Below are 57,671 nucleotides of genomic sequence, written 5' to 3'. Positions count from 1 at the left end.
CGTTCCACCAGGCCGTCAAGGACGCGGGGGTGAAGCTCGCGGCGATCGACCACGTCATCCTCGTGGGCGGTTCGACGCGGATGCCCGCCGTGAGCGGCCTGGTCCGGGAACTCACCGGCAAGGACCCGCACAAGGGGGTGAACCCCGACGAGGTGGTGGCGGTCGGCGCCGCGCTCCAGGCGGGCGTCATCCGGGGCGACGTGAAGGACGTCCTGCTGCTCGACGTCACCCCGCTGTCCTTGGGCATCGAGACCAAGGGCGGCATCATGACCAAGCTGATCGAGCGCAACACGACGATTCCCACGCGCCGTTCGGAGATCTTCACGACGGCGGCCGACAACCAGTCCTCGGTCGGCATCCAGGTGTACCAGGGGGAGCGGGAGATCGCCGCGTACAACAAGAAGCTGGGCGTCTTCGACCTCACCGGGCTGCCGCCCGCGCCGCGCGGTGTCCCGCAGATCGAGGTGGCCTTCGACATCGACGCGAACGGCATCATGCACGTCTCGGCGAAGGACCTCGCCACCGGCCGTGAACAGAAGATGACGGTGACCGGCGGCTCCGCGCTCCCCAAGGACGACATCGACCGCATGATGCGGGAGGCCGAGCAGTACGCCGACGACGACCGCCGGCGCCGCGAGGCCGCCGAGACCCGCAACCACGCCGAGCAACTCGCCTACCAGACCGAGAAGTTCCTCCGCGAGAACGAGGCGCGCGTCCCCGTCGACAGCAGGGCCGAGGTGGAGGCCGCGGTGGCGGAGGTGAAGCGCCTCCTGGAGCACCCCGAGGACACCGCGTCCCTCCGCGCCGCCACCGACCACCTCTCCGCCGTCAGCCAGCGCATGGGCCAGGCCATGTACGCGGCGGCGGCCGCAGACCGGGCCGAGACACCGCCCCCCGGCCCGGCCGGCAACGGGAACGGGAAGGCGGCCGAGGACGACGACACGACGGTGGTCGACGCGGAGATCGTGGACGAGGAGAAGGGGCCGAAGGGAGGGGCGGGAGGGGCGGCGTAGCCGCCCGGGGGGCTCAGTACGTGTCGCGGTACCGCTTCAGGATGTCCCGTGTCGCCTCGGCGGAGGCCGCGTGCGCCGCCATGTGGTCGAGGACTTCGAGGTGGAGGGCCACCTCGGTGCGGGAGTCGAGGTAGAGGGCACCGGTGAGGTACTCGCTGTAGACCATGTCGGGCAGTTCCGGTTCGGCGAAGCGGAAGAGGGAGAAGGGGGCGTAGGTGCCCGGGTGGGGGCCGCTGGCGAACTCGCTGACCTGGAGGATCACATGGTCCTTCTCGGTGACGTCGAGAAGCCGGTCGATCTGGTCGCACATCACCTGGGAGCGGATGCTCACCGGCCGCCTGAGGACCGTCTCGTCCATGATCACCCACAGGTGCGGCGGCTTCTCCTGGGTGAGGAGCTTCTGTCTCGCCATCCGTAGCGACACATGCCGTTCGATGCTCTCGGTACCGGTCTGCCCGACCGTCCCGGCCTCCATCACGGCCCGCGCGTACTCCTCGGTCTGCAGCATCCCCGGCACGAAGTGCGGCTCGTACTGCCGGATCAGCTGCGCCGCGCCCTCCAGGCTGACGTACACGCTGAACCAGTCGGGCAGCACATCGTGGAACCGCTGCCACCACCCCGGCTTGTTCGCCTCCTCGGCCAGCGACACGAACGCGGCGACCTCGTGCTCGGCGACCCCGTACGTCGTCAGCAGCACCTGGACGTAGGGGATCTTCAGGGCGACGTCGGCGGTCTCCATGCGCCGTACCGTCGCCGGGGCGACCCGGAGGACGCGTGCCGCCTCCTCGCGCTTGAGCCCGGCGGCCTCCCGCAGTTCCTGGAGCCGTTTTCCGAGCACCACCTGGCCCACGGTGGGCGCGGCCCGCCGCTCACTCACGCCACGCCTCCCCACGCGCCGAGATACCCCAACAGTCTGTCATGCACCGGTGGCACCGCACAGGGGCGGCCGGAACGGGATGTTCCGGCGGCCTCGGGGCACGACGACCCCGCAGGGTACGGGGTGCCATGACCTCGGAGGTAATCGACCGCCGTCGGCACCGCGCGGCAAGGTGAGGTCACCGGGTCCTTCCGGCCGCCCCACGGGGCGCTCGGCCCCCGGTCCCTCCCGTTTACCGCCCACCACCTCGACGGAGCGTGATCTGCCATGTCCACGACTTTCGCGTCGACGGCCCGGCTCGCCGTACTGGCCCGGACCACCGACCCCCGCACCATGCTGCGCCGCTTCCTGGCCGCCGACGCGGCGGTGACCGGGGCGAACGGGCTCGCCTACCTCCTGGCCTCCGGCCCCCTCGGCCGCTTCCTCGGGGTCGACCCCGGGCTGCTCCTCGGGCTCGGCGCGTTCCTCACCGTGTACGCGGTGGGTGTCGCCCTGCTCGCCGCGCGTGAGCGTCCGCCGACGCTGCCCGTACGGGCCGTGATCGAGGCCAACCTCGCCTGGACGGTCCTCAGCCTCGTCTCCCTGGTGCTGTGGCTGACGCCGAGCGCGGCGGGCGCGGTGTGGACACCGCTCCAGGCGGTCACCGTGGCCGGGTTCGCGGCACTCCAGTACCTGGCCCTCCGCGCGGCAGGCCCCCGCACGGACGCCGACTGACCGTCAGGACATCAGCCCGTGCAGGTGCTTGACCGTCGCCGGGTCCGCCGGGAGGAACGTCTCGATGGCGAGCTCGGCCACGGTCACGTCCAGGGGCGTGTTGAAGGTGGAGACCGAGGAGATGAACGACAGCACCCGGCCCTCGTGCTCGATCCGCATCGGCAGCGCGAAGTACACACTCGCCCCCGCGCCGGGCCCCGCCCCCGCGTCCCCGCCGGAATCGTCCTCGGGCGTGCCCGGCGGCAGCGGATAGGCCGCCACCTCCTCGTACAGCGCCCGCAGCGGCTCCGAGCGGTGCAGCGCGACCTGGCGCTCCATCTGCTCCAGCAGGTGCCCGCGCCAGGCGCGCAGATTCCGGATGCGCGGCGCCATGCCCTCGGGGTGCAGCGTCAACCGCATCGCGTTCAGCGGCGGCACCAGCAGAGACTCGGGGATCCCGTCGAGAAGCATGGCAATGCCCCGGTTCGCGGCCAGGACGTCGTACGTCGCGTTCATCACCAGCGCCGGATACGGCTCGTAGCCCTGGATCAGCCGCTCCATGCCCTCCCGCAGCGCGCCCATCGACGGGTCGTCCAGCGGCGTCTCCGGGTAGTGCGGGGCGTAACCCGCCGCGAGCAGCAGCGCGTTCCGCTCCCGTACGGGTACCTCCAGGTGCTCGGCGAGCCGGAGCACCATCTCCTCGCTCGGGCGGGAGCGGCCCGTCTCGACGAAGCTGATGTGTCGCGCCGAGGAACCCGCGCGCAGCGCCAACTCCAGCTGGCTGACCCGCCGTCGCTCCCGCCAGGAGCGCAGCAGCGGGCCCACGCCCTGGACGGCGGGCGCGGTGGGACGGCCCGGGGCACCGGTCGGGACAGTCGTCGGGACACTGGTCATGCGGAGAACGTAACCGAGCCGGTCGAGGCGTGGCGCGCCCGGGCTCCTGGCCAGGGACCCGGCCCTCCGTCTGTGGCACGCTGGGAGGGACCGGACGTCACGGAGGGGACCTCCCGGAAGGAGTGGGTCATGCCCGTCGAACCCTTGTCGCAGAAGGAGATCGAGGACCGGCTGACGGAGCTGCCCGGCTGGTCGCTGGACGGGGACCGGATCGCCCGTTCCTACCGGCTGGGCTCGCACTTCGCGGCGACCGCGATGGTAGTGCACATCGCCCAGACCCAGGAGGAGCTCGACCACCACTCCGACCTCACCCTCGGCTACGACACGGTGTCGCTGACCATCCACACCCACAGCGTCGGCGGCGCCGTCACCGAGAAGGACTTCGAGCTGGCCCGCAGGGTGGAGGCGCTCGCCCCCGGTCACGGGGCGGGCTGAGGCGGGTGCTGGACTACGACAAGGAGGCCGGCGCCTACGACACCCTGCGGGGCGGCGAACCCCGCGCCGAGGCCGCCGCCCACGCCGTGCTCGGCCTCGTCCCCGAGGGCGCACGCCGGCTGCTCGACATCGCCTGCGGCACCGGGATCGTGACCCGTCGCCTCGCGGCTGCCCGTCCCCGGACACGGGTCACGGGGGTCGACCTCACGCATGCGATGGCGAGCCGGGCCGCCGCCCGGCTGCCCGGCTCCGTCGTGATCGGTGACGCCCGCCGACTCCCGTTCCGCGACGGGGAGTTCGACGCCGTCACCAGTGTGTGGCTGCTGCATCTGCTGGGCGGCCCCGAGGACGTGCGGGCCGTGGTCGGGGAGTGCGCGCGGGTGCTCCGCCCCGGTGGCGTCTACGTCACCACCGTCGACAAGGCCGCCTCCCACAACGTGGGCAGCGACATCGACGCGGTGCTCGCCCCACGGCCCCGGGCCCCGGCGATGGACCCCGCGGGCGTGGTCGAGAAGTACGCCGTCGCCCACGGGCTGCGTGCCGCCGGGCAGGCCCGATTCCCCGGGCGCGGCCAGGGCCGCAGCCCCCGCCGCACGGTCGCCGACCTGCGCCGGGGCTGGTTCGTCACGCTGCCGCCCGGCGATCCGCTGGCCGACGACTTCGCGCGTCGCCTCGCCGCCCTGCCCGACCAGGACCTGCCGCGCCCGGACCCGGAGTTCACCCTGCGGTCGTTCCGGAAGGCCGCCTGAACTCCATGATCCAGTTGGTCAGCCAGGTCGTGCCGCCGTCCCGGGAGAACGCCTGCTCCCAGCGGGCGAAGGTCTCGGACATCCCCGACCACACGAAACGCACGCGCACGTTCTCGTCGTCGAGGGTGTCGTCGCCGTAGAACTCCCCCCGGCCGCCCTCGAACCGGCCCGTGACCGGCGGGAACAGCGTGCCGGTACGGCTGGAGGACCAGCTCAGCGACCAGGTCCGCGCCCGTGGGTCGAACAGCCGCAGGGTCAGCCCCTTCGAGCCGAGGTGCGGCATGTCGATCTCGTCGATGTTCGCGGCCCCGTCGAAGAGGGCCCAGCAGCGGCTGGTGGAGGTGAACTCCTCCCAGTCGCTGTCCGGCGCGAGGAAGTCGGTGCGGCGGCGGTGGTGGGCCTCCCACGCGCCGTGGAAGAAGTCGAAGTCGTGCGGGCCGCTCATCGCCGACCTCCGGTGAGCGAGGGGGTTCCGGTCGTCCCGGCGGGCAGGGAGTCCGCCAAGTAGGCGTCGAGGTCCGGGAGTTCCGGTGCGAGGACGTGCCGTACCCAGGCGTCGCGTTCGTGCTGGATCGGCGGGAGTTCCCAGACGCAGCCGATCCACGGGCGGTCGGTGGCCACGAAGTGCGTGGGGTCGGTGTCCGGGCAGCCGAGCACCGGCTGGCCCGCCGCCGCTCCGGCGAAGTGCAGGACGTTGTCCCACACCCAGCTGTAGACGTTCAGGTAGGCACCGGTGTCGCCGCCCCGGTGCAGCACGACGAAGGTCGCGGGCGGTGTGGTCCCGTCCGGCTCCGGCAGCAGTGCGGGAAGGAGCGCGTACGCCGCCTCCGCGACCTCGGGAGCGATGCCGTCCGGGTCGGCCGTGACGTGGTAGCGCTTGATCCGTCGGCCGGCCGCCTCGACGGGCGGCGGCACGGTCAGCAGTTTCTCGGTGAAGGGCATGGCGGCACGTTAGGACCGCTTCACTGACATCCTGTGTCAGTGAAGTCCAGCCGACTCGTCTCCGTCCTGCTGCTGCTCCAGACCCGGGGGCGGATGACCGCCGCCGAGCTCGCCGAGGAGCTGGAGGTCTCCGTCCGCACGGTCTACCGGGACGTGGAGGCGCTGGGCGCGGCCGGGGTCCCGCTCTACGGCGACGCGGGCCACGCCGGGGGCTACCGCCTCCTGGAGGGCTACCGCACCCGCCTCACCGGGCTCACGAGGAACGAGGCCGAGGCCCTGTTCCTCGCGGGCGCCCCGGGGCCCGCCGCCGACCTGGGCCTCGGCGCGGTGCTGGCCGCCGCTCGGCTGAAGGTCCGCGCGGCCCTCCCCGTCGAGCTGCGGGCCCACGCCGACCGGGTCGCCGGCCGCTTCCACCTGGACGCCCCCGGCTGGTACGCGGAGGCCGACGACACCCCGTTCCTGTCCGCCGTCGCCGACGCGGTCTGGAACGGCCGGGTGCTGCACGTCCTCTACCGCCGCTGGGCCGAGCCGACCGATGTACGGCGTCGTCTCGAACCGTACGGCCTGGTCCTCAAGGCGGGCCGCTGGTACGTCGTCGCGGGGCCGGGACCCCGTACGTTCCGCGTGGACCAGATCCTCGACATCCTCGAACCCGACGCCGCCGACGAGGAGTTCACCCGCCCGGACGGCTTCGACCTCGCCGCGTACTGGGCGGCGTACCAGCGCGACTTCCACGCCCGGCTGCACCGTGGCGAGGCGCTGGTCCGGCTGGCGCCGGGCGTGACCCTGCCCAGGGCCGTTCCCGCCGAGGGCGGCACGGCCGAAGACGGCTGGGCCACGGTGAGGGTGCCCGTCGAGTCCGTCGAGCACGCGCACGGCGAGTTCCTGCGGCTGGGCACGGACATCGAGGTGCTGGAACCGGCCGAACTGCGCCACAGGATCGCCCGGACCGTGGCCGAACTGGCCGAAAGATACGGCAACGTGGCCGGGAACGGTGGCGACTGAAGGAGTGGAACCCGTCCGTTTCTTCTGGAGGTTCGTCACGTGCAGCACCCGCACAGGCACCACAGACGCCGAGCCCTGCGCTCGCTGGTGACAGCGGCCCTGGTCGCCGCCGGACTCACCACGTTCACCGGCACGCCCGCCGAGGCTGCCACCGCCCGCCAGGTCGAGCGCCTCGACCGGGGCGTGGTCAGCGTGCACGTCGACAGCGGCAACCTGGTCAGCTGGCGCTGGCTGGCCACCGACCCGAATGACGTGTCCTTCAACGTCTACCGAGCCGGTACGAAGGTCAACTCCACCCCGATCACCGGCTCGACGAACTACTTCCACACCGGCGCCCCGGCCCAGGCCGACTACACGGTCCGCGCGGTCGTGGGCGGCGTGGAGCAGGGCGACTCGGTGCACGCCGTCCAACTGCGCACCGGCTACAAGGACGTGCCGATCAGCGCACCCGCGGGCGGCACCACCCCGGACGGCGTCGCCTACACCTACGAGGCGAACGACGCCTCCGTGGGCGACCTCGACGGCGACGGGGCCCTGGAGTTCGTCCTGAAGTGGCAGCCCACGAACGCCAAGGACAACTCCCGGTCCGGCTACACCGGCAACACGATCATCGACGGCGTCAAGCTCGACGGCACCCGACTGTGGCGCATCGACCTGGGCCGCAACATCCGCTCGGGCGCGCACTACACCCAGTTCCAGGTGTACGACTACGACGGCGACGGCAAGGCGGAGATCGCCGCCAAGACGGCGGACGGCACGGTCGACGGGGCGGGGACGGTCATCGGCAGCTCCTCCGCCGACCACCGCAACTCCAGCGGCTACATCCTGTCCGGGCCCGAGTACCTGACCATGTTCAACGGGCAGACCGGGCGCGCGATGCAGACCGTCGACCACGTCCCGGCCCGGGGCACGGTCTCGTCCTGGGGCGACTCGTACGGCAACCGCGTGGACCGCTTCCTCGCCGGGACGGCGTATCTGGACGGTGCCCACCCTTCCCTGATCATGGCGCGCGGCTATTACACCCGTTCGGTGATCGCGGCCTGGGACTGGCGGAACGGCTCCTTCACCCGCCGCTGGACCTTCGACACCAACTCCTCCACCAACTCCGGCCGGGGCTACGACGGCCAGGGTTCGCACAGCCTCTCCGTCGGTGACGTCGACAACGACGGCCGGGACGAGATCGTGTACGGCGCGATGGCCGTGGACGACAACGGGGCCGCCCTGTGGACCACCCGGACGGGCCACGGCGACGCCCAGCACCTGGGCGACCTCGACGCGTCGACGTCCGGCCTGGAGTACTTCAAGGTCTCGGAGTCCACCTCCCAGCCCGCCGAGCTGTACATCAACCCGGCCAACGGTGTGGTCCGCTGGCAACTCGCCGCCTGCTGCGACAACGGGCGGGGAGTCGCCGGTGACATCCACGCGGGCAGCGACGGCCCCGAGATGTGGTCGGCCTCCGACTCCGCCATCCGCGACGAGGCCGACGCGGCGAAGGGCCGCGAGCCCTCCTCGGTCAACTTCCTCTCCTGGTGGGACGGCGACCCGGTCCGTGAGCTCCTCGACGGCACCCGGATCGACAAGTACGGCACATCCGCCGACACCCGGCTGCTGACCGGCTCCGGGGTCTCCTCCAACAACGGCACCAAGGCCACCCCGGCGCTCTCCGGCGACATCCTCGGCGACTGGCGTGAGGAGGTGGTCTGGCGCACGAGCGGCAACACGGCGCTGCGGATCTACTCGACGCCGATCGAGACGAGCACGAAGATCACGACCCTGCTGCACGACCCGATGTACCGCACAGGGCTGGCCTGGCAGAACACCGCGTACAACCAGCCCCCGCACACCAGCTTCTTCATCGGCGCCGGCATGCCGACGGCGCCCAGGCCGACCGTGTACACGCCGTAGGGGCCGCTCCGTGGGCGGGCCCGGCCCGCCCACGGACTCCTGCGCGCGCTGGTCAGCCCAGCGTGACGGACGCCTGCACCGGCAGATGGTCGCTGGGGAACTGGCCACCGGACGCGAACGTGTTGATGGCCGCCCGGTGCACCGTGATGCCCGGAGTGGTCAGGATCCAGTCGATGCGGTCGCCGCCCGGCGTCAGCGGGCGGTGGCCGTGGAACGTCGCGTACAGGTCGTTGCGCTCGGGTGCCGCGTCCCAGGTGTCGACGAGGCCGGCGCCCAGCATCGTGTCGTAGACCGTGTTCCGGTGGGCCGCCACGTTGAAGTCGCCGGTGACGACGAGGGGCAGCGACCGGTCGAGCCCGGCGATGCGCTGGGCGATCAGGGCCGCGGCGCGGTCGCGTGCGTACTGGCTGAGGTTGTCGAGGTGGGTGTTGAGGACGTAGAACTGTCTGTCGCCGTCCTTCAGGTCACGGAACCGGACCCAGGTGACCATCCGGATGGAACCGCCGCCCCAGGTGTTCGACCCGGGCACCTCCGGTGTGTCGGAGAGCCAGAAGTGCCGATACTCGACGGGCGCGAGCCGGCGGGTGTCGTAGAAGACGGCCATGAACTCGTCGCGGTTGCCGCCCGCGCGGCCGGTGCCGATCCAGCGGTAGTCCGTCCCCAGGTCGGCCTCGATGTCGCGCAGTTGCTGATGGAGGCCCTCCTGGGTGCCGATGACATGGGGTGCTTCCTGCCGCAGCAGGGCCCGCATCACCGGTCTGCGCACGGCCCAGCTGTTGGGCCGCACGGTGCTCGCGTAGCGCAGATTGAAGGACATGGTCGCGAGGGGCGGGCCGGCGATGGCCTCCTCCTTCTTCTCCTCCACCGCCGCGACGGCGGGTGCGCCGGACAGTCCGGTGGTACGGGACAAGGACAGCAGAGCCACCGCGGCGAGGGCGGTCTTCATGCTCAGTCGGCGCGTGACGCGGCTGTGGTTCGGCACAGGGGCTCCTTCTGTGAAGGTCTCCGGGCGAGCCGTGCGTACACACTCTGAATTGCCCTTCTGTGCCCGACATGAACATGCCTACAGGGGAGGGTGTACGCGGTTCGACCTTCCACTTGTACAGGGTACGAAGAGGGCGCGCGCCGACCCGGACGCGCGCCCTCTTCTCGTCCGGCGCGGGTGTCAGGTCACCGCGCAGGACTGGTCACCGAGCTTGAACGCGGTCGGCTTGCCGTTCGTCCCCGACCAGCTTCCGGTGAAGCCGAAACTCACCGACGCACCGGCCGCCACCGTGCCGTTCCAGCCGATGTTCCGGGCGGTGACCGCCGACCCCGTCTGGGTGTGGGCGGCGTTCCAGATCTGGGAGATGCGCTGACCGCCCGGGAAGGTCCAGCCGAGCGACCAGCCGGTCCACGCGCTCGTGCCCGTGTTGGACAGCCGCACGTCCGCCTGGAAGCCCCCGGACCACTCATTGGTGATCTTGTACGTCACCGCGCAGGGGCCCGTCGGCTCGGGCTCGGGGTCCGGATCCGTACCGCCGCCCCCGCCGCCGGTGTCGGAGGAGTCGCCGTAGATGACCCCGCGCCCGTTCGTCGCGATGTAGACCCGCCCGTACACCCTCGGGTCACCCGTGATCGCCGCGCCCGTCCACCCCCACTGGTGGGCGTCGTCGTTGATCCGGGTCCAGGTCCCGCCCTTGTCCGTCGAGCGGAAGACGCCGCGCACGCCGCCGATCTTGGCGCTGGTGTAGAGGGTCTGGTACGAGGCTCCCGTCGCCGCCTTGCCGAAGCCGATCGTGTCGGCCTGCTCGACGCCGGAGAGCTTGGTCCAGGTCGCGCCGCCGTCCGTCGAGTGCCACAGCCCGTAGGCCCCGTCGGTGGCGCCACCGGCCAGCCAGACGTCGCCCTTCACCCCGGGCAGCGCCTTGAAACGGACACTGTCGCCGCTGGGCAGCCCGGTCGCGTTCGACGCGGTGAAGGTCGCCCCGCCGTCCGTACTGACGTAGAACTTCCCGGACTTGAAGCCGTAGAAGGTCCTCGGGTCCACCCGGTCGGACTCCACGATCGCGCCGGACGGGATACCGCTCGACGCCGACCACGTGGTGCCGAACCCGGTCGTGTACCGCACGCCCGTGCCCTCGGGACTCCACACGAAACGGCCGCCGTCCGAGGCCGCCGCGACCGTACCGCCGCCGCTGACACCCGAAGGGTCCGTCCCGGCGAACCAGTTGGCGCCGTTGTCCGTGGAGAACGCGATGTGCGGACCGGAGTCCAGATTCCCCACACGCACCACCGTGTTCGGGGTCGACTCGGCGAAGTCCAGACTGGTCGTCGTCGTGAAGTTCGGCTGGGTGAACATCATCGACGGGACCTTCGTCAGATCGGTGTGCCGGAAGCCGCCGATGTCTCCGAGCGCGCTCAGCAGCGGCGCACCGGACGGGGGAGAGGCCAGGTCGTTGACGGCCGTCTCCTCCAGCCCCCGCACCATCGGTCTGATGGTGAACTGGCTGCCGCTGTCCCAGTTCCCCAGGTTCTCCGTGCCGTAGATCGTCGCGCCGGTCCCGTACATCATGCGGTTCGAGTCGAACGGGTCGATCTCCAGCGCCTCGGTCATCCAGCCGAGCTTGGGTGTCTGCTCGGGCGGCGGGGGATTCGCGCCCCAGGTCAGCCAGGGGGACGAGGAGACGTCCATGGTGTATCGGTTCGCACGGTTCGGGTACGACGTGTAGTCCCAGGCCCTGGTCCACGTGGCGCCGCTGTCCGTGGAGCGGAAGATCTGCGTGTCCGGCCACCAGGAGCTGTACGCCGTCGCCATGACCGTGCCCGGGTCCTGCCGGTCGACGGTCAACCCGCTGAAGCCGTAGGAGGTGTCGGCCTCCGCCACCGGGCTGATGTTCGTCCAGGTGCCGGTCGCCGTCGCGTACCGCCACAGCTGCCCCTTGCCGCCGTCGTACGGCCCACCCTTGTCGCTGTACGACAGGTACAGATGGCCGTTCGCGGTGTCGAGGACGCCCTTGTGGGCCAGATAGCCGGTCGGCTGCCCGGCCAGCCGCGACCAGGTCGCCCCCGCGTCCGTGGACCGGTAGACCGCGTTGTCCTTGTCGGCGACCCCGACGTACAGGGTCCGCGTGGCGTTGCCCGAGGTGCCCGTCGACTCGTCGAAGGTGACCCAGACGATGCCCTGGTTGTCGCTGGAGTAGCCGCTGGTGTCGGACGGATCGGCCACATAGTTGCCGACGTTCGGGAAGTTCGTCACCTGCGACCAGGTGACCCCCGAGTCCGTGGACCGCCACAGCCCCTTGCCGCTGGGCGCGCCCAGGTACAGCACGCTGTTGCGGTTCGGGTCCACCGCCAGCCGTTCGCCCATGCCCCGCCCCGGCATGTTCCCGCCCAGCTTGAACGGCAGATGCGCCTTCTGCCAGCTGGCCCCCCGGTCCGACGACCGCAGGATCGCCCCGTTCCCCGGATCCCAGCTGTTGGTGTACGTCCCGGCCGCCACGTACACCTTGTTCGGATCGACCGGGTCGGAGGCGAGGCTCACGACACCGGTGTGACCCCAGTCGTCCCAGCCGATGGAATCGAGCAACGGGGTCCAGGTCTTGGACGCCTCCACCCAGCGGTAGGCACCGCCGATGTCGGTGCGGGCGTACGCGAGGTTGCGTTCCTTGCGGTTGAAGACGATGCCCGGGACGAAGCCGCCGCCGTCGATCCGGGCGTTCGTCCAGGTGTAGGTGTCGGCGGCGACGGCCACCGACTCCTCGGCCCGCTCGGCGGCCACGACGGGTGGGGAGCCCGCCAGCAGCCCGGCGGCGAGGGCCAGGACGGCGGTGAGGATGCGCGTTCTTCGCACAGTGGGGGTCCTCTCCTGACAGGTGGGGGAATGATCCCCGCGCCCCCGAAGGGGCGCGGGGACCTGCGCGACCAGCCACGAACGGCCCGCGGCTGTCGGACGTCCTCCGCGGTGCTACTCCAGAAGCTCCGCGTACGAACCCATGGCCAGGGCGATGTCCGCCTGGGCCCAGAACCGGTGGTACGTGAACGAGGGCGCGGCCCCGCCGGCCAGATACGCCTCGATCCTCGACCAGGCCGGGTCGTCCTCGTAGAACGACCTGATGGAGTCGAACGTCGACGTCGAGTTGATGGTGTCGCCGTTCGGCATCCTGCCGGTCCACCCGCTCGGCACGTACACCCGGTCGTCGAACCGGTTGTAGTCCGCCCGGGTCTCGGGAACCGCGACCCCCAGCCCGTCCTGGTGGTGCTCCCACATGCCGTCGAGCAGCGCCTTGGCGACCCGGGCCGCGTCCGCGTCACCGGAGCGGTCCGCGTAGTAGGTCAGCGTCTTGGCGTACGCGGCGGCCACCCCCACGTCGTCGGTGTAGTCGGCGACGGCGACGTGCAGTCCCGCGTTGGCGCCGGGACTCGACGCGTTCCACGTGTCGGGCGCGCCGGACCACTGGAGCGTCGACGGAATCCGGTACGTCCCGTCCGGATTGATCGTCGTCTTGGACAGCGCCCAGTCGACCCACTTGTCCAGCACGGTCTTCGCGGCCGCGTTGCCCGTCTGCTGGTAGTACTCGGCGACCCGCTCCATGGACCACGCCTGGAAGCCGAACCACTGGTTGGACGGCGGGTCGTGGTACACCGGCTTCTCGTCGTAGAACATGCCGTAGAAGGTCGGCGTCCCGGCCGGGGGAGTGGCGTACCGCCCCGCCCAGCTGTTGGTTGCGCCGCCCGCGATGCCGCCCTCGTTCGACTGCAGCCAGCGGTAGAACTCGATCTGCCGGTCGAGCGACTTGGCCCAGTCCGCCTGCCCGGTCGCCGACTTGGGCTTCAGCGGGGCGTAGTTGGCGAGGGCGTGGGCGGCCAGCGGGTTCTGGTAACCGCCGTGCGTGTGGCTGGAGCCGATGCGCCAGGCCCAGCCGGCGTTGGTGTCGGTGGCACCGCCCCACGCGTAGTACCAGTTGAGCAGGTAGTGGGAGGAGTCCTTGCCGGTGCCCGCGGGGCAGGTGGTCGGCCCCACACAGTTCCCGATCTTCTTGAAGTACTTGTCGTACATCGCGTAGCGCAGGTAGTCGCCCATCTTCGCGGCCTTGGTGATGGTCGCGGAGACGTCACCGCCCTTGCCCTGCTGCTTCGCCCAGACGTCCGCCCAGTAAGCGGCCTGCACGGCTCGCGCGTCGGCGTCCGGGGCATTGGTGAACTTCCACTGCTTGGCGTACGACGCGTCACGGGTGAACAGGTCCAGGTACCCGTTCGGGCCGCCGTACTTGAACTGGTCGCAGGTGGGCTGCGGGATCGTCTCCCACACCGACTCCTGCGGCCCGCGCTGGAAGGTGTTGATGTACGACGGGCCGGTGTCGGTCGGACCCGCCTCGCACTTGCCGGGCGAGTTGCCGTAGCCGTAGACGTTGTCCACGTCCTGCAGCCAGTGCATGCCGTAGATGTCGTCCGTGCCGTGGGCGCTCTTCAGCTCGGCGGCGATGGGGTCCGGACCGACCGAGACATTGGTGTTGAGCTGCGCCGGATACTCGTTCGGGGTGTCGTGCTCCGGGGCGTACGTCGCCGGCTTGGAGGCGTTGTAGAAGGAGTTGGTGGGCTGGTCGGGCTTGGTCGGGATCATGTACTTCTCCATGATCTCCCAGGCCCCGTTGAACTTGGACCAGTCACCCGTCACCTTGCCGTACATGGCCTGGAGCCACAGGAGGTAGCTGTACGCCTCCGAGGTGGTCTCATGGCCGTGGTCCGGCGCCTCGACGATCAGCGTCTCCACCGAGTGGTACGGGATGCCCTCGGGGGAGAAGTAGCCGTTCGCCGGGTTGGTGATCTTGCCGTAGAGCTCCAGGAACCGCTCGTCGTACTCGCTCGACGCGGCCAGCTGGGTCACGGTCACCGAGGCCTTGGCGTGGCCGGTCGCCGTCGAGTCGAAGACGGCCGAGCCGGTGCCGGAGGCGTTCGCGGAGATGGTCACCTTCTGGGCCGTGCTCCAGTTCGACGGCGTGAAGGTCAGCGACCCGCCGCCCGACACCGACAGACCGGTGTTGCCGGACGCCCGCGCGGTCGTCACCGTCACGTTGCCGGACGGCTGGGTCGACAGTTTCACGTCGTACGTGCCCGACTGGCCCTGGCGGACGCCCAGTTGGGTCGGCGAGACCACCACGGCGGGACCCGAGGCGACCGTGATGCCGACCGGTGTGGAGTTCGCCGACGCGCCCAGGCTGTCGTACGCCTTGGCCACCAGCGAGTGACTGCCCACGCTCAGCCCGGAGGCGGAGTACGTGTACGGCGAGGTGGTGTCCGTGCCCAGCAGCGTGGTGTCGTCGTAGAACTCGACCTTGGTGATCGTGGCGTTGTCCGCGGCGGCGGCCGTGGCCGCCATCGGGACCGCCGTGCCCTGCGAGTACACCGCGCCCGGCGCCGGACTGGTCAGCACCGTGATCGGCGGCTGGTGCGCGCCCACGCACGCGGTGCCGTTGATCGCGAAGTTGGTCGGCGCCGCGTTCGTGCCGCTGTACGTGAACTGGGCGCCCGTGCTCACCGCGGCGCCGACGGCGATCGTGCCGTTCCATGAGGCGTTGCGCGCGGTCACGGTCTTCCCGGACTGCGACCAGGTACCGCTCCAGCCGTTGCTGAGCGTCTGGTTGCCCGTGTAGTCGTACGTCAGGGTCCAGCCGCTGATGGCCTCGGTGCCCCGGTTGCTGATCGTGAGCTCGGCGGTGAAGCCCGAGCCCCAGTCGTTGGTCTTGTAGTCGACGTTGCAGGCGACCGCGGCCGCGCTGGCGGGAGTCGACCCCGTGCCGAGCATCGTCAGGGGCAGGGCGAGGGCCGCGACCACGGCGGTCCACAGACGCCGCGTGGCACGGCGTCCCGGTCTGGGGTGCATGCTCTGGTTCCTTCCGTGCGGCTCTTGCGAAGGTGGGGGCGGAGCAGCAACAACAAGCCTTGAACCAGTGGGAGCGCTCCCATAGTGAGGAGGAGGGCCCAAGGGGTCAAGGTGTTTGAAGAGTCGAAAAGATTCGATCAGGCGGAAACAATTCGTTGAGCGCAATAACGCAACACCTCTGTTTTTTGCCGTCACTTGGCGCTACCTTCACCAGCACCAGTGGGAGCGGTTCCATCAGTCGACGCGCTCGTCCCAGGCGTGTCCGAGCTGCGAGGAACGCTCCGCGCACACCACCAGCGTTCAGGTCTTTTACTCGCCTCGGCGACAGCGCGACGACTCCTCCTCGTACACCCCACTACGGAAGAGGAACCCGCACTCATGAGCCGTACCAGAACAGCACTCCTCGCGGCGTTGGCGCTGGTCGCCGGCGCCGCCGGGACCGCCGTCGCCGCGGTGCCCGACGACGTCGGTGCTCAGGCGGTCCCCTGCACCGTCGACTACAAGGTGCAGAACCAGTGGTCCACCGGCTTCACCGCCGCCGTCACCGTCACCAACAACAGCGCCGCGAAGTCCTCGTGGGCCGTGAAGTGGTCGTACGCGGGCAACCAGCAGGTCACCAGCGGCTGGAACTCCCGGATCACCCAGAGCGGCACGTCGGTGACCGCCGCCAACGAGACGTACAACGGCACGCTGGCCACCGGCGGTTCGGTCAGCTTCGGCTTCCAGGCCTCCTACAGCGGCACCAACGCGCTTCCGGCGACCTTCACGCTCGACGGCGTGACCTGCAACGTCGACGACGGCGGTGGAGGCGGCACCGATCCGGACCCGGGCACGCCGGGCAGCAGGGTGGACAACCCGTACAGCGGCGCCAAGGTGTACGTGAACCCCGAGTGGTCCGCCAACGCCGCCGCCGAACCGGGCGGCAGTCGGATCTCCAACCAGCCGACGGGTGTCTGGCTGGACCGCATCGCCGCCATCGCGGGCGCCGGCGGCAAGATGGGCCTGCGCGCCCACCTCGACGAGGCGCTCCGGCAGAAGGGCTCGGGCGAGCTCGTCGTCCAGTTGGTGATCTACAACCTGCCCGGCCGTGACTGCTCGGCCCTCGCCTCCAACGGCGAGCTGGGCCCCACGGAGATCGACAAGTACAAGACCCAGTACATCGACCCGATCAAGGCGATCCTCGCCGACTCCAAGTACGCCGGCCTGCGGATCGTCACCACGGTCGAGATCGACTCGCTGCCCAACCTCGTCACCAACGTCGGCAGCCGCCCGACGGCCGTGCCGCAGTGCGACGTGATGAAGGCCAACGGCAACTACGTCAAGGGTGTCGGGTACGCGCTGAACAAGCTGGGCGACGTCCCCAACGTCTACAACTACGTCGACGCCGGCCACCACGGCTGGCTCGGCTGGGACGACAACTTCGCCCCCTCCGCCGCCATCATGAAGGAGGCGGCGACCGCCGAGGGCGCCACGGTGAACGACGTCCACGGCTTCATCACGAACACGGCGAACTACAGCGCGCTGAAGGAGAACAACTTCACCATCAACGACACGGTGGCCGGCAAGTCGGTCCGCGAGTCGAAGTGGCTGGACTGGAACCGCTACGTCGACGAACTGTCCTTCGCCCAGGCTTTCCGCGCCCAGGCGGTCTCGGCGGGCTTCAACTCGAACATCGGCATGCTCATCGACACCTCCCGCAACGGTTGGGGCGGTACCGCACGGCCCACCGGACCGGGCGCGACGACCAGCGTCGACACCTACATCGACGGCGGGCGCTACGACCGCCGCCTCAACACGGGCAACTGGTGCAACCAGTCCGGAGCCGGTCTCGGCGAGCGTCCGAAGGCCTCCCCGGCGACCGGGATCGACGCCTACGTGTGGATGAAGCCGCCGGGGGAGTCCGACGGGGCCAGCTCCGCCATCCCGAACGACGAGGGCAAGGGCTTCGACCGCATGTGCGACCCGACGTACACGGGCAACCCGCGGAACAACTACAACATGTCCGGCGCCCTGGCGAACGCGCCGATCTCCGGGCACTGGTTCTCCGCCCAGTTCCAGCAGCTGATGCAGAACGCGTACCCCGCGCTCTGAGTCCGCTCGCGTGAACCGGTCCGCCAGGGGTCAGTCCCTCTTCCCCCACCCCCGGCGGACCGGTGGTATGCCCGTGTGAGCCACGTCACGATGAGGGAGGCGGGTGGATGCGATGAGTTCCGGGCGGCGCGGCGGTCTGTATCGCCGTAAGCCCGTGACAGTGAGAGAGAAGAGAACCCCATGCGCATCGTGATCTGCGAGTTCGTGAGCCTGGACGGAATCGTGCAGGCGCCCGGCGGTGCCGACGAGGACACCGACGGCGGGTTCGCCCACGGCGGCTGGACCCACCCGTTCTTCGACCCGGAGGTCGTGGGCGGCGCCTGGGACACCGCGCTGGAGAAGGCCGACGCCCTGCTGTACGGCCCGCCGCACCTGGAAGGCCATGGCGGGGGCGTGGCCCGACCGCGCGGGCGACCCTCCCCCGCAAGCGGGGGGACCCCCAGCCGACCGGATGAAATCCATCCGCAAGTACGTCGTGTCCACGACGCTCACCGAGTCCGAGCTGACCTGGGACAACACCACGCTCGTCCCGGGCGCGGAGGCGGTCGCCGAGATCCGCAAACTCCGCGAGGCCGAGGGGGGCGACCTGCTGGTCATGGGCAGCCCGACGCTCGCCCGCACCCTCCTCCAGGAGGGGCTCGTCGACGAGCTCGTCCTGATCGTCATGCCGGTGCTCCTCGGCGGCGGCAAGACGATCTTCCCGGGCGACGGTGCCAAGCACGCCCTGGAACTGGTCTCCACGACCACCAGCGGCACCGGTGCGAACGTGTGTGTCTACCGGTCGGCACAGCAGAGCTGACCGGGCGGAATCGGCACGGCAGATTTGCCGATACGGCAAGAGAGGTGGCGGTCGTCGGGTGCGTCGGAGCAGGCTGACACCACCCGGAAGAGAGGCTCACCGTCATGGGGCAGCACCACCACGACCAGGACCCGCACCGGCACGGACACCAGTGCGGGCAGGGCCACGGCCACGATCACGGCCACCACACCGATCTGGACTGGGCCGAGCTGGCCGAGCACCTCGTGGAGCAGGCGGAACTGTTCGACCCGCTCAACCGGCGTGCCGCCGCCTGGGTCGCCATGCGCCAGCCCGAGCCGGGGCTGGTCGTCGACGTCGGCAGCGGCCCGGGGGTGGTGAGCTGTCTGCTCGCCGAGGAGTTCCCCGGCGCCCGGGTCGTCGCACTGGACGGCTCGGGGCCGCTGCTGGGGCGTGCGCGTACCCGTGCCGAACAGCTTGGTCTCGCGGACCGGTTCGCCACCCTGGAGGCCGAACTCCCTGACGGTCTGGGAGAGTTGGACTACCCAGCCGACCTGATGTGGGCCAGCCGCAGTCTGCACCACCTCGGCGACCAGCGCGCCGCCCTCGCCGCCTTCGCCGAACGCCTGGCGCCCGGCGGCACGTTGGCCCTCGTCGAGGGCGGGCTGCCCAGCCGGTTCCTGCCGCGTGACATCGGCATCGGACGCCCCGGGCTGCAGTCCCGGATCGACGCGGCGGAGGACCGGTGGTTCACCGAGATGCGGGGGTCGGTGCCCGGGAGCGTCCCGGAGACCGAGGACTGGCCGGGACTGCTCACCGCCGTGGGTCTGCGCGACGCCACGTCCCGCACCTTCCTGCTGGACCTGCCGGCCCCGGTCCCCGAAGCCGCCCGCGCCTACGCCGTGGGCCAGTTCCAGCGTGCCCGGGGCATGCTCGCGGAGTTCCTCGACGCCGCCGACCTCTCGACGGTCGACCGCCTCCTCGACCCCGACGACAAGGCGAGCCTGCACCACCGCACGGACCTCTTCGTCCTCGCGGCCCAGACGGTGCATGTGGCTCGGCGGTGACGGAGCGCGTCGCGGCGAAGTCCCCCTGGCCCGGAGGCGCTTGACTTCGAGAGCGCTCCAAGTGATGGACTCCGCACGCCGGCCGGAGTCCACCCGGCCGGCCGGAACCAGTAGGGGGACTTCCATGACCGACGCTCCCGTGGCGCTCATCACCGGCGGATCCAGCGGCATCGGAGCCGCTGTCGCCCGGCAGTTGCTCGACCTCGGCCACCGGGTGGCCGTCACCGGGCGCGGGCCCGACCGGTTGCGGGCCTTCGCCGCCGGACTCGGCGATCCGGACAGCCTGTTGACCCTGCCGGGGCACGCCGCGGAGTACGCGGACGTACAGGCGGCGGTGGCCGCCACGCTGAAGGAGTTCGGGCGGATCGACACCGTCCTCGCCAACGCCGGGTTCGGCACCCACGACACGGTCGCCGAGGGGGATCCGGCCGGGTGGTCGGAGATGGTGCTGACCAATGTGCTCGGCCCGGCCCTGCTCATCCGGGCCTCCATCGACGCCCTCAAGGAGAGCAGGGGGCGGATCATGCTGGTCGGCAGCGTCGCGGGTTTCATTCACGGGCCCGGGAACATCTACGGCGCGACCAAGTGGGCCGTCACCGGGCTCGCCGAGAACACACGGCGTCAGGTCACCGAGTGGGGCGTCGGCGTGACCCTCATCGCGCCCGGCCGCGTGGAGACGCCGTTCTGGGACAGCTACGGCAGCCTGCCGCCCGGCCATCTCCTCACCGCCGACCAGATCGCCGACTCCGTGGTCTGGGCGATCCGCCAGCCGGCCGGGGTGGACATCAACACCGTGGTCGTACGGCCGATCGGGCAGCCGGTCTGACGCGGGCACCACGGGTGCCGGGCACACGCGAGACCGCCCGTCGGAAGCCTTCCGACGGGCGGTCTCAGGTCTGTCTCGGGCCTTGTCTCAGGCCTGGTTGAACGTCGCCGGGTCCGGGCCGATGCGCCGGTCCTCGTTCAGTGCGCTGATCGCGGCGATGTCCTCGGTGTCCAGGGAGAAGTCGAAGACCTCGATGTTCTCCTTGATGCGGGACGGGGTCACGGACTTGGGGATGACCACGTTGCCCAGCTGGAGGTGCCAGCGGAGGACCACCTGCGCGGGGGTGCGGCCGTGCTTCTGTGCGATCGCGATGATCGCCGGGACCTCCAGGAGCCCCTTGCCCTGGCCGAGCGGCGACCAGGCCTCGGTGGCGATGCCCTGCTCCGCGTGGTACTCGCGGGCGGCGAGCTGCTGCAGGTGCGGGTGCAGCTCGATCTGGTTGACGGCCGGGATGACGTTCGTGGCCTCGATCAGGGTCTCCAGGTGCTCCGGAAGGAAGTTGGAGACACCGATGGCCTTCGCGCGTCCGTCGGCGTAGAGCTTCTCGAACGCCTTGAACGTGTCGACGAAGGTGCCCCGGTCCGGCATCGGCCAGTGGATCAGGTACAGATCCACGTACTCCAGGCCGAGCTTGTCCAGGGACTCGTCGAAGGCGCGCAGGGTGGACTCGTAGCCCTGGTCGCTGTTCCAGAGCTTGGTGGTGACGAAGAGGTCCTTGCGGGCGACGCCGGCCTTGGCGAGTGCCTTGCCCGTACCCTCCTCGTTGCCGTAGATCGCGGCGGTGTCGATGCTCCGGTAGCCGGCCTCCAGTGCGGTGGTGACCGCCTGCTCGGCCTCGTCGTCCGGCACCTGCCACACGCCGAAGCCCAGCTGGGGCATCTCGACGCCGTTGTTCAGGATGATCGGGGGGACCTTGCTGCTCACGAGCTCTCGATCCTTCAAGTCGTCGGGTGGTACTTCCCATCGTCAACGATCACGGCGCGCGATGCATTCCTGAGCGGCTCGCTCGCGCCCCGAATCGCAGATTGGCCGGAAATGGATCCGGCGGTCCCAACCTATCGGTCTGGACCATTGACCGAACGCAGTCACGCGGGGAACCTGTCCTTGCCGCGACACACGTCGGTGAATCTCACTCACGTACGTGAATGGATGGCTGATGACCCCCACACGCAGGAACATCCTCGGCGCCGCGCTCGGCAGCGCGGCGGCGGCCGCCGCCGCGCTGCCGGCCCCCGCCGCGCACGCCGCCTCCTGGCAGTTGAAGTGGTCCCCCTCGGCGAGCGCCGACGGACTGCGGGCCTTCGAGACCCTGGAGGACGACCGCGCCGACTCCCACACCGCCGCCGCGCCGCACATCCGCGCCACCGGCGACACCTGGCGGTTCGACATGCACACCGTCGACCGGGACACCTCCACCGACCGTCAGCGCCACGAGGTCACCGGCCTGCGGACGGGCAGCGGCTTCCTGCGCTGGACAGAGGGGCAGACCTGGCGGGTCACCTACCAGATGTACATCCCGACCTCGCTGAAGGCGACCACCAGCTTCACGCACATCATGCAGATGAAACAGCCCGGCGCCGGCAGCTCGCCGCTCGTCGTGCAGTCCCTGCGACGGGTGAACGGGGCGCAGACCATCGAACTGAAGCTGCCGATCGACGACATCCTGGTCGGGCGCACCGACCTGGCGCCGCTGCACAACTCCTGGGTGGACGTCGACTTCCAGGTCAAGGTGGGCAACGGCTCGGCCGGTTCGGTGCGTTGGATCCTCAAGAAGGGCTCCACCACGCTCATCGACGTCTCCCGCGCCGGCGTCGACACCTTTCTCGCGGACCGGCTCCGCCCCAAGTGGGGCATCTACCGCTCGCTGGGCGACACCTCGGGTTCCCTGCAGAACTGCCATCTGCTGCTGCGGAACATGCGGGGCTACCAGTTGGTCTGACCGGCGAGGGGGGCGGGGCTCACGCCCGGTACAGCGCCTCGACCTCGCTCGCGTACGCCTTCTCGATCGCCTTCCGCTTCAGCTTCAGCGAGGGCGTCAGCAGACCGTGCTCCTCGGTGAACTGGTGGGCGAGGATCCGGAACGTACGGATCGACTCGGCCTGCGAGACCAGGGTGTTGGCGGCGACCACCGCCCGCCGCACCTCGGTCTCCAGCTCCGGATCGCGCACCAGCTCGGCCGGCGACAGCTTCGCCTTGTGGTGCATCTGGAGCCAGTGCTCGACGGCCTCCCCGTCCAGGGTGACCAGCGCGGCGATGTACGGGCGGTCGTTGCCGACCACGATGCACTGGGCGACCAGCGGATGGTCGCGCACCCGTTCCTCCAGGATCGCGGGCGAGACGCTCTTGCCGCCCGAGGTCACCAGGATCTCCTTCTTCCGCCCGGTGATGGTGAGATAGCCGTCCTCGTCGAGGGAGCCCAGGTCACCGGTGGCGAGCCAGCCGTCGTGCAGCGTCTCGTCGGTGGCCTTCTGGTTGTTGAGGTAGCCCTGGAAGACGTTGGGGCCGCGCAGCCAGATCTCGCCGTCGTCCGCGATGTGCACGGTCATGCCCGGGATGGCCTGGCCGACGGTGCCGTACCGGGTGCGTTCCGGCGGGTTGGCGGTCGCGGCCGCCGTGCACTCCGTCAGACCGTACCCCTCGAAGATGTGGACGCCCGCGCCCGCGAAGAACAGGCCGAGCCGGCGGTCCATCGCCGAACCGCCCGACATCGCGTACTTGATCCGGCCGCCCATGGCCTCGCGGATCTTGCCGTAGACGACCTTGTCGAAGAACTGGTGCTGCATCCGCAGCCCGGCCGACGGGCCGGGCCCGGTGCCCCAGGCACGTGCCTCCATCGCGTCCGCGTACTTCACGGCGACCTCGACGGCCTTCTCGAACGGCCCGTCCCTGCCCTCGCGTTCGGCCTTGCGCCGGCTCGCGTTGAAGACCTTCTCGAAGATGTACGGCACCGCGAGGAAGAACGTCGGCTTGAAGGCGGCCAGGTCGGGCAGCAGGACCGCCGCATTGAGCTGCGGCTGATGGCCGAACTTGACCTTCCCCCGGATGCCCGCGACCTGCACCATCCGCCCGAAGACGTGCGCGAGCGGCAGGAACAGCAGCGTCGCCGCCTCGTCACCCCTGCGGGACTTGAACAGCGGCGCCCAGCGCTCGATGACCGTGTCCGCCTCGACCATGAAGTTGGCGTGCGAGATGACACAGCCCTTGGGGCGGCCCGTCGTGCCGGAGGTGTAGATGATCGTCGCGATCGACTCCGGCGTCACCGCGCGCCGGTGCCGGTGCACCACCTCGTCGTCGAGGTGCGCCCCCGACTCGTACAGCTCCTGCACCGCGCCCACGTCCAGCTGCCAGAGCCTGCGCAGCTGCGGGAGCCGGTCGATGACCGTGGCGATGGTCATCGCGTGGTCCTCGTGCTCGACCATGGCGGCCGTGCACTGGGAGTCGTACAGCATCCAGAAGACCTGCTCGGCCGAGGAGGTCGGGTAGACGGGGACGACCTGGGCGCCGACGGTCCACAGCGCGTAGTCGAAGAGGGTCCACTCGTAGCGCGTACGGCACATGATGGCGACCCGGTCGCCGAACCGGATGCCCTGCGCCAGCAGGCCCTTCGCCAGTGCGAGGACCTCGTCGCGGAACTCGGCGGAGGTCACGTCGCGCCACTCGCCCCGCTCGTCCTTGCGGCCGAGCGCGATGTGCGCCGGGTCCTCCTGGGCGTACTCGAAGACGACGTCGGCCAGGCCGCCCACCGGCGGCGCCGACGCCAACGGGGGGTTGGTGAACTCGCGCAAACCCGCTCCTCGTGGCGCTCCGCACAGCGCGTGAAAGCTACCTCACCGGGAGAACGGACGGGAGGGTCGTGGAGGGGGCGCATTCGAGGGGACGGCAGGGCGTGACGCCGGAAAACACACGCAGATGGGGAGGTCTCAGGCGCAATTCCTGGCGCATCAGTAAGTTTCGGGACCGCAATCTCCACCGAACCCGCACGGTCCGGTTACGGTGCGCGTCCTCGCGAACACGATCCGACCTGGGGAAACGCGAGCATCGTTCAGGTCCGGTCCGGGGCCGTCACACCCCCCGTGCACGGCCGTGGAGCCGGTCGCCGCCGGCGAGGATGGCCGCCGCGAGGGCGTCCGCCGCGCTCGTCGCCGCACCCGGGCGGCGGCCGTGGACGAGGACGAAGTCGACCTCGCCGAGCTCCGGCAGCCCGGCCCGCTCCGGGACGCGGACCAGGCCGGGGGGCACCAGACGGCGGGAATGCGCCATCACGCCGAGGCCCGCCCGGGCGGCGGCGACGAGGCCGTTGAGGCTGCCGCTGGTGCAGGCGATCCGCCAGGCGCGGCCCTCGCGCTCCAGCGCCTCCAGGGCCAGGGTGCGGGTGATGCCCGGCGGTGGATAGATGATCAGCGGGACCGGCCGGTCGGCGTCGAGGCGGAGCCGCTCCGCGCCGATCCACACCAGCCGGTCCGTCCAGACGGGCTCGCCGCGGGGATCCTCCGGACGGCGCTTGGCCAGCACCAGATCGAGCTTGCCCGCCGCGAGCCGCTCGTGCAGCGTGCCCGACAGCTCGACGGTCAGCTCCAGCTCCACCTCGGGATGGTCGTGCCGGAAGGCCTCCAGGATCTCCGGGAGCCGGGTCAGCACGAAGTCCTCCGAGGCGCCGAACCGCAGCCGTCCGCGCAGCCGGGTCCCGGTGAAGAACGCCGTCGCCTGCTCGTGCACCTCAAGGAGCCGCCGGGCGAAGCCGAGCATCGCCTCGCCGTCCTCCGTCAGCTCCACGGAGTGCGTGTCCCGGGAGAACAGCTGCCGCCCGGCCGCGTCCTCCAGCCGCCGCACGTGCTGGCTGACCGTGGACTGCCGCAGCCCCAGCCGCCGGGCGGCCTGGGTGAAGCTCAGGGTCTGGGCCACGGCGAGGAAGGTGCGCAGCTGGGAGGGGTCGTACACGAGCGCCAGCCTACCCGCTTATCGTGGAACGCGATAACAGTCAGAGCGGTATGAAGGATTCCCGATCAAGGGGCGGGAGAGGACGATGGAGAGGGGCCTTCCGGCCCCTGACGCACCCTCATCGAAAGTACGTGGAGCACCGTGAAACGCCTGAAGTGGCCGAGTTGGATGCCGATCGACCCGTACATCCTGCTGTTGCTCGGGACGGTGGGCGTCGCGGCGCTCCTCCCGGCGCGGGGCGCGGCCGCCGAGGTCGCCTCGGGGGCGTCCACGGCCGCGATCGCCTTCCTCTTCTTTCTCTACGGCGCCCGGCTCTCCACCCGCGAGGCCCTCGACGGCCTCAAGCACTGGCGGCTCCATCTCACCGTTCTGGCCTGCACGTTCGTCATCTTCCCGCTGCTGGGTCTGGCGGCCCGCGGCCTCGAACCGGTATTCCTCACCCCCTCCCTCTACGCCGGTCTGCTCTTCCTCACCCTCGTCCCGTCGACGATCCAGTCCTCGATCGCCTTCACCTCGATGGCCCGGGGCAACGTCCCCGCCGCGATCTGCGCGGGCTCCTTCTCCTCCCTCGCGGGCATCGTGGTCACCCCGCTGCTCGCCGCGAGCCTGCTGGGCGCCAGCGTCGGCGGCTTCTCCGCCGACTCGCTGCTGAAGATCGTGCTCCAGCTGCTGGTGCCGTTCGTCGCCGGACAGCTGGCCCGCCGCTGGATCGGCGGCTTCGTCACCCGGCACAAGCGGATCCTCGGCCTCGTCGACCGCGGCTCCATCCTCCTCGTCGTCTACGTCGCCTTCAGCGAGGGTATGGTGCGCGGGATCTGGAGCCAGGTCAGCCCGCTGCGGCTCGCCGGACTCCTCGTCGTCGAGGCGGTCCTGCTCGCGGTGATGCTGCTGCTCACCTGGTACGGCGCCAAGGCCCTGCGCTTCGACCGGGCGGACCGCGTCGCGATCCAGTTCGCGGGCTCCAAGAAGTCCCTCGCCTCCGGACTGCCCATGGCGAGCGTCCTGTTCGGCACCGAGGCGTCCCTCGCCGTCTTGCCGCTGATGCTCTTCCACCAGATGCAGCTCATGGTCTGCGCGGTCATCGCCAAGCGCCGCGCCAAGGACCCGGTGGAGGGCTCCGCGGACGAGCCGGCGGTCACGGAGCAGCCAGACGAAGCGATACGAACCGCGGCCGGTACAGGGAAACGTTCCGGGTGATGTTCAGCTGCGCCGCTGCCGCGTCGGCGTCCAGCCAGTTGACGTCGTAGCTGAGCACCAGCCGCCCGTCGCCGACCGCCCGGTGCGCCTGCGGGTTGTACGCCGCGACGCCGCTGTTCGGCAGCGGGGGACTGAACCCCTCGGTGGGCCCGTGCCAGGGGCCGGTGGGGGAGCAGGCCCAGTACGCGGTGACGGTCGTCAGCCCCGCCGTCCCGGCGGCCATGGTGAACAGCACATAGGTGCGCCCGTCCCGGACGACGCTGAAGGCACTGCCCACCCCCTTGTCCCCACCGTCGCCGAGCACCGCCTTCGGCCGCCCCCGCACCGCCCACCGGCTTCCGTCCCAGTACTCCCACGCCCCCGGCTCCCCGAGCCGGCCGCGCGGCACCCGGGCCACATACGCGTGTGAGGTCGGCCGGGAGGCGGCCTGGGCGTCGGTGCCGCCGAAGACGTACGTCCACTCGCCCGCGTCCACGGCCGTCGTCCCGAACAGCACCCGCCGGGCCGGATCAGCGACCGCCTCCTGGTCCAGCACCGTGGTGATCCCCTCCAACCGCAGCTCCGGCAGCGACAGGGTGGCGACCTCGGTCGCGGTGGGCACCCCGTAGATCCACGGCGACGGCCCTGCCGTACGCGTCCACAGCAGCACCCGTACGACCTTCTCGTCCGAGCCGGGGGAGCGGGGCTCGACCCGGGCGGCCACCGGCCAGCGCCATCGCTGCGGGGCCGGGTCCGGGAAGACGGGCGCCGGGAGCGTGGCCTCCAGACGACCCGAAGGGGACATCACCACGGCCGAGTTGCGTACCAGGGGCGTGGCGACGTCCCGCCAGGCGACGGACTCGCCGGCCGGGTTGGGCGGTGGGTGCACCTGGCCCAGATAGGTGTCCGAGAACAGCCACAGGACCCGCCCGTCCGGGAGCCGCACGGAGTGGGTGCCGTCGCCGCCGGTCCAGTCGTCGGTGCGGGTCGCGTCGTCGCCGTACCGGGTGAACTCGCCGGTCAGCGACGTGTCCGGGTTCCAGTCCCGGACCGTACTGGCCGTGCAGGACACGCCGCCCTCCCGGTCGTCGTCCGGGAGGACGGTGAGCAGCACGGCGGCGAGGGCCAGGACCAGGGCCAGGATCAGGACCGGTCCGGCCCCTGTCCGCTGTCGCGCTCCGGCGTCGTCGGGCACGCAAGGGACGTTAGTTGCCCGCGTTCACCCGGTCCATGGGCAGTCGCAGGATCTCGCCGCGCGTCGCGGAGTCGGCCGACGAGAGCCCGGCCACTTCCGCGTCGCTCAACGCCCGGTCGTACAGCCGTACTTCGTCGATCGAGCCGGTGAAGTGGGCGCGGCTGTCCACCCGTTGCCCGATGTGCACGCCGAACGGCGAGTTCCGGCTGACCGATCCGGGGACGTCGGCGGCGGTGAACGCGGTGCCGTCGACGAAGAGGGTGAGCTGCCCTCCCCCACGCTCGGCTGCGCTCGCGCGGGAGGTACCCCCATCGCGCCGTAGCACGAGCCGGTGCCACGCCCCGTCGTTGTACGCGCCCGTGGAGCGCACGGAGGCGGTGCGGGGCGGCGAGGCCCCGTCCCGCACGGTGATCAGCCCCGTCAGCCGCCCGGACGCCGGCTCCCCGCGCAGCCACACCTGCGGCTGTGTGGTGCCGACCCCGCCCATCCACAGCATCGGCTGTTCCCCGGCGGTCGCCGAGTACCGGAACCAGAGCGAGGCGGTGAACTCCTCGGTGCCGAGCGGCAGTCGGGACCGGTACGGCAGCCGTACGGCGTCGTCGGCGCCGTCGAACCCGAGCGCGCCGCCGACCACGCCGTCCGTGGGCCGGGCGCCCCCGAGGACGGCCGCCGGTCTGCCGCCGGGCGCGAGGTCCGGCGTCGTCGGGTCCGGACCCCTGCGGGGCTTCAGCCAGTCCTCGGTGAACCGGGCGAAGCGGATCTCGTCCCGGGCGTCGACCGCGCCGCCCTCGTACAGCAGCCCGACGACCTCGTTGCCTGCCTCGCCGCCGCCGATCCGGACCAGATCCGAGTAGCCGGACCAGTCCGTGGTGACGACCGTGCCCCGGTCCACGCTCTCCCAGGTGCGCCCGCCGTCGTACGAGGAGCGGATCGCCATGGTGCGGCGGCGGTCGAGGTCGGCCGGGGCCGCCAGCAGCATCCGGTTCCCGAGGCGCAGCACGGAGCCCTGCACCTGGGGCGTGTACAGGTCCGGGAGCGCCCGGAAGGGCCCGGTGAAGGTGGTGCCCCCGTCCCTGCTGACCGTCTGGCTGCGGTGGCCCAGGTCGGTGCCGTCCTGCTCGCGCCCGCTGACCAGCACCGAGCCGTCCGCGCGCTCGGCGAGTGTCAGCTCCGACGGCTTCTGGCGGAACGTTCCGTCGTCCGCGACCGGCCAGGTGTCCGTGGCGCCGATCCTCCAGTTCTCCCCGCCGTCGTCGCTGGTCACGAGCGCCGCGTGGTTGGCGGTGACCCGGCCGCCCGCCCAGGTCTCGGCGTTGACGCCGAGCACGAGGCGTCCGGCGCGCGGGCCCCGGGTGAGCTGGATGCCGTGCACCGGGCCGGTGGCGTACCAGGAGTTCCAGTCGGCCGGGCGGATCTGGTCGCTCAGGCTGCGCGGCTCGGACCAGGTCAGCCCGTCGTCGTCGCTGCGCTGGAGGTGCGGGGCGCGGTCGCAGGGGACGTCACAGCTCGCGCTGTCGAGGCGGCCCGTGTTGTACGTCTCCGCCAGCACGATGCGGCCGGTCCGGCGGTCGACCACGGGGGCGGGGTTGCCGTGGGTGTCGCCGCCGCCCTCGTTGACCACCTGCAAGGGGCCCCAGGTGCGGCCGCCGTCCGTGGACCGCTTCACCACGAGGTCTATGTCGGCCGCGTCCCCGCAGTTCAGGACGCGGCCCTCGGCGAAGGCGAGCAGGGTGCCGGTGTTGCTTCGCACGATCGCCGGGATGCGGAAGCAGGCGTAGCCGGGGTCCTGGGAGGCCTTGAAGAGGACCTGCTGCTCGAACTCGGCCGTGATGGGGGTGGGTTGGGGCGCGGCCCCGGCGTGGTGGGAGGGGCTGAGGGCGAGGAGGGCGGTGGTGGTGAGCACCGCGGTGAGGGGGGATCTGAGGCGTGCGCGAAGAATCGACGGCACGGTGGCCAGCCCTTCATCCGTCTGGGTGATGGGACATCGGACGTCCCACGTCCGATGTGCGGCCATGACGGTACTTGGGGGGTCTGGGGCTCACAAGAACCGTGCGGGTGGGTGGGCGTGTTTCGCGTCAGAGGGTGGGGGGTGCGTGTTTCGTCGGCGGGTGCGGGTGGGTGGGGGCTTCTCGCGCAGTTCCCCGCGCCCCTGAAGAGCAGGGGCTGCGCCCCGCGCTTTTCACCCCTCAGCCCCGTCGCCATTCAGGCCCGCAGGGCCTGGTCTTTCAGGGGCGCGGGGAACTGCGCGACCAGCCCTCACCCACCCGCACCCGCCGACGAAACCAGTGGGCCCATGGCGTTGCCCGGCGAGGCAAACGGCGGGGCCCCCAGGGCGCAGGGGGCGCTCCCCGCCGTCGGGGGCCCCGCCGCCGTGTCGCGGGGAGCCGCTCACCCTTTCGCGGCCGCGGCCCGCAGAGCGATCCGGTGCTCGCCCGCGTACACGTTCATGGAGGCACCCCGCAGGAAGCCCACCAGCGTCAGCCCGGTCTCCGCCGCCAGGTCCACCGCGAGGGACGACGGTGCCGACACCGCGGCCAGCACCGGGATCCCCGCCATCACCGCCTTCTGCGCCAGCTCGAACGAGGCTCGCCCCGACACCAGCAGCACGGCCCTCGACAGCGGCAGCGACCCGCTCTGCAGCGCCCGCCCCACCAGCTTGTCCACGGCGTTGTGCCGCCCGACGTCCTCCCGTACGTCGAGCAGCTCGCCGTCCTCGCTGAACAGGGCCGCCGCGTGCAGACCCCCGGTCCGGTCGAAGACCCGCTGGGCCGCGCGGAGCCGGTCGGGGAGGCCCGCGAGGAGTTCGGGGTCGAGCCGGACCGGGGGAGCGTCACCGCCGTGCGTGTCGTCGACGGCCCACCGGGCGGTCGTCCGTACGGCGTCCAGCGACGCCTTCCCGCACAGCCCGCAGGACGAGGTCGTGTAGACGTTGCGTTCGAGGGTGATGTCCGGGACGGTGACCCCGGGCGCGGTCTTCACGTCCACCACGTTGTAGGTGTTCGAGCCGTCCGCCGTGGCTCCCGCGCAGTAGACGATGTTCTGCAGGTCCGACCGCTGGGCGAGCACCCCTTCGCTGACCAGGAACCCCGCCGCCAGGGCGAAGTCGTCGCCCGGGGTGCGCATGGTGATCGCGAGCGGCTTGCCGTTCAGCCGGATCTCCATCGGTTCCTCGGCGACGAGCGTGTCCGGGCGGGTGGAGACCGCGCCGTCCCGGATGCGGATCACCTTGCGTCGTTCCGTGACTCGTCCCATGTCGTGTCTCAGTCCCGGTTCTGTACGTGCTGGTAGCCGAAACGGCCCTTGATGCAGAGGTTGCCGTGGGTCACCGGGTTGTCGTGCGGCGAGGTGACCTTCACGATCTCATTGTCCTGCACATGGAGTGTGAGGTTGCAGCCCACACCGCAGTACGCGCACACCGTGGTGGTCTCCGTCTGCGCCGACTCGTCCCAGGTGCCCGCCGCCCGCATGTCGAACTCCGACTTGAAGGACAGCGCGCCCGTCGGGCAGACCTCGATGCAGTTGCCGCAGTACACGCAGGCCGAGTCGGTGAGCGGGGCGTCGTGCTCCACGGCGATCCGGGCGTCGAAGCCCCGGCCCGCGACGGAGATCGCGAACGTGTTCTGCCACTGGTCCCCACAGGCGTCCACGCACTTGTAACACAGGATGCATTTGTCGTAGTCCCGGACGTACAGCTCGTTGTCGACCTTGGGCTCCTCGTTCAGTCGGGCCGCGTCCGGGCCGAAGCGGTCCGGTTTCGCCTCGTACTCCTTGAGCCATCCCGCGACCTTCGGGGTCGTCGAGAGATCGACCGACGACGCGAGGAGTTCCAGCACGATCTTGCGGCTGTGCCGGGCGCGCTCGGTGTCCGTCCGCACCTCCATGCCTGGCTCGGCCTTGCGGGAGCAGGCCGGGACCAGGGTCCGGGCGCCCTCGACCTCGACGACACAGACCCGGCAGGCGTTCTTCGGGGTGAGGGTGTCGCCCTCGCAGAGGGTCGGCACGTCCTTGCCGGCGGCCCGGCAGGCGTCCAGGATCGTGGAGCCCTCGGGGGCACGCACCGGCTCCCCGTCGAGGGTGAACTCCAGGAGGCGACGCGGCACTCCCAGCGGGATCACGGTCATTCGTACGCCCCCAGACGGTCGATGGCGGATTCCACGGCGTTCCACGCGGTCTGTCCGAGACCGCAGATGGAGGCGTCCCGCATGGCGCGGCCGACCTCCCTGAGCAGGGCGATGTCACCGGCCGCGGCCGCCCCGGTCCGCTCGGCGATCCGGTGCAGCGCCTCCTCCTGCCGTACGGTCCCCACCCGGCACGGCACGCACTGCCCGCAGGACTCGTCCCGGAAGAACTCGGCGATCCGCAGCAGCAGCCGGGGCAGCGGGACCGTGTCGTCGAAGGCCATCACCACCCCCGAGCCGAGCGTCGTGCCCGCCTCCCGTGTCCCCTCGAAGGTGAGCGGGATGTCCAGCTCGTCGGGGCGGACGAAACCACCGGCCGCGCCGCCGAGGAGGACGGCGCGCAGGCCGTCGCGTACGCCGGAGAGTGCGAGCAGCTCTCCCAGCGTGGCCCCGAAGGGCAGCTCGTAGATGCCGGGCCGCTCGACACTGCCCGAGACACAGAACAGCTTCGGCCCGGTGGAGCGGTCGGTGCCGATCGCCGCGTACGCCGGGGCGCCCATGGTGAGGACCGGCAGGACGTTGACGAGCGTCTCGACGTTGTTCTCCACCGTCGGCTTGCCGAACAGGCCCTTCTCCACCGGGAACGGCGGCTTGGAACGAGGCTCGCCCCGGTACCCCTCGATGCTGTTGAACAGGGCCGTCTCCTCGCCGCAGATGTAGGCCCCGGCGCCCCGGCGGATCTCGATGTCGAAGGCGTATCCCTGCCCGAGGACGTCGTCGCCCAGCAGGCCCCGGGCCCGGCACTGTGCGAGGGCGTTCTCCAGCAGGCGCAGCGCCCGCGGGTACTCGCCGCGCAGATACAGGTGGCCCCGGTGCGCGCCGGTCGCGTACCCCGCGATCGTCATCGCCTCGACCAGGGAGAACGGGTCGCCTTCGATGAGCACGCGGTCCTTGAAGGTGCCCGGCTCGGATTCGTCCGCGTTGCAGACGAGGTGGTGCGGACGGTCGGGCTGCGCCGCCGTGGCCTGCCACTTGCGGCCGGTGGGGAAGGCGGCGCCGCCCCGCCCGACCAGGCCCGAGTCGGTGACCTCGCGGATGACTCCGGCGGGCCCGAGTTCGAAGGCCCGCCGCAGGGCCGTGTAACCGCCGTGCGCCCGGTAGTCGTCGAGCGAGGACGGATCGACGACCCCGACGCGGCCCAGCAGCGTCAGCGACGGGTCCCCGGCCTGGGGGACCGCCATGGCCGCCGGCGGTTCCTCCTCGGCCGAGTCGGGCGCGCTCGCCGCGAGGACGGCCCGCTCGACGGTCGCGGGCGCCGACACCGCCGTACGCACCGGGTCCCCGGCCTTGATCGCGAGCGCGGCGGGTGCCCGCTCGCACAGTCCCAGGCACGGGCTGCGCCGCACGCTCACCCCGCTGCCGAGGCCCAGGCGGGCCTCGACCCCGGCGCACAGGTCGGCGGCCCCGGCCGCCGCGCACGCCAGGTCCGTGCACAGGTGCAGCACGGTCGCGGGTCGCGGCTCGACCGAGAACATGGCGTAGAAGGTGGCCACGCCGTACGCCTCCGCCGGCGGCACGGTCAGCCGTCGGCAGAGGTAGTCCAGCGCGCCCTCGCTGATCCAGCCGATCCGGTCGTTGATCGCGTGCAGCCCCGGCAACAGCAGGTCACGGCGTTCCCGGGCTTCCCGGCCGCCCCGTGCCCACCGCAGATCGGCGGCCGTCATCTCGTCGCGGGCCGCGCCCTCCCAGGAGGACTCCGGCGGCCCGAGCAGCGCGTCGACCGCCGCCTTCTCCTCGTCCGTCGGTTTGCTGTCACCGAAGTGCAGGTCCACTTGACGTCACCTCACGATGGTCGCGACGGGCAGCTTCTCGATCCGGATCGCCGACGCCTTGAACTCCGCCGTCCCCGCGATCGGGCAGTTGGCCTCGATCGTCAGCTGGTTGGTGTCCACCTCGTCGGGAAAGTGCATGGTCATGAAGGCCAGGCCCGGCCGCAGCCCGAGGTCGATCCACACCGGTGCCGTCACCGACCCGCGCCGCGAGGAGACCTGGACCTCCTCGCCGACCGTGACCCCGTAGCGCTCGGCGTCCTCCGGGCACAGCTCGATGTACTCCCCGCGCCGCAGCGGTGAGGCGTAACCGCCGCTCTGTACACCGGTGTTGTAGGAGTCGAGGCGCCGGCCGGTGGTCAGCCGGATGGGGAACTGCTCGTCCGTCAGATCCACCGGGGGGTCGTGCCGGACGATCCCGAAGGGCGCGAGCCTGCCCCGTCGCTCCGGGTCCGGATCCCACAACCGGCCGTGCAGATAGGTGGGTTCGAGCCGGTCGGTGTCCGGGCAGGGCCACTGGATGCCCTGGTGCTCCGCCAGCCGCTCGTACGTCATGCCGTAGTGGGCCGGCGACACCGACCGCAACTCGTTCCAGACGGCCTCGGCGTCGGCGTACTTCCAGTCGTGCCCGAGCCGGGAGGCGAGGTCGCAGATGATGTCGATGTCCTCGCGGGCCTCCCCGGGCGGGGTGACCGCCCGGCGCACCCGCTGGACCCGCCGTTCGCTGTTGGTGGTCGTGCCGTCCGTCTCCGCCCACCCTGCGGTCGCGGGCAGCACGACATCGGCCAGCTCGGCTGTCTTCGTGAGAAAGATGTCCTGGACGACGAGGAAGTCCAGCTCCCGCATGCGCCGCACGGCCTGCTCGCTGTCGGCCTCGGACTGCGCCGGGTTCTCCCCGATGCAGTACACGGCCTTCAGCGACCCCTCCTCCATGGCCTCGAACATCTCCGTCAGGTTCAGCCCGTAGTGCGGCTGGATGACGGTGTCCCACGCCGACTCGAACTTCAGCCGGGACTCGGGGTCGTGGATGTCCTGGAAGCCGGGCAGCCGGTTGGGAATGGCGCCCATGTCGCCGCCGCCCTGCACGTTGTTCTGGCCGCGCAGGGGCTGCAACCCGGAGGCGTAGCGGCCCACGTGACCGGTCAGCAGTGAGAGGTTGATCAGCGCGCGGACGTTGTCCGTGCCGTTGTGGTGCTCGGTGATGCCGAGGGTCCAGCACAGCTGGGCGCGCTCGGCGCGGGCGTATGCGTGCGCCAACTCCCGGATGGCGGCGGCCGGTACGCCCGTGACCTTCTCCGCGAGCGAGAGCGTCCAGGGCTCGACGAGCGCCCGGTACTCCTCGAAGCCGGTGGTCGCCCGCTCGACGAACGCCTCGTTGACGAGGCCCGCGTGGATGATCTCGCGGCCGATCGCGTGCGCCATCGGGATGTCGGTGCCCACGTTCAGCCCCAGCCAGCTCTCCGCCCATTCGGCGGTGGACGTCCGGCGGGGGTCGACCGCGTACATCCGGGCGCCGTTGCGTATCCCCTTCAGCACGTGCTGGAAGAAGATCGGGTGCGCGAAGCGGGCGTTGGACCCCCACATCACGATGACGTCGGTGTGCTCGATCTCCTCGTAGGACGAGGTGCCGCCGCCGGAGCCGAAGGCGGCGGACAGGCCGGCCACGCTCGGTGCGTGACAGGTGCGGTTGCAGGAGTCGACGTTGTTGGTGCCCATGACCACGCGGGCGAACTTCTGCGCCACGTAGTTCATCTCGTTGGTGGCGCGGGCGCAGGAGAACATGCCGAACGCGCCGCGGTTGCGCTCGATGCCACGGGCGGCCCGGTCCAGCGCCTCCTCCCAACTCGCCTGCCGGAAGGGCTCGTCGCGGGAGTCGCGGACGAGGGGACGGGTGAGCCTGGTGTAGCTCTTCGGTTGCCGGTTCTGCCATTTCTGCTGTTTCTGCCGGTTCTTCACGCGGCGCTCCTCAGCGCGAGCAGGTCCGAGATGGCGTGGACGGTGCGGAGTGTGGGCACCTCGACGCCGGTGATGTCCGCCAGTTCGACGACGGCGGCCAGCAGGGCGTCGAGTTCCAGCGGTTTGCCGCGCTCCAGGTCCTGGAGCGTGGAGGTGCGGTGGTCGCCGACGCGTTCCGCGCCGGCCATCCGCCGTTCGATGGAGACCCCGACCTCGCAGCCCAGGGCCTCGGCGACGGCCAGCGTCTCGGCCATCATCGTCTCGATGACCTTGCGGGTGCCGCCGTGCAGACACATCTGCCGCATGGTCGCGCGGGCCAGGGCACTGATCGGGTTGAACGAGATGTTGCCGAGCAGCTTGATCCAGATGTCGCCCCGGATGTCGGGCTCCACCGGACACTTCAGACCGCCCGCCACCATGGCCTCGCTGAACGCCCGACAGCGCGCCGAGACCGTACGGTCGGGCTCCCCGATGGAGAACCGGGTGCCTTCCAGGTGCCGTACGATGCCCGGCCCTTCGAGCTCGGTGGCCGCGTAGACGACACAGCCGACGGCCCGTTCGGGCGCGAGCACCGCACTGACCGCGCCGCCCGGGTCCACGCTCTCGACGCGGTGGCCGTCGTGCTGGCCGCCGTACCGGTGGAAGTACCACCAGGGGATGCCGTTCTGGGCGGCGACGACCGCCGTGGTGCTGTGCAGCAGAGGCTCGATCAGCGGCCCGCACGCCGCGTACGAGTTGGCCTTGAGGCCCAGGAACACGAAGTCGACCGGGCCGATCTCGGCCGGGTCGTCGGTGGCGTGGGCGCGGGCGGTGAAGTCCCCGCGCGAGCTGAGCACACGCACCCCGTCCCGCCTCATGGCCGCCAGATGCGGTCCACGGGCCACGAGATGCGTGTCCGCGCCGGCGCGGTGGAGAGCGGCGCCGACATAGGCGCCGATCGCACCGGCGCCGAGAACTGCGACTTTCATGGTGAGGGAGCTCCGTTCGGTCGAGGGATACCGCGGAGACGGCGCACTGTTTCGAACTGTGTCGACGAAATATTGTCTACAGTATGGAAGTTGGGCCGACAAGACTTCGCGCAACGACCGGGCAAGACTTCGCGCGACGACCGGGCAAGGCATGACCCGGTCATGAAGGTGGCCGGTACGCGAAGGCGGGTCCGGCCGGGGAACGACCGTTCGGCGCGCGGTGGATACCGTTCATCGCATACGGTCGACGCGCCGCCTTCTCAACTCCCGCGCCACTCCCTACCGTCCGGGATCATGAGTCCCCCCGTCGCGCCTCCGGGCTGGAGCCGCTGGCTCGTCCCCCCGGCCGCGCTCTCCGTACATCTCTCCATCGGACAGGCCTACGCCTGGAGCGTCTTCAAGCCGCCGCTCGAAGCCGCGCTCGGCCTCAGCGGCACCCAGAGCGCCCTGCCCTTCCAGCTGGGCATCGTCATGCTGGGCCTGTCCGCCGCGTTCGGCGGCACCCTCGTCGAGCGCAACGGGCCGCGCTGGGCGATGACCGTCGCGCTCATCTGCTTCTCCTCCGGCTTCCTGCTCGCCTCCCTCGGCGCGGCCACCGAGCAGTACTGGCTGATCGTCTTCGGCTACGGCTTCGTCGGCGGCATCGGTCTCGGCATCGGCTACATCTCGCCCGTCTCGACCCTGATCAAATGGTTCCCGGACCGGCCCGGCATGGCCACCGGCATCGCGATCATGGGCTTCGGCGGCGGCGCGCTGATCGCCTCGCCCTGGTCCGCCCAGATGCTGGAGTCCTTCGGCTCCGACTCCTCCGGCATCGCCCTCGCCTTCCTGGTGCACGGACTGTCGTACGCCGTGTTCATGCTGCTCGGCGTCCTGCTGGTTCGGGTGCCGCGCACCGAGAAACCGGTCGACAGCGGACCGAGCGTCCTCGCGGGCCCGCAGGTCTCGGCCCACAACGCCATCCGCACCCCGCAGTTCTGGTGCCTGTGGGTCATCCTGTGCATGAAAGTGTCCGCGGGCATCGGCATCCTGGAGAAGGCCGCCCCGATGATCACGGACTTCTTCGCGGACTCCTCCACCCCGGTCACCGTCACCGCGGCCGCCGGTTTCGTCGCGCTGCTCTCCGCGGCCAACATGACGGGCCGTATCGTCTGGTCCTCGACGTCCGACCTCATCGGGCGCAAGAACATCTACCGCGTCTACCTGGGCGTCGGCGCGATGATGTACCTGCTGATCGCGCAGTTCGGCGACTCCTCCAAGCCGCTGTTCATCGTCTGCGCCCTGGTCATCCTGTCCTTCTACGGCGGAGGCTTCGCCACGATCCCCGCCTATCTGAAGGACCTCTTCGGCACCTACCAGGTCGGCGCCATCCACGGCCGGCTGCTCACCGCCTGGTCCACGGCCGGTGTCCTCGGACCGCTGATCGTCAACTGGATCGCCGACCGGCAGGAGGAGGCGGGCAAGTCCGGCTCCGACCTCTACGGCACGTCCTTCTTCATCATGATCGGGCTGCTCGTCGTCGGCTTCGTCGCCAACGAGCTGGTCCGGCCCGTCCACCCCCGCTTCCACATCCCCGCCCCGAGGGAGGCCGCCGATGTCGTCCAGCGACAGCAGTCCGAACCCGCCTGACCGGCGCCCCCTGATCGTCTTCGCGTGGATCTGGGTGGGCGTTCCGCTCGCCTACGGGCTGTACGAACTCGTACGGAAGGCCACGCAACTCTTCACCGGGTGAGCGCCACGACCGTGCCGTTGCCGTTGCCGATGCCGGTGAATCCGGCATCGGCACACTCACGTCGCGGACCGGTCCTCGGCGGCTGTCGGCTGATGTGCCGTCACGGCGGTGGGGAGGGTGACGGCGGCGCTGTCGTGCCGGACGCCGGAGCCCGCCGTGGGCCGGTCGGGGGCGCCGCGGTCCAGCCAGAGCAGCAGCACACCGAGCGCGCAGGCGAGCGCAGGCCAGTAGACGTAGCGGTAGTTCGTCGCCGGGACGATGGGCAGATAGCCGAGCACGTACGCCAGCGAGCTGATGCCCAGCGCCCGGATCGGCAGGGAGAACCTCCCCCTGCCCGGACGGACGGCGAGCACGAGCGCGACGGCGAGCCAGAACCATCCCCGGAACAGCGGCCGCAGATCGGTGGCCACGCCGTTGACGTACGAGGCGAGGGTGGCCTCCAGCCGGGGGCGGGCCACCTCGATGCCGAGGTCGTTGGCGAAGACCCCCGGCTGGTACACGTAGCCCGTCTCGAAGAGCAGGGCGGTGAAGACCCGCAGGCGGTACTGGAGATAGCCGGAGAGATGTCCGCGCATCTCGCGCAGCCACAGGGAGGTGAGCTCGTCCGCGTCGCCGGCCATGCCGTCCGGCGAGCGTTCGTAGCAGGCCCAGTAGGCGTCCGACAGGGCGTCGACACGGTCGCACTCCTCGGCCGCGGCCACCAGGCGGTCCCGCAGCTCCGGCCGGACGTCGGCCGACCGCAGTTCCTCCACGGTCAGCACGTGGACGAGGTCGTCGAGCACGATCTGCGCGCCCTGATCCGTCTGCACGGGCCGCGCGATCAAGGAGATCGCCGCGGCGGGCAGGACGACCGCGGCCACCAGCGCCGCCGTGCACGCGGCCCACGTACGGCGCCCGGGGGAGGGCCACAGTGCGAGGACGAGCAGGACGAACATCGGGATCGCGGCGAGGAAGGCGTTCTTGCGCACGAGCACGGCGTAGGCGAGGAAGAGCACGCCCAGCCAGAGCAGACCCCAGCGCATCCGGGGGGACAGTCCGCGGTCCCGCAGCCGCAGCCCGACGAACGCCACCGCGCAGGCCGCCAGCAGTGCGCAGGCCGCGTGCACGTCCTTCCAGACGACGCCGACGAAGGTCAGTACGGGGGGAGTCAGCCCGAGACCGAGGACGGCGAGCGAACCGCCACGGCTCGCGGTCATCTCCCAGACGCACCGGGCGAGCACCCACAGCGCGCCCCAGAGGACGACGGACTGGAGGACGGCCATGGACGCGGGCGTCCCGGTGACGGCGATCAGTGCGCGCCACACCAGGCTCAGCACGGGCGGATGCCAGTCGGTCAGCGGCGTCCTGCCCATGGCCTGCCGGAGCTGGTCGATGCTGTCGGGACTCATGAACCCGGGGGTGAAGACGACGGACGTGGCCAGGCAACACGCGACGGCGGTCCCGGTCAGCCACCAGCTCCAGCGCTTTTCGCCCGGAATATGCACTTTTTGTCCCATGCGGCGGATGCTAACAGCGCCGACGGGACCGAACGGGGCGGGGCGCGACGCGGGGCGGGGCGAGGTGGGGTTCGGGCCGCGGTGGGGATCGGGGCGAGGCGGGGATCGGGTCGCGCCGGCGGTCACGGTGCGACGAAGACGTAGCGCCGGTAGGTGACGAAGCGGAACAAGGTCGCGAGGACCCAGCCGAAGACGCGGGCGGCGTTGTCGCTCGCCATCGATTCCAGTCCGAGCACATGCCGTGAGGCGAAGACCGTGCCCGCGGTGATGGCGACACCGACCGCGTTCACGAACAGGAACAGGGCCAGTTCCTGCGTCATGTTCTCGCGATGCCGGTGGCGGTAGGTCCAGTAGCGGTTCCCCGCCCAGCTGAAGAGCGCCGCGGCGGACGTCGCGACGACGGAGGCCGGCACGGGGTCGGCTCGCATCACCCCGCCCTCCGCGCCGCCGGGAAAGCCGAACACCAGCAGGTTGTAGCCGCCGTTGTCCACCACGAAGGCCAGCGCCCCGACGGCCCCGAACTTGGCGGCCTCGCGCCAGACGCCCCGGACGGCGTCACGCACACGCAGCGCCATGGATACGAGGACCAGCACACGGCGAGAGTAACGACCCGGCGCGTCCTGACCGTCCGGACGCGCCCATAACGCATTATTTCCTATCGTCATTCGAAATTCCGTCGTCATCCGTAGTTCTGTCGTCGTCCGACGGCGGGTCAGGTAAGGAGCGGCCGTGCAACCGACGATCGCGTGTGTCGTGCCGTGTCACAACGAGGAGGCCGCCGTCGACAAGGTGGTGCGCGACCTGAGGATGGCGCTCCCCGAGGCGGACATCTATGTGTACGACAACGCCTCCACCGACCGCACGGTGGAGGTCGCCCGGGCAGCGGGCGCGATCGTCCGTCAGGAACCGCGCAAGGGAAAGGGCAACGTCATCCGACGGGCCTTCGCCGATGTCGACGCCGACGCCCTGCTGCTCATCGACGGCGACGACACCTACGACGCGTCCCGGGCACGCGACCTGGTCGACCTGCTCTTCGAGGGGCCGTACGACCAGGTGGTCGGCGCCCGCCGGGAGACCGTCAGCGAGGCCTACCGGGTGGGGCACGCGACCGGCAACAGGCTGCTCACCGGCGCGGTGCGGTCCCTGTTCGGCAACGACGTGACCGACATGCTGAGCGGCTACCGCGTCTTCTCACGCCGCTTCGTCAAGTCCTTCCCGGCGCTGGCCCGCCAGTTCGAGACCGAGACCGAGATGACCATCCACGCGCTCCACCTCCGGCTGCCCACGGCCGAGGTGGAGGTGGACTACCGGGTCAGACCCGCCGGGAGCGAGAGCAAACTGCGCACCTTCCGGGACGGCTGGCGCATCCTGCGGGTCATCCTCGATCTCGCCCGGCGCGAGCGGCCCTCGCTCGTCCACACCGTGGTCGCGGGAATCCTGGCCTTCGTCTCGGTCGTCCTCGGCATCCCCGTCATCGCCGAGTTCATCCGCACGGGCACCGTGCCGCGCATCCCCACGGCGATCCTCGCCGCCGCGATCATGACGATCGCCGTGCTCGTCCTGCTCGTCGGCTACATCCTGGAGTCCTTGATGCACATGCGTCAGGAACACTCCCGTCTCGTGCACCTGGCCTACGCGGCGCCGGGCCGCCGACCGCGCTACACGGGGCACCGGCCCGGCACCGGCCCTGTGCCCGCCAGGAACGCCTCGGGCAGCCGTTGACCCGGTTCGTCCCGACGCCGACGCCGACACCGCCGTAGCGCCGGCCGCCGAACCGACGCCGACACCGCCTCAGCGCCGGCCGCCGAACTCCCAGTCGTGGACCTCGACGGTGGCGTACCGGTCCGCGGTCAGGACGGCGCGTGCCGCATCCGGGTCCGGGGCTCTGAGCAGCACCGCGGTCCCCAGCCACGCGGTGCCGTCGTCGGACAGCAGCGGCCCGTACGCGATCAGATCGTCCTGGTCGGACGGTACGTCGACGTCGGCGGCCGGCCCCGAGCCGAGGCCGAACACCAGGTACCGGTTGCCGCCGCCGGCGCCACCCGGAAACTCCCACATGGTGCGCCCCAGCAGGTTCCGCCACCGGCGCAGCAGCACGTCCCGGTACGCGCCCGCCTGGTAGTTGGGCTCGTCGAAGGCGAACGCGCGGGCGGCGGCGGGATCGGGCAGGTCGACGATGTGCACGCTGCCGGTGGGAGTCTCGCCGTCACCGGCGAACGTCGGGCCGCGCGCGATCAGCTCCTTCTCGTACCCGTCCATGTAGGACCAGTGCTGCTCCAGCAGCTCCTCGCGCAACGGGAGGGAGCCGGGCCGGTCGCGGTGGTAACAGAAGTACTCCATGACCAGACCCTCCCCGACATCCGGCGGCGGCTCAACGGACTTTCGCGACCGGGCCCTTCGCGACGTACGGCCCGACGTGGCCGCGACCGTATCCCAGGCACCCATCTAACCGCAGGTCAGGTGGGGTGGGATGGTTCCAGGGTGCTCGATGGGCCGTCGGCTGTTGCGCCTGGCTGTGGTGACCGCTGATGCTCTTGGTGTCGCACCGAGCGGGGTCCGGCCGACCACCGGTCTCTTCGGGGCGTTCATGACCACGCACCACTCATCCCAGGGGGAACACCCATGTCCATGCGTATGCGTACGAGCGTTCTCGCCGCTCTCGCCGTCGCCGCCCTCTCGGCGGGCGCGGTGTCGACGGCGTCGGCCGCCGGGGCCGCCACGAAGGCCGCCGCGCCCAAGTTCCTGTCGGCGTCCCAGCTGCCCCCGCACCCGACGTCGTCCTGGACCGCCGGGCCGGTCACCGAGGGGTTCCCGGAGGCCCTCGGCGTCTGCGTGAGCACGGAGGGCGTGCTCGATTGGGACTACCGGCACCGGGAGTTCCGCACCGACGTGGACACCAGCGCCGTGCAACTGACCGTCGTGACGGGCTCGGCCTCCCAGGCCAAGGCCCTGGCGAAGCACTACGACGACCTGATCCGCACCTGCGCCGACCGCCTGGAGGCGAACTCGCCCGACGTCGACGCCGAGGGCCGGGACTTCGGCCCGCTGCCGGTGGAGGAGGGCGCCCATGTCCGCGGCGTGAACATCGAGACGGCGGGCGGGTCCACCGATGTCTCCCTGCTGTCGGTGGGACGGGACGGCAAGACCGTCACCGTCGTGCAGTGGCAGCAGCTGGGCGACTTCACCGGTGCGCCCGTGGCCGCCTTCAGGAAGACCACGACCACGGCCGTCAACAAGCTGTACTGACCGGACGTCCACCGCACAGTGCCAGGGGCCGTCCTCCCGCCAGGGGGACGGAAGGACAGCCCCGTAGCACTGCCGGCACACGGGGCCGGGGCGGAGAGCGAACGGAACGCGTTCCTGTGGCGTCCGAGGCACATGCGGGCATCGCGACCTCGGTCGGCGGTGTCCGTCAGGGCGGACGGGACGGGGCGGCAAGGATCGGGGGGCGTTGTGATGAGCGGAGTGACGATTCATCTTCCGCGGGACGGACAGAGGAACGGAGGTGGTTGCGGCCACGGGGTGGAGAACGGGGGCCACGTCGAGGCCCGGGGACAAGGTGCGGCGCCGGTGACCCTGCGTCTGGGACCGGGGGACGTCGCCCGGTTCGGGCGCGGTTCGGCCGACACCCCGGTGGAGGTGCGGCTCGGCGATCCGGCGGTCTCCCGGCTGGCGGGCGAGATACGGGTGACCGAGGACCACTGGCAGTTGAGCAACTTCAGCCCCACCCAGAGCTACTTGGTGGAGAACCCGGAGGGGGCCGGGGAGTACTTACGCGTCCCACCGCGCCGGGCCGGGGCGCCCATCCCCTTCGAGTTCGCCCGGGTCGTCCTGCCGACCCGGGGGTCGACGGTGAGCTTCCAGGTGTTCGCGCCGGATCACGTGTACCTCGACGCCGACCGCGCGCAGCTCGCGGGCGGCCGGTGGGGGACACAGACCCTCGTCGCCTACTCCCTGGACGAGACCGCCACCTACTTCCTGATCCTGGTGGCGCTCTGCGAGCCCCGGCTGCGCGACGAGTCGGTGATCGCCGTGCCGACCACGCCCCAGATCGTCGAACGTCTCAGGAACTGCCCGGGGTACCGCGGGCTCACCGCCCGCGCTGTCAGCTCCCACATCGACTACCTCGCCGAGGAGAAGCTCCGGCTGGTCGCCGTCTCCGCGACGGACCCGGGGCCCAGCGCCCGCCGCAACGGCAAGCGCGAGGCGATCGTCGGGCTCGCACTCCGCTTCGGACTGGTCCGCGAGGAGCACCTGGGTCTGCTGCCTCCGCGCGTGGCGGAAGGCGTACGGGCGAGAGCGTGCGTCGGATGAGCGCGCCCCTGGCCCACTTACCGGCCGGCTACCGGGTGGGCGACTGGGAGGTCGGGGAACGGATCGCGAGCGGGGGCTGGGGAGCCGTCCACGAGGGCCGGCCCGCGAGCCCGAGGGGCGACGAACCGCGAGGCCGGTCCGAGGGCGGGCGGGAGCGAGCCGTCGCGCTCAAGTTCCTGCCCACCGCCGGACCGTCCCCACGTCAGGCGCGCGCTCTCGTGGAGACCGCCCGACGCGAGACCGAGTTCGGGCGCCGGACCCGCCATCCACGACTGATCCGGATGCTCGACTCGGTGGTGCTCAGCGAACCCGGCGACCCCGCTCTGGACGGAGCCGTCGTCCTGATCATGGAGCGGGCGGAGCACAGCCTGCGACAGCTCCTCGAACAGGACGGCCCGGCGCCGACGGAGCCCGCGGCGTCGCGCATCCTCACCGGGATCTGCGAAGGTCTGGCCCATCTGCACGGCATCAACTGGGTGCACGGCGATCTCAAGCCCGACAACGTACTGATCATGGCCGACGGTTCCGTCCGACTCTCGGACTTCGGTCTCGCCGCCGAGTTGGACAGCCCCGACGGCACCCACGGCCATATGCCGCCGCTGGGCACCCCCGACTATCTGCCCCCGGAACGCTGGAGGGCCCCGCTGGACGAGCGCGGCGTGCAGGTGTGGCCCAGCCACGACATCTGGGCTCTCGGCATCGTGATCCACGAGATGTTCGCCGGCGGGACCTCACCGTTCCCCGGGGCCACACCGGTGGCACGCGGGGCGGCGGTGCAGGAGTACGCCCATGGGCGCGCCCCGCTGCGTCTGGACGACGCCGTACCGCCCGTCTGGCGCGAACTGGCCGCCGACTGCCTGGCGCCGACGCACGCCCAGCGCGCCGTCCACACCGCGGAGAGCCTGCTCACCCGGATGCGGAGGGCGCCGGTGCCGCCCGCCGGTCCCTGAGACGTCACCTGGGAGCTGAGACGTCACCTGGGAGCTGAGACGTCACCTGGGAACTTCGTGGGGCTCGCAGTTGCGGATCTCGACGCCGTCGTTGTCCTTCGCCTCGTCGTTCCCCCACCGTTGGAGGTAGTACGCCGACACAAAGGCACGGGCCTTCCCACCGGGCACCACCTCGTCGAGGTCGGTCAGCAGCCAGTAGTGGTTGTAGGAGGTCCCCACCTCCACCTTGTCCCCCTGCAGTTTGCACAGGACGTAGTTGGTGCCCTTGTAGAGCTTGCCCTGAGGCGCGCACGTGGGCCTGCTGTCGCCGACGCAGTCGACGGCGGCGTAACCGGTCGCGTCGGCGAAGGTGTCCACCCAGTACCGCACCGGCTGGCCGCCGCCACCTCCACCGCCACCGCCGCCACCGCAGGCGTTGGTGCTGGTCACCTGGGGGAAGGTGTCGTCCGGTGACAGCCGGTACTCGGCCCCCTGGATCACCGGGTGGACGATCTCGTCGTTCTCGCCGTTGTTGTCCCCGTTGGTGTCGTACAACTGCTCGTAGTGCAGGTGTGCGGAGGTGGTGCCGACCAGGCCCAGTCGCCCGAGCGTGGCTCCGGAGGCGACCTGCTGCCCGCGGCGTACGTCGATGCGGTCCATGTGCAGATAGACCGTGAACCAGCCGTTGCCGTGATTGATCTCCAGGCCACCCGGCTCGAAGAGCTCGGTGACCGTGCCGGCCGCGGACGCGGCCACCAGGGCGCCGAGGGTGTTCCCGCCGACCCGGTACATGTCGAGCTTCTTGTCGTCCGGCGCGTGCCCTCGGTACGTCTGCAGCTGCCACTTCTGCCCGCAGGCGAAGGGCAGTCTGAAGTCGGGTCTGGCGGCCGGCGCCGCTGCCGCCGAGCGCGCGGCTCCCGGCGCGGCCGATGTGGCCGGTGCCGTGGCCGCCAGCGTCGTCAGGAGCGCCACGAACACCACCAGAGCCATGGCCCCTGAGCCAGGACCTCTCCCTCGTCGGAACCGCATGTAGCCCCACCCCTCCCTGTCACCGATCCCCATGGCTGTCGCGTCGCCACGGTGTCCGATGCGGCAGGGAAAGGTACCCCCGCACGTTCCGGATGCCCTGTCCCGCAGTTCCACGGCTAGCTTGCGAACCGTCGGTGCACAGCTGCATCGGTCGCGACTACGGAGGAGATCACGTGAGGTTGAGAAGGATCAGCGAGCGGGCGGCTGCGATGGCCGCGACGATGATCGCCGCGGTGGCCCTTCCGCTGGCGGCGCAGGCACCGGCACAGGCAGCACCGACCGGTGCGACCGGAGCGGCCGCATGGACGCCGGAGATCTACCCGCTGTTCTCGGGCGAGGCGGTGGAGCGGGATGTGTCGAGTTTCACTCGGGACGCGAGGCTGTCCCTGTGCGCCGCGCGCAATGGCATCGCCTGCGTCTCGGTCGGCCAGGGCGACGGCAAGCACAGCCTCTTCCACCTGTACAAGTGCGATACGCGGTCGCTCTCGAACTTCATCGACGCGCTCGCTGTCGTCAACCACCAGACCGGCGGAGCCGAAGTCCACTTCTGGGGGCCCAAGTACCACCGGTACATCCCGGCGGACAACTCGAGGCACGAGGTCCCGAACCACGAGACGTACGACTTCGACCGCCTCGATCTCTGCTGAGGGCACATCGATCCGGGCACGCCGATCATGCCGGAGCTCGCCGCGGGTCTGACAGAAGCCCACAACTCGGGCCACGCTTTACTGTCGCCTCACCCGCCCTCGTACCCGTGAGTCACTGATCAGACTGGTGGATCCCGCTGACCACAGGCAACGAGGGGAACCACCCATGAACGGCTCGCGAATCGCCGCCGTCGGCCACTACCAGCCCGCCAAGGTCCTCACCAACGAGGACCTGGCGGGCCTGGTCGACACCAGTGACGAGTGGATCACGAGCCGAGTGGGCATCCGCACCCGGCACATCGCGGGCCCCGACGAGCCGGTGGACGAGCTGGCCGGGCACGCGGCCGCCAAAGCGCTCGCCGCAGCCGGACTCGGTCCCGAGGCCATCGACCTGGTCGTGGTCGCCACCTCCACCGCCGTCGACCGTTCCCCGAACATGGCGGCCCGGGTCGCGCACCGGCTCTCCATCCCGAACCCGGCCGCCATGGACGTCAACGTCGTGTGCGCCGGGTTCACCCACGCCCTGGCCACCGCCGACCACGCCGTCCGCGCGGGCGCCGCCACCCGGGCCCTCGTCATCGGCGCCGACAAGATGTCCGAGGTCACCGACTGGACCGACCGCACCACCTGTGTCCTCGTCGGGGACGGCGCGGGCGCGGCCGTCGTCGAGGCCGCCGAGGAGCCCGGCATCGGGCCGGTGCTGTGGGGATCGGTGCCCGAGATGGGCAACGCCGTACGCATCGAGGGCACCCCCGCCCGGTTCGCGCAGGAGGGGCAGAGCGTCTACCGCTGGGCCACCACCAAGCTGCCGCCCATCGCCCGCGCCGCCTGCGAGAAGGCCGGGCTCACCCCCGCCGACCTCGCCGTGGTCGTACTGCACCAGGCCAACCTGCGCATCATCGAGCCCCTCGCCGAGAAGATCGGCGCGGTGAACGCCGTCGTCGCCAAGGACGTCGTCCACTCCGGCAACACCTCGGCCGCCAGCATCCCCCTCGCCTTCTCCAAGCTCGTCGAACGCGGCGAGATCTCCTCCGGCGACCCCGTGCTGCTGTTCGGCTTCGGCGGCAACCTGTCCTACGCCGGACAGGTGGTCCGCTGCCCCTGATCAGGGCGTTCGTGGCGCGATGACGGCGATGTGACGAGTCCGACCCTCCATCGGGCTGGCCATTGTGGCCCGTAGACTGTAGACGAAAGCCAATCCATACTGGCTGTTGACTTGGATTTTCCCGTTCTTCCGAGTTCTTTCCAGTACGGGCCGTTGACTTTCCGTGTGCGTGACATCCAGTGGTGCTCTGGAGGGGGACCCCAATGTTGTCGACAGGACTTCCACAAGGGGCCGTGCCCAAGCTCGAACGCCCCGGTCCGCTGCGCGACCGCGTCTACGAGGCCCTGCTCGAACTCATCACCACCCGTGCGCTGCGCCCCGGCCAGCACCTCGTCGAGAGCGAACTCGCCGGGCACCTCGGGGTCTCCCGGCAGCCCGTCCGCGAGGCCCTGCAGCGGCTCAACACCGAGGGGTGGGTCGACCTCCGGCCCGCCCAGGGCGCGTTCGTGCACGAGCCGACGGAGGCGGAGGCCGACCAACTCCTCACCGTCCGCACCCTGCTGGAGGCCGAGGCCGCCCGTCTCGCCGCGGCGAACGCCGGTACGGCGGGCATCACGGCCCTGGAGGAGCTCTGCGCGGAGGGCGAGCGGGCCGTCGAGGCCGACGACGTCGACGCGGCCGTCGCCCTCAACGCCCGCTTCCACGCCAAGGTCATGGAGCTGGCCGGCAACACGGTCCTCGCCGAACTCGCCGCCCAGGTCGACCGCCGTGTGCGCTGGTACTACACCCCGGTCGCCCGGCAACGCGGCCACCAGTCCTGGATCGAGCACCGCGAACTCATCGCGGCGATCTCGGGCCGCGACGAACAGCGGGCCACGGAGGTCATGCGGGCCCACACGGAACACACCCGCAAGACGTACCACGAGCGGGAGAAGTGACGGAGATTCACGAGCAGGGCGGCCGCTGTCTCTGAGACGGCCGCCCTCTTCGCGCGCCGCCGACGCGGGGCGCCAGACCGTCGTGGGCCTCGGCCGTCGCGGACCCGGCCGTCCTGAACCTCGTGGGCCTTGGCCCTCGTGGACCTCGGCGCCGACAGCCGCTCGTGGCGCGTCGTCGCTGGTGGGCGGGCGGCGGTGAGTTGGTGGCAGCTGGGCGCCGTTGCTCGCCCGGTAGACCGCCTCCGGCCCCGCTCCTCGTCGGTCGCACCTTCCGGGGCGTGCGCGTCCCCGCCGCCGCCGTGACACCCTTTGTCCTCTCAGTGGAGAAAGTTGACGGCAATTCCTGCGCAACTTCTTCCCAGCCCCCGCAGCCGCTGCTACGTTCCCCTGCGAAAGGTCGGTCGCGGCGAAGTGGCCGGAACCCGACGGACGTTGCGGCCGGTTGAGGCGGGGAGGGGCTTGTGAGACGTATGACGGCTCGACCCGCGAACGCGCATCAGGCACGGCTGCTGCGGCTGTTGCGGGACGGAGGGCCCAACTCGCGGGCCCAGCTGGGCGATCGGGTGGACCTCTCGCGGTCGAAACTGGCCGTGGAGGTGGACCGGCTCCTGGAGACGGGACTGGTCGTGGCCGACGGACTCGCCGCCTCGCGCGGTGGCCGCCGCTCGCACAACATCCGCCTCGCTCCCCAACTGCGTTTCCTGGGCGTGGACATCGGTGCCACCTCGATCGATGTGGCCGTCACCAACGCCGAGTTGGAGATCCTCGGGCACATCAACCAGCCGATGGACGTCCGGGAGGGCCCGGTCGCCGTCTTCGAGCAGGTGCTGTCCATGGCGGCCAAGCTCAAGGCCTCCGGGCTCGCGGAAGGGTTCGATGGCGCCGGCATCGGCGTTCCCGGACCGGTCCGCTTCCCGGAGGGAGTCCCGGTCGCCCCTCCGATCATGCCGGGCTGGGACGGGTTCCCGGTCCGCGAGGCGCTCAGCCAGGAACTCGGCTGCCCCGTCATGGTCGACAACGACGTGAACCTGATGGCGATGGGGGAGATGCACGCGGGCGTGGCCCGTTCCGTGGGCGACTTCCTCTGCGTCAAGATCGGCACCGGAATCGGCTGCGGCATCGTCGTCGGCGGTGAGGTCCACCGCGGTACGACGGGCAGCGCCGGCGACATCGGGCACATCCTCGCCGTACCGGACGGCCGCCCCTGCGCCTGTGGCAACCGGGGCTGTCTGGAGGCCCACTTCAGCGGCGCCGCCCTCGCCCGCGACGCCAGGGAAGCCGCCCAGCAGGGACTCTCGGCGGAACTCGCCTCGCGTCTGGAGACCAACGGCACCCTCACGGCCGTCGACGTGGCCGCCGCGGCCGCCGCCGGCGACGCCACCGCGCTCGACCTGATACGCGAGGGTGGCAACCGCACCGGCCAGGTCATCGCCGGACTCGTCAGCTTCTTCAACCCCGGCCTGGTGGTGATCGGCGGCGGAGTGACCGGCCTCGGCCACACCCTGCTCGCCGCCATCCGCACCCAGGTCTACCGTCAGTCACTGCCTCTCGCGACCAACAATCTGCCCATCGTGCTGGGGGAGTTGGGGCCCACCGCCGGAGTCATCGGCGCGGCCCGTCTCATCAGCGACCACCTGTTCTCACCCGCGTGAGCCCTCTTCCGTTCGCACCCGCCTAGGCCCTCGACCGCCCGGGCCCACCGGCACAGCGCTCTGCCTCGCCCTGCCCGAAACGCCTGCCCAGCAGACGGCTTCGCCCTGAAACCGGCCCGCACGCCCGCCAAGGGGAACTCATGGCACCAGAATTACCGCTGCTCACCATGTCCGGCATCACCAAGTCGTTCCCCGGAGTCCGGGCCCTGGACGGCGTCGACCTCGACGTCCAGGCCGGAGAGGTCCACTGCCTGCTCGGCCAGAACGGCGCCGGCAAGTCCACCCTGATCAAGGTCCTGGCCGGCGCCCACCAGCCCGACGACGGCACCATCACCTGGCGGGGCGAACCCGTCACCCTCAAGTCCCCGATCGCCGCCATGCGCCTCGGCATCGCCACCATCTATCAGGAACTCGACCTGGTCGAGGGGCTGTCGGTGGCCGAGAACGTCCACCTCGGACACGAGCCCACCGCGGCCGGCTTCGTCGTACGGGGGAAAGCGGCGCGGGCGTCGACTGCCGCGCTGCTCAAGCGACTCGGTCATCCGGAGGTCGATCCGGCGCGGCTGGTCGGTGAGTTGTCGGCAGCCCAGCAGCAGATCGTGTCCATGGCGCGGGCGCTCTCCCACGACGTACGGCTGATCGTGATGGACGAACCGTCGGCCGCCCTCGACCCGGACGAGGTCGACAACCTGTTCAGGATCGTCGGCGACCTGACCGCCGACGGTGTGGCCGTCGTCTACATCTCGCACCGCCTGGAGGAGATCCGCCGGATCGGCGACCGGGTGACCGTACTGAAGGACGGTCGGGCCGTGGCGGGCGGGCTGCCCGCGAAGTCCACGCCGACGCGCGAGGTCGTGGCCCTGATGACCGGGCGCAACGTCGAGTACGTCTTCCCCGACCGCCCGCCCGCGCCCCCGGCCGCCGTCGAGCCCGTCCTCCAGGTGCGGGGACTGGCGCGCGCTGGGGAGTTCGAGCCGTTCGACCTGGACGTGCGGCCCGGCGAGATCGTGGGGCTCGCCGGACTCGTCGGCTCCGGACGCTCGGAGATCCTGGAGACGATCTACGGCGCCCGCAAGCCCACGGCCGGTCACGTCATCGTGGAGGGCCGGCAGTTGAGGCTCGGCAGCGTGCGGGCCGCCGTACGGGCCGGGCTCGGGCTCGCTCCCGAGGAGCGCAAGGCGCAGGCGCTGCTGATGCTGGAGTCCGTCACCAGAAACGTTTCCGTGTCGTCGATGTCCCGCTTCGCGCGCGTCGGCTGGATCGACCGGGCGGCGGAGCTGAAAGGAGCGCGCGCGGCGACCCGCGAGCTGTCCCTGCGCCCCGACAACCCTGCCGTCCCCGTCCGCACCCTCTCCGGAGGCAACCAACAGAAGGCGGTCCTCGCCCGTTGGCTGCTGCGCGGCTGCCGGGTCCTGCTGCTCGACGAGCCGACCCGGGGCGTCGACGTCGGAGCCCGCGCCGAGTTGTACGCAGTGGTGCGCCGGCTCGCCGACGAAGGGCTCGCCGTACTGCTGGTCTCCAGCGAGGTGCCCGAAGTCCTCGGCCTCGCCGACCGGGTGCTCGTCCTGCGCGAGGGACGGGTCGTGCACACCGCGCCCGCCCGTGAACTCGACGAACACCGTGTCCTCGACCTCGTGATGGAAGGAAACCCGGTGGCCAGTGTGGCAAGTCCGGTGGCCGGTGCGGGGAGCCCCGCGACCGGTGAAGGGAGCCCGGCGTCATGACCCAGCCCGTGTCCCCGCCCCGGGACAGCGCCGACAAGGCGCCCCCCGTCAGTGAACCGCCGGCCTGGCGCACCCTCGTGTTCCGCGCCGACGTGCGCACCCTCTCGCTCCTCGGTGTCCTGGCGGCGCTGATCGTCATCGGCGGCGCCACCCGGCCCGACGAGTTCCTCGACACCCGCAACCTCCAACTCGTCCTCACCCAGGCCTCCGTCATCGGTGTGGTCACCGTCGGCATGACCTTCGTCATCACCTCCGGCGGTATCGACCTGTCCGTGGGGGCGATCGTCGCCCTGGCGTCGGTGTGGGCGACGACCGTGGCCACACAGGAGTACGGCTTCGCCGGCATCCTCTTCACGGCGGTGATCGTCGGCGTCGGCTGCGGCCTGGTGAACGGACTGCTCATCGCCTACGGCGGGATGGTCCCCTTCATCGCCACCCTCGCCATGCTCGCCTCGGCCCGTGGACTCGCCCTCCAGATCACCGACGGCAGCACTCAGGTCGTCACCGTCGACGCCATCCTCGACCTCGGCGAACGCGACGCGTACGTCCTCGGCATCCCGCCGCTCGTCCTGGTCTTCGCACTCGTGACGATCATCGGCTGGCTCGTGCTGAACCGCACGACTTTCGGCCGGCGCACGGTCGCCGTCGGCGGCAACGCGGAGGCGGCCCGCCTCGCGGGCATCGACGTCCGGCGCCAGCGGCTCTATCTGTACCTGCTCTCCGGACTGTGCTGCGGCATCGCCGCCTTCCTGCTGATCGTGCTCTCCGGCTCGGGCCAGAACACCAACGGCAACCTCTACGAACTCGACGCCATCGCCGCCGCGATCATCGGCGGCACCCTGCTCAGCGGCGGCCGGGGCACCATCACCGGCTCCGTCCTCGGTGTCCTGATCTTCACCACGATCACCAACATCTTCGCGCTCAACAACCTGCAGAGCGACGTCCAGCAGATCGCCAAGGGCGCGATCATCGTCGCCGCGGTCCTGGTCCAGCGACGCACGGCCAGCACGACGACCTGACCCACCGAAGAGCCGACACGCGAAAGGTCCACCGCCATGCCAGAGTTCACCAGCCGCAGAGGACTGCTCTTCGGGACCGCCGCCGTCTCGGCCGGCGCCCTCCTCGTAGGTTGCACCAGCAACGAGACCAAGGACGACCCGGCCGCGAACGACCAGCCCGCCGCCGACGACAAGCCCGGCAAGGCGGTCACCGTCGGCTTCGCCGGACCGCAGGCCGACCACGGCTGGCTCAACGCGATCAACCAGAACGCCAAGAGCCGCGCCGAGCGGTACGAGGACGTCACCCTGGAGATCACCGAGGGATCGAACGACACCGCCCAGCAGATCGGGCAGATCGAGACCCTCATCAACAAGAAGGTCGACGTCCTGGTCGTGCTGCCGGCCGACGGCAAGGCGCTCACCCAGGTCGGCCTCAAGGCGATGCGGGCCGGCATACCCGTGGTCAACCTCGACCGGATCTTCAACTCCCCGCAGGCGTACCGCTGCTGGATCGGCGGCGACAACTACGGCATGGGCCTCAACGCCGGCCACTACATCGGCGAGAAGCTCAAGGACAAGAGCGACGCCCGGGTCATCGAGCTCGCCGGGCTGGACAACCTGGAGCTGACCAAGCAGCGCACCCAGGGCTTCGACGACGCCCTGAAGAACTACCCGAACATCAAGAAGGTCGCCCGGCAGGCCGCCGAGTTCACCGTCGAGTCCGGGCAGGCCAAGATGGCCCAACTCCTGCAGGCCCAGTCGAACTTCGACGCCCTGTGGAACCACGACGACGACCAGGGCGTCGGCGCCCTGCGCGCCATCGAGCAGGCCGGGCGCGACGACTTCCTGATGGTCGGCGGCGCGGGCGCGCTCTCCGCGTTCCAGGCGATCAAGAAGGACGACGGGGTCCTCAAGGCGACCGTCCTCTACCCGCCGACCATGGCCGCCTCCGCGATCGACCTCGCCCGCGCCCTCGGCCAGGGCAAGGGGGTCGGTGGCCTCGCCGAGTTCGAGATCCCGTCCTCGCTGACGCTGTACTCGGCCGTCGTCGACAAGGACAACGTCGACCAGTACATGGCCACCGGCTTCAAGTGACGGGTCCCGCCCGACGGACCCGACCGGGACCACGGACCCGACCGGGACCACGGGCCCGACCGCGACCGGGGGCCGGGACGACGCGGGACCCGGCCCCGGACCGCCGACCCGGGCCCCACCCCCCACCGCGCCACCACGAGGAGGACACACGCATGGGACAGCCGCAGCAGCCCGACCAGGCCGAGGCGGAGGAGTCAGGAGCGCCGGGGCCCGACGCGGGGCCCGGGGCCGGTCCCCCGGCCGGTGCCGGTCCTCGTGCCGGGGAGTGGCCCGCCGGGCTCGCCGGAGGGGCGTACAAGCCGCAGTTGCGGGTCGGGATGGTCGGGTACGCCTTCATGGGGGCCGCGCACTCGCAGGGGTGGCGCACGGCGGGGCGCGTGTTCGACCTGCCGCTCACTCCCGTGCTCGCCGCCGTCTGCGGGCGGGACGCGGACGCGGTGCGGGCCATGGCGGACCGGCACGGGTGGGCGGGGACGGAGACCGACTGGCGGCGGCTGATCGCCCGCGACGACATCGACCTCGTGGACATCTGCACCCCCGGTGACAGCCACGCCGAGATTGCGCTCGCCGCGCTGGCCGCCGGCAAGCACGTGCTCTGCGAGAAGCCGCTCGCCAACACCGTCGCGGAGGCGGAGCGGATGGCGACGGCGGCCGAAGAGGCCCACGCGCAGGGCAGGTTGGCGATGGTGGGCTTCAACTACCGTCGGTTGCCCGCCACCGCGCTCGCTCGCCGCATGGTCGCCGAGGGCCGACTGGGCGCCCTGCGGCACGTACGGGTGACATACCTTCAGGACTGGCTCGTGGACCCGGAGTTCCCGCTGACCTGGCGGCTGCGCAAGGAGTCCGCAGGTTCCGGGGCGCTCGGCGACCTGGGCGCCCACATCGTCGACCTCGCGCAGTACCTGGCGGGCGAGCCGGTGGTCGGGGTGTCCGCGCTGATGGAGACCTTCGTCCGCGAACGGCCCCTGCCGGCCGGGGCGACCAGTGGTCTCGCGTCCTCTGTCGGCACCGCGGGCCGGGGTGCGGTCACCGTCGACGACACGGCCCTGTTCACCGGTCGCTTCGCCTCCGGAGCCGTCGCCTCCTTCGAGGCCACCCGCTTCGCCACCGGCCGCAAGAACGCCCTGTGCATCGAACTCAACGGTGAACGCGGCTCGTTGGCCTTCGACCTCGAACGGCTCAACGAACTCTCCTACCACGACCACACCGAGCCCGCCGCCCACGCCGGCTTCCGCCGCATCCTCGTCACCGAACCCGACCACCCCTACCTCGACGCCTGGTGGCCGCCGGGGCACGGCCTCGGCTACGAGCACACCTTCGTCCACCAGGCCCGCGACCTGGTCCACGCCGTGGCGGCCGGCCGACGGCCCGAGCCCTCGTTCGCGGACGGGCTGCAGGTGCAGCGGGTGCTCGCGGCGGTCGAGGAGAGCGCCGAGAAGAACTCCGTCTACACCCCGACCCACTTCGCGTCCCCCGCACCGTCCCACACCCCCACAACGGTCTGAGGAGGCCCGCACATGCCGCGCGACTTCACGCTCTTCACCGGCCAGTGGGCCGACCTCCCCCTCGAAGAGGTCTGCCGCCTCGCCCGCGACTTCGGCTACGACGGCCTCGAACTCGCCTGCTGGGGCGACCACTTCGAGGTCGACAAGGCCCTCGCCGACCCGTCGTACGTCGACTCCCGCCACCAACTCCTGGAGAAGTACGGCCTGAAGTGCTGGGCCGTCTCCAACCACCTGGTCGGGCAGGCGGTGTGCGACGCCATCATCGACGAACGCCACCGGGCCATCCTGCCCGCCCGCATCTGGGGCGACGGCGAGCCCGAGGGCGTACGGCAGCGGGCCGCCACCGAGATGGCCGACACCGCGCGGGCCGCCGCCGCCTTCGGCGTGGACACCGTCATCGGCTTCACCGGCTCGGCCATCTGGCATCTGGTCGCCATGTTCCCGCCCGCCCCCGAGTCGATGATCGAGCGCGGCTACGACGACTTCGCCATGCGCTGGAACCCGATCCTCGACGTCTTCGACGCCCAGGGCGTGCGGTTCGCGCACGAGGTCCACCCGAGCGAGATCGCCTATGACTACTGGACAACTCAGCGCGCACTGGATGCAGTTGACCGTCGCCCGGCGTTCGGGCTGAACTTCGACCCCTCGCACTTCGTGTGGCAGGACCTCGACCCGGTCGGGTTCCTGTGGGACTTCCGCGACCGGATCTACCACGTCGACTGCAAGGAGGCCCGCAAGCGGCTCGACGGACGCAACGGCCGCCTCGGCTCACACCTGCCCTGGGGCGACCCGCGCCGGGGCTGGGACTTCGTCTCGGCCGGCCACGGCGACGTCCCCTGGGAGGACGTCTTCCGGATGCTCCGCTCGATCGACTACCGGGGCCCGATCTCCGTGGAGTGGGAGGACGCCGGCATGGACCGGCTCCAGGGCGCCCCCGAAGCCCTCGCGCGCCTCAAGGCGTTCGACTTCGAACCGCCGACGGCCTCGTTCGACGCGGCGTTCGGCGGCAACGAGTAACGGTCCCCTGTCTTCCGGGGTGACGGCGCACCCCGGCGTACCGCACACACCCGCACACCCCCGTACGACCAGCCCCTTACTGGAGGCATTTCGTGCACCCGTACGACGACAACAGACACCCCACCAGCGCCACCAGCACCTTCAGACGCCGCGGACTGCGCGGACCGATCGCCCTGCTGACCGGTCTGCTGCTCGCCGGCGCCTCGCTCTCCCTCACCGCGCCCCCGGCGGGCGCGGCCGACACCGAGCCGAAGGCGGCGGCCGCCGAGGACTTCCAGCAGGTCACCCTCGCCAAGGGCGAGCCGGAGGTCGGCGAGCCCATGTCGCTCGCCGTCCTCCCCGACCGCTCGGTCCTGCACACCTCGCGCGACGGCGAACTGCGGCTGACCGACGCGGCGGGCAACACCAGGCTCGCCGGCAAGCTCGACGTGTACAGCCACGACGAGGAGGGCCTCCAGGGCATAGGCGTCGACCCGGGCTTCGCCGACAACCGCTTCATCTACCTGTACTACGCGCCCCCGTTGAACACGCCGGCCGGTGACGCCCCCGAGACCGGCACGGCCGCGGACTTCGCGCCCTTCGACGGCGTCAATCGGCTCTCCCGCTTCGTCCTGAAGACCGACGGCACCCTCGACAAGGCCAGTGAGAAGAAGGTCCTCGACGTCCCCGCCTCCCGGGGCATCTGCTGCCACGTCGGCGGTGACATCGACTTCGACGCCGCCGGGAACCTGTACCTCTCGACGGGCGACGACAGCAACCCGTTCCAGTCGGACGGCTTCACCCCCATCGACGAGCGGTCCAACCGCAACCCGGCCTTCGACGCCCAGCGCACCTCCGGCAACACCAACGACCTGCGCGGCAAGATCCTGCGCATCAAGGTCGGCGCCGACGGCTCCTACACCGTCCCCGACGGCAACCTCTTCGCGCCCGGCACGGACAAGACGCGCCCCGAGATCTACGCGATGGGCTTCCGCAACCCGTTCCGCTTCAGCGTCGACAAGAAGACCGGCATCCTCTACGTCGGCGAGTACGGCCCCGACGCCGGCGCCGCCAGCGCCTCGCGCGGACCCGCCGGTCAGGTCGAGTTCGCCCGGGTGACCAAGCCCGGCAACTTCGGCTGGCCGTACTGCACCGGCAAGAACGACGCCTACGTGGACTACGACTTCGCCACCGGCACCTCGGGCGCGGCCTTCGACTGCGCGGCCCCGAAGAACACCTCGCCGAACAACACCGGCCTCACCGACCTGCCGCCCG

48 protein-coding genes and 1 pseudogene (2 of these 49 running past the window's edge) are annotated in these 57,671 nt (G+C 70.9%); 28 read left to right on the top strand and 21 right to left on the bottom strand.

Annotated elements, in window-relative coordinates; genetic code table 11:
- On the top strand, window positions 1-1,013 hold the 3' portion of the coding sequence (gene dnaK / locus P8T65_RS08100) for a molecular chaperone DnaK (protein WP_316724677.1). The gene continues 883 nt to the left of window position 1, outside the view; 1,013 of the gene's 1,896 nt are visible here — the last part of the coding sequence; its start codon lies off the left edge, out of view; the stop codon is at window positions 1,011-1,013.
- A gap of 13 nt (window positions 1,014-1,026) precedes the next feature.
- On the opposite strand, the gene P8T65_RS08095 is transcribed toward dnaK, so the two are convergent.
- Window positions 1,027-1,890 (bottom strand): helix-turn-helix transcriptional regulator, encoded by an 864-nt coding sequence (locus P8T65_RS08095; RefSeq protein ID WP_316724676.1) that lies wholly within the window; start codon window positions 1,888-1,890, stop codon window positions 1,027-1,029.
- Between the two features lie 267 nt (window positions 1,891-2,157).
- Here P8T65_RS08095 and P8T65_RS08090 point away from each other — a divergent pair, with 267 nt between their 5' ends.
- Window positions 2,158-2,604: a hypothetical protein gene (locus P8T65_RS08090; protein WP_316724675.1), complete on the top strand. Its 447-nt coding sequence runs from the start codon at window positions 2,158-2,160 to the stop codon at window positions 2,602-2,604.
- Between the two features lie 3 nt (window positions 2,605-2,607).
- Here the strand turns inward: P8T65_RS08090 and P8T65_RS08085 are convergent, their stop codons facing one another.
- Entirely contained in the window at window positions 2,608-3,477 is an 870-nt protein-coding gene (locus P8T65_RS08085) for a helix-turn-helix transcriptional regulator (RefSeq protein ID WP_316724674.1), read from the bottom strand.
- 129 nt (window positions 3,478-3,606) lie between these two features.
- Between P8T65_RS08085 and P8T65_RS08080 the strand changes: the two genes are divergently transcribed.
- Both P8T65_RS08080 and P8T65_RS08075 read left to right on the top strand, forming a co-directional pair.
- A complete protein-coding gene (locus P8T65_RS08080; protein WP_316724673.1) occupies window positions 3,607-3,912 on the top strand; it encodes a 4a-hydroxytetrahydrobiopterin dehydratase in 306 nt (101 codons plus the stop codon).
- Between the two features lie 5 nt (window positions 3,913-3,917).
- A complete protein-coding gene (locus tag P8T65_RS08075) occupies window positions 3,918-4,661 on the top strand; it encodes a class I SAM-dependent methyltransferase (RefSeq protein ID WP_316724672.1) in 744 nt (247 codons plus the stop codon).
- Here P8T65_RS08075 and P8T65_RS08070 read toward each other — a convergent pair.
- Both P8T65_RS08070 and P8T65_RS08065 read right to left on the bottom strand, forming a co-directional pair.
- Window positions 4,630-5,106 (bottom strand): hypothetical protein, encoded by a 477-nt coding sequence (locus tag P8T65_RS08070; protein ID WP_316724671.1) that lies wholly within the window; start codon window positions 5,104-5,106, stop codon window positions 4,630-4,632. The genes P8T65_RS08075 and P8T65_RS08070 overlap by 32 nt on opposite strands.
- Complete coding sequence (locus P8T65_RS08065; RefSeq protein WP_316724670.1) at window positions 5,103-5,603, bottom strand: hypothetical protein; 501 nt, start codon at window positions 5,601-5,603, stop codon at window positions 5,103-5,105. Before P8T65_RS08065 ends, P8T65_RS08070 begins: the two co-directional genes overlap by 4 nt.
- A gap of 39 nt (window positions 5,604-5,642) precedes the next feature.
- On the opposite strand from P8T65_RS08065, the gene P8T65_RS08060 reads away from it, so the two are divergent.
- Window positions 5,643-6,608 (top strand): YafY family protein, encoded by a 966-nt coding sequence (locus tag P8T65_RS08060; RefSeq protein ID WP_316724669.1) that lies wholly within the window; start codon window positions 5,643-5,645, stop codon window positions 6,606-6,608.
- A 39-nt stretch (window positions 6,609-6,647) separates the two neighbouring features.
- On the top strand, window positions 6,648-8,513 hold the full coding sequence (locus P8T65_RS08055) for a rhamnogalacturonan lyase (protein WP_316724668.1): 1,866 nt from the start codon (window positions 6,648-6,650) through the stop codon (window positions 8,511-8,513).
- Window positions 8,514-8,565: 52 nt separating this feature from the next.
- Here P8T65_RS08055 and P8T65_RS08050 read toward each other — a convergent pair whose 3' ends face one another.
- The 3 genes from P8T65_RS08050 to P8T65_RS08040 all read right to left on the bottom strand — a co-directional run bounded on the left by P8T65_RS08050 (window position 8,566) and on the right by P8T65_RS08040 (window position 15,375).
- Window positions 8,566-9,495, bottom strand: a complete 930-nt coding sequence (locus tag P8T65_RS08050; RefSeq protein ID WP_316724667.1) for an endonuclease/exonuclease/phosphatase family protein — start codon at window positions 9,493-9,495, stop codon at window positions 8,566-8,568.
- 183 nt (window positions 9,496-9,678) lie between these two features.
- Window positions 9,679-12,345: a cellulose binding domain-containing protein gene (locus P8T65_RS08045; RefSeq protein WP_316724666.1), complete on the bottom strand. Its 2,667-nt coding sequence runs from the start codon at window positions 12,343-12,345 to the stop codon at window positions 9,679-9,681.
- Between the two features lie 114 nt (window positions 12,346-12,459).
- Window positions 12,460-15,375, bottom strand: a complete 2,916-nt coding sequence (locus P8T65_RS08040) for a glycoside hydrolase family 48 protein (protein ID WP_316724665.1) — start codon at window positions 15,373-15,375, stop codon at window positions 12,460-12,462.
- 378 nt (window positions 15,376-15,753) lie between these two features.
- Between P8T65_RS08040 and P8T65_RS08035 the strand changes: the two genes are divergently transcribed.
- From P8T65_RS08035 to P8T65_RS08020, 4 genes and pseudogenes are all read left to right on the top strand, one after another.
- Window positions 15,754-17,466: a glycoside hydrolase family 6 protein gene (locus tag P8T65_RS08035; protein WP_316724664.1), complete on the top strand. Its 1,713-nt coding sequence runs from the start codon at window positions 15,754-15,756 to the stop codon at window positions 17,464-17,466.
- 180 nt (window positions 17,467-17,646) lie between these two features.
- Window positions 17,647-18,265 (top strand): annotated as a pseudogene (locus P8T65_RS08030) (dihydrofolate reductase family protein).
- A gap of 104 nt (window positions 18,266-18,369) precedes the next feature.
- Window positions 18,370-19,290 carry a class I SAM-dependent methyltransferase gene (locus P8T65_RS08025; protein ID WP_316724663.1) on the top strand — a complete coding sequence of 307 codons (921 nt, stop codon included), beginning with the start codon at window positions 18,370-18,372 and terminating at the stop codon, window positions 19,288-19,290.
- Between the two features lie 124 nt (window positions 19,291-19,414).
- A complete protein-coding gene (locus tag P8T65_RS08020; protein WP_316724662.1) occupies window positions 19,415-20,116 on the top strand; it encodes an SDR family NAD(P)-dependent oxidoreductase in 702 nt (233 codons plus the stop codon).
- 87 nt (window positions 20,117-20,203) lie between these two features.
- On the opposite strand, the gene P8T65_RS08015 is transcribed toward P8T65_RS08020, so the two are convergent.
- Window positions 20,204-21,040 (bottom strand): aldo/keto reductase, encoded by an 837-nt coding sequence (locus P8T65_RS08015; protein WP_316724661.1) that lies wholly within the window; start codon window positions 21,038-21,040, stop codon window positions 20,204-20,206.
- 232 nt (window positions 21,041-21,272) lie between these two features.
- On the opposite strand from P8T65_RS08015, the gene P8T65_RS08010 reads away from it, so the two are divergent.
- Window positions 21,273-22,055, top strand: coding sequence for a Tat pathway signal sequence domain protein (locus tag P8T65_RS08010; protein ID WP_316724660.1), 783 nt, complete (start codon window positions 21,273-21,275; stop codon window positions 22,053-22,055).
- Between the two features lie 19 nt (window positions 22,056-22,074).
- On the opposite strand, the gene P8T65_RS08005 is transcribed toward P8T65_RS08010, so the two are convergent.
- Both P8T65_RS08005 and P8T65_RS08000 read right to left on the bottom strand, forming a co-directional pair.
- The gene (locus P8T65_RS08005) at window positions 22,075-23,901 is read right to left on the bottom strand and encodes an AMP-dependent synthetase/ligase (RefSeq protein ID WP_316724659.1); all 1,827 of its coding nucleotides are present in this window, start codon (window positions 23,899-23,901) and stop codon (window positions 22,075-22,077) included.
- Window positions 23,902-24,178: 277 nt separating this feature from the next.
- Entirely contained in the window at window positions 24,179-25,054 is an 876-nt protein-coding gene (locus P8T65_RS08000; protein ID WP_316724658.1) for a LysR substrate-binding domain-containing protein, read from the bottom strand.
- 141 nt (window positions 25,055-25,195) lie between these two features.
- Between P8T65_RS08000 and P8T65_RS07995 the strand changes: the two genes are divergently transcribed.
- Complete coding sequence (locus P8T65_RS07995; protein ID WP_316724657.1) at window positions 25,196-26,251, top strand: bile acid:sodium symporter family protein; 1,056 nt, start codon at window positions 25,196-25,198, stop codon at window positions 26,249-26,251.
- Here P8T65_RS07995 and P8T65_RS07990 read toward each other — a convergent pair.
- From P8T65_RS07990 to P8T65_RS07960, 7 genes are all read right to left on the bottom strand, one after another.
- The gene (locus P8T65_RS07990) at window positions 26,190-27,425 is read right to left on the bottom strand and encodes a hypothetical protein (protein ID WP_316724656.1); all 1,236 of its coding nucleotides are present in this window, start codon (window positions 27,423-27,425) and stop codon (window positions 26,190-26,192) included. The two genes, P8T65_RS07995 and P8T65_RS07990, sit on opposite strands and share 62 nt — an antisense overlap.
- Window positions 27,426-27,435: 10 nt before the next feature.
- Complete coding sequence (locus tag P8T65_RS07985; RefSeq protein ID WP_316724655.1) at window positions 27,436-29,373, bottom strand: sialidase family protein; 1,938 nt, start codon at window positions 29,371-29,373, stop codon at window positions 27,436-27,438.
- A gap of 440 nt (window positions 29,374-29,813) precedes the next feature.
- A complete protein-coding gene (gene fdhD / locus P8T65_RS07980) occupies window positions 29,814-30,677 on the bottom strand; it encodes a formate dehydrogenase accessory sulfurtransferase FdhD (RefSeq protein WP_316724654.1) in 864 nt (287 codons plus the stop codon).
- Window positions 30,678-30,685: 8 nt separating this feature from the next.
- The gene (locus P8T65_RS07975; protein WP_316724653.1) at window positions 30,686-31,546 is read right to left on the bottom strand and encodes a 2Fe-2S iron-sulfur cluster-binding protein; all 861 of its coding nucleotides are present in this window, start codon (window positions 31,544-31,546) and stop codon (window positions 30,686-30,688) included.
- Window positions 31,543-33,375 carry an NADH-ubiquinone oxidoreductase-F iron-sulfur binding region domain-containing protein gene (locus P8T65_RS07970; protein WP_316724652.1) on the bottom strand — a complete coding sequence of 611 codons (1,833 nt, stop codon included), beginning with the start codon at window positions 33,373-33,375 and terminating at the stop codon, window positions 31,543-31,545. Before P8T65_RS07970 ends, P8T65_RS07975 begins: the two co-directional genes overlap by 4 nt.
- 6 nt (window positions 33,376-33,381) lie before the next feature.
- A complete protein-coding gene (locus P8T65_RS07965; protein ID WP_316724651.1) occupies window positions 33,382-35,328 on the bottom strand; it encodes a molybdopterin-dependent oxidoreductase in 1,947 nt (648 codons plus the stop codon).
- Window positions 35,325-36,296: a 2-dehydropantoate 2-reductase gene (locus P8T65_RS07960; RefSeq protein WP_316724650.1), complete on the bottom strand. Its 972-nt coding sequence runs from the start codon at window positions 36,294-36,296 to the stop codon at window positions 35,325-35,327. The genes P8T65_RS07965 and P8T65_RS07960 overlap by 4 nt, the downstream gene beginning before the upstream one ends.
- Window positions 36,297-36,590: 294 nt before the next feature.
- Between P8T65_RS07960 and P8T65_RS07955 the strand changes: the two genes are divergently transcribed.
- Together P8T65_RS07955 and P8T65_RS07950 are read left to right on the top strand one after the other, a co-directional pair.
- Window positions 36,591-37,925, top strand: coding sequence for an OFA family MFS transporter (locus P8T65_RS07955; RefSeq protein WP_316724649.1), 1,335 nt, complete (start codon window positions 36,591-36,593; stop codon window positions 37,923-37,925).
- The gene (locus tag P8T65_RS07950; protein ID WP_005482503.1) at window positions 37,891-38,028 is read left to right on the top strand and encodes a hypothetical protein; all 138 of its coding nucleotides are present in this window, start codon (window positions 37,891-37,893) and stop codon (window positions 38,026-38,028) included. The genes P8T65_RS07955 and P8T65_RS07950 overlap by 35 nt, the downstream gene beginning before the upstream one ends.
- Before the next feature lie 56 nt (window positions 38,029-38,084).
- Here the strand turns inward: P8T65_RS07950 and P8T65_RS07945 are convergent, their stop codons facing one another.
- Both P8T65_RS07945 and P8T65_RS07940 read right to left on the bottom strand, forming a co-directional pair.
- Window positions 38,085-39,524, bottom strand: a complete 1,440-nt coding sequence (locus P8T65_RS07945; protein ID WP_316724648.1) for a hypothetical protein — start codon at window positions 39,522-39,524, stop codon at window positions 38,085-38,087.
- A gap of 122 nt (window positions 39,525-39,646) precedes the next feature.
- Window positions 39,647-40,117 (bottom strand): GtrA family protein, encoded by a 471-nt coding sequence (locus P8T65_RS07940; RefSeq protein ID WP_316724647.1) that lies wholly within the window; start codon window positions 40,115-40,117, stop codon window positions 39,647-39,649.
- 136 nt (window positions 40,118-40,253) lie between these two features.
- Between P8T65_RS07940 and P8T65_RS07935 the strand changes: the two genes are divergently transcribed.
- On the top strand, window positions 40,254-41,246 hold the full coding sequence (locus P8T65_RS07935) for a glycosyltransferase family 2 protein (RefSeq protein WP_316724646.1): 993 nt from the start codon (window positions 40,254-40,256) through the stop codon (window positions 41,244-41,246).
- A gap of 69 nt (window positions 41,247-41,315) precedes the next feature.
- Here P8T65_RS07935 and P8T65_RS07930 read toward each other — a convergent pair whose 3' ends face one another.
- A complete protein-coding gene (locus tag P8T65_RS07930; RefSeq protein ID WP_316724645.1) occupies window positions 41,316-41,864 on the bottom strand; it encodes a YciI family protein in 549 nt (182 codons plus the stop codon).
- A gap of 282 nt (window positions 41,865-42,146) precedes the next feature.
- On the opposite strand from P8T65_RS07930, the gene P8T65_RS07925 reads away from it, so the two are divergent.
- The 3 genes from P8T65_RS07925 (at window position 42,147) to P8T65_RS07915 (ending at window position 44,788) form a co-directional block, all read left to right on the top strand.
- Entirely contained in the window at window positions 42,147-42,770 is a 624-nt protein-coding gene (locus P8T65_RS07925) for a hypothetical protein (protein WP_316724644.1), read from the top strand.
- A 210-nt stretch (window positions 42,771-42,980) separates the two neighbouring features.
- Complete coding sequence (locus P8T65_RS07920; RefSeq protein WP_399098532.1) at window positions 42,981-43,838, top strand: serine/threonine protein kinase; 858 nt, start codon at window positions 42,981-42,983, stop codon at window positions 43,836-43,838.
- Entirely contained in the window at window positions 43,835-44,788 is a 954-nt protein-coding gene (locus P8T65_RS07915) for a serine/threonine-protein kinase (protein WP_399098530.1), read from the top strand. The genes P8T65_RS07920 and P8T65_RS07915 overlap by 4 nt, the downstream gene beginning before the upstream one ends.
- 42 nt (window positions 44,789-44,830) lie before the next feature.
- Here P8T65_RS07915 and P8T65_RS07910 read toward each other — a convergent pair whose 3' ends face one another.
- Window positions 44,831-45,757 (bottom strand): M23 family metallopeptidase, encoded by a 927-nt coding sequence (locus tag P8T65_RS07910; protein ID WP_316724642.1) that lies wholly within the window; start codon window positions 45,755-45,757, stop codon window positions 44,831-44,833.
- 212 nt (window positions 45,758-45,969) lie between these two features.
- On the opposite strand from P8T65_RS07910, the gene P8T65_RS07905 reads away from it, so the two are divergent.
- The 10 genes from P8T65_RS07905 to P8T65_RS07860 form a co-directional block, all read left to right on the top strand.
- The gene (locus tag P8T65_RS07905) at window positions 45,970-46,443 is read left to right on the top strand and encodes a hypothetical protein (RefSeq protein ID WP_316724641.1); all 474 of its coding nucleotides are present in this window, start codon (window positions 45,970-45,972) and stop codon (window positions 46,441-46,443) included.
- Between the two features lie 166 nt (window positions 46,444-46,609).
- Window positions 46,610-47,548 (top strand): beta-ketoacyl-ACP synthase III, encoded by a 939-nt coding sequence (locus tag P8T65_RS07900; RefSeq protein ID WP_316724640.1) that lies wholly within the window; start codon window positions 46,610-46,612, stop codon window positions 47,546-47,548.
- Window positions 47,549-47,751: 203 nt separating this feature from the next.
- Entirely contained in the window at window positions 47,752-48,426 is a 675-nt protein-coding gene (locus tag P8T65_RS07895) for a GntR family transcriptional regulator (RefSeq protein WP_184901597.1), read from the top strand.
- Between the two features lie 470 nt (window positions 48,427-48,896).
- Window positions 48,897-50,078, top strand: a complete 1,182-nt coding sequence (locus P8T65_RS07890) for an ROK family protein (protein WP_184901599.1) — start codon at window positions 48,897-48,899, stop codon at window positions 50,076-50,078.
- 140 nt (window positions 50,079-50,218) lie between these two features.
- Entirely contained in the window at window positions 50,219-51,802 is a 1,584-nt protein-coding gene (locus P8T65_RS07885) for a sugar ABC transporter ATP-binding protein (RefSeq protein WP_316724639.1), read from the top strand.
- Window positions 51,799-52,821 carry an ABC transporter permease gene (locus P8T65_RS07880; RefSeq protein WP_316724638.1) on the top strand — a complete coding sequence of 341 codons (1,023 nt, stop codon included), beginning with the start codon at window positions 51,799-51,801 and terminating at the stop codon, window positions 52,819-52,821. The genes P8T65_RS07885 and P8T65_RS07880 overlap by 4 nt, the downstream gene beginning before the upstream one ends.
- Before the next feature lie 36 nt (window positions 52,822-52,857).
- Window positions 52,858-53,895 (top strand): substrate-binding domain-containing protein, encoded by a 1,038-nt coding sequence (locus P8T65_RS07875; RefSeq protein WP_316724637.1) that lies wholly within the window; start codon window positions 52,858-52,860, stop codon window positions 53,893-53,895.
- Between the two features lie 152 nt (window positions 53,896-54,047).
- Entirely contained in the window at window positions 54,048-55,400 is a 1,353-nt protein-coding gene (locus P8T65_RS07870; RefSeq protein ID WP_316724636.1) for a Gfo/Idh/MocA family oxidoreductase, read from the top strand.
- A 12-nt stretch (window positions 55,401-55,412) separates the two neighbouring features.
- Entirely contained in the window at window positions 55,413-56,417 is a 1,005-nt protein-coding gene (locus P8T65_RS07865; RefSeq protein ID WP_316724635.1) for a sugar phosphate isomerase/epimerase family protein, read from the top strand.
- A 92-nt stretch (window positions 56,418-56,509) separates the two neighbouring features.
- A protein-coding gene (locus tag P8T65_RS07860; RefSeq protein ID WP_316724634.1) for a PQQ-dependent sugar dehydrogenase crosses the window boundary here: on the top strand, window positions 56,510-57,671 show its 5' portion. The gene runs 1,340 nt beyond the window's last position; 1,162 of the gene's 2,502 nt are visible here — the first part of the coding sequence; it begins with the start codon at window positions 56,510-56,512; its stop codon lies beyond the right edge, outside the window.

Origin of the sequence: Streptomyces sp. 11x1 (assembly GCF_032598905.1) — a bacterium.
Lineage (GTDB): Bacteria > Actinomycetota > Actinomycetes > Streptomycetales > Streptomycetaceae > Streptomyces.
This window is presented reverse-complemented; position numbering and strand designations above follow the sequence as displayed.

Coding starts and splice junctions, on each gene's coding strand:
- P8T65_RS07950 (WP_005482503.1), top strand. CDS start 37,891: ATGTCGTCCAGCGACAGCAGTCCGAACCCGCCTGACCGGCGCCCCCTG.
- P8T65_RS08090 (WP_316724675.1), top strand. CDS start 2,158: ATGTCCACGACTTTCGCGTCGACGGCCCGGCTCGCCGTACTGGCCCGG.
- P8T65_RS07865 (WP_316724635.1), top strand. CDS start 55,413: ATGCCGCGCGACTTCACGCTCTTCACCGGCCAGTGGGCCGACCTCCCC.
- P8T65_RS07955 (WP_316724649.1), top strand. CDS start 36,591: ATGAGTCCCCCCGTCGCGCCTCCGGGCTGGAGCCGCTGGCTCGTCCCC.
- P8T65_RS08070 (WP_316724671.1), bottom strand. CDS start 5,106: ATGAGCGGCCCGCACGACTTCGACTTCTTCCACGGCGCGTGGGAGGCC.
- P8T65_RS08040 (WP_316724665.1), bottom strand. CDS start 15,375: ATGCACCCCAGACCGGGACGCCGTGCCACGCGGCGTCTGTGGACCGCC.
- P8T65_RS08035 (WP_316724664.1), top strand. CDS start 15,754: ATGAGCCGTACCAGAACAGCACTCCTCGCGGCGTTGGCGCTGGTCGCC.
- fdhD (WP_316724654.1), bottom strand. CDS start 30,677: ATGGGACGAGTCACGGAACGACGCAAGGTGATCCGCATCCGGGACGGC.
- P8T65_RS08065 (WP_316724670.1), bottom strand. CDS start 5,603: ATGCCCTTCACCGAGAAACTGCTGACCGTGCCGCCGCCCGTCGAGGCG.
- P8T65_RS07930 (WP_316724645.1), bottom strand. CDS start 41,864: ATGGAGTACTTCTGTTACCACCGCGACCGGCCCGGCTCCCTCCCGTTG.
- P8T65_RS07870 (WP_316724636.1), top strand. CDS start 54,048: ATGGGACAGCCGCAGCAGCCCGACCAGGCCGAGGCGGAGGAGTCAGGA.
- P8T65_RS07885 (WP_316724639.1), top strand. CDS start 50,219: ATGGCACCAGAATTACCGCTGCTCACCATGTCCGGCATCACCAAGTCG.
- P8T65_RS07900 (WP_316724640.1), top strand. CDS start 46,610: ATGAACGGCTCGCGAATCGCCGCCGTCGGCCACTACCAGCCCGCCAAG.
- P8T65_RS08020 (WP_316724662.1), top strand. CDS start 19,415: ATGACCGACGCTCCCGTGGCGCTCATCACCGGCGGATCCAGCGGCATC.
- P8T65_RS08025 (WP_316724663.1), top strand. CDS start 18,370: ATGGGGCAGCACCACCACGACCAGGACCCGCACCGGCACGGACACCAG.
- P8T65_RS07880 (WP_316724638.1), top strand. CDS start 51,799: ATGACCCAGCCCGTGTCCCCGCCCCGGGACAGCGCCGACAAGGCGCCC.
- P8T65_RS07890 (WP_184901599.1), top strand. CDS start 48,897: ATGACGGCTCGACCCGCGAACGCGCATCAGGCACGGCTGCTGCGGCTG.
- P8T65_RS07975 (WP_316724653.1), bottom strand. CDS start 31,546: ATGACCGTGATCCCGCTGGGAGTGCCGCGTCGCCTCCTGGAGTTCACC.
- P8T65_RS07875 (WP_316724637.1), top strand. CDS start 52,858: ATGCCAGAGTTCACCAGCCGCAGAGGACTGCTCTTCGGGACCGCCGCC.
- P8T65_RS08085 (WP_316724674.1), bottom strand. CDS start 3,477: ATGACCAGTGTCCCGACGACTGTCCCGACCGGTGCCCCGGGCCGTCCC.
- P8T65_RS07910 (WP_316724642.1), bottom strand. CDS start 45,757: ATGGCTCTGGTGGTGTTCGTGGCGCTCCTGACGACGCTGGCGGCCACG.
- P8T65_RS07915 (WP_399098530.1), top strand. CDS start 43,835: ATGAGCGCGCCCCTGGCCCACTTACCGGCCGGCTACCGGGTGGGCGAC.
- P8T65_RS07895 (WP_184901597.1), top strand. CDS start 47,752: ATGTTGTCGACAGGACTTCCACAAGGGGCCGTGCCCAAGCTCGAACGC.
- P8T65_RS08010 (WP_316724660.1), top strand. CDS start 21,273: ATGACCCCCACACGCAGGAACATCCTCGGCGCCGCGCTCGGCAGCGCG.
- P8T65_RS07925 (WP_316724644.1), top strand. CDS start 42,147: ATGTCCATGCGTATGCGTACGAGCGTTCTCGCCGCTCTCGCCGTCGCC.
- P8T65_RS07960 (WP_316724650.1), bottom strand. CDS start 36,296: ATGAAAGTCGCAGTTCTCGGCGCCGGTGCGATCGGCGCCTATGTCGGC.
- P8T65_RS07945 (WP_316724648.1), bottom strand. CDS start 39,524: ATGGGACAAAAAGTGCATATTCCGGGCGAAAAGCGCTGGAGCTGGTGG.
- P8T65_RS07920 (WP_399098532.1), top strand. CDS start 42,981: ATGAGCGGAGTGACGATTCATCTTCCGCGGGACGGACAGAGGAACGGA.
- P8T65_RS08080 (WP_316724673.1), top strand. CDS start 3,607: ATGCCCGTCGAACCCTTGTCGCAGAAGGAGATCGAGGACCGGCTGACG.